Origin of the sequence: Rhodococcus sp. 05-340-2, from assembly GCF_002258915.1 — a bacterium.
Classification (GTDB): domain Bacteria; phylum Actinomycetota; class Actinomycetes; order Mycobacteriales; family Mycobacteriaceae; genus Rhodococcoides.
Genome location: NZ_NOYU01000010.1, coordinates 631,245 through 686,415, shown reverse-complemented (window position 1 = coordinate 686,415; position 55,171 = coordinate 631,245). Strand labels below are relative to the sequence as shown.

Below are 55,171 nucleotides of genomic sequence, written 5' to 3'. Positions count from 1 at the left end.
GATCCGGTGAATGGCGCACTGCATACGTCTGAGCGGTGCAATGGTCCATTGACGCGTTCGGGGGGCGGGGTGGGTGGGCGGAGTGTCAGCCCCGCAGACCCCAGTGCTCGATCCAGTCGAGTGCGGACATCTCCCCCGGCGCGATGCCGGCGTTGCGTGCCGACGCCTCGGCGTTGCGGATCAGGGACGAAAAATCCAATACCCGACGCCTCAGCAGGTCCTCGGCACTGTCTCCACCGTGCGAGTGATCGACCCCGATGTGTACGACGCGTAGGCCGTCGGGAATCAGCTCGTCGGGCAGGCCGGCCTTGGTGGCTCGTCCGATCACTTTCTGCGCCAGGGCGAGTGACGGCTGAGACAGGGCGATTCCGTCGACACACGATCCGCGTGCCTTCTCCGCTGCCTTCTTCTCTTCCCAGGCTCGCTCTTGTTCGGCGATGTCGATGGGGCCGTTGCCCGTTCGACCGAGGTGCGGGCTGCGGTGGGTGAGCTTGGCGACGAGTCCTGCGGCGACGTCGTCGACATCGAACGCGTTCTCGGCTGCGTCCTCAGCGATTCTGGAATGGAAGAGCACCTGCAGCAACAGGTCTCCGAGTTCTTCGCGCAGATCCACCAGGTTGCCCGCGGCGATGGCGTCGAGCAGCTCGTACGTTTCTTCGAGGAGGTAACCGCGCAACGACTCGTGGGTCTGCTGCGCTTCCCATCCGCCGAGGGTGCGCAGCCGATCCATCAGCCGGACTGCCGCGATGAGGTCGTCACCGGGAAGCTTCTCGGCGGCGATGACCCGTTCTCCGCGTGCGGTCCGTTCCTGGACGTCGGGGTTGGCGGGATCGGTGCTCACCAGCACTGCGTCGACGGCGTCGGGCGCAGCGGTTCCCGAGAACAGCCATCGCACTCGCACCGGCACTTCTTCGGTGAATTGCACTGCCCCGCCGAGAAATTCGACAGCATCCACCGGCACTTGTGTGGGTCGAACAGGGTCGAGCAGAACTACCGTCACCGCTACACCCCCACTGTTTGCTCCAACAACACCGACCGAGATGGCTTCCCGTCCAAGGATAGGATGAGATCGGCGATGAACTGCACCAATTCGACGTCGCGCACGCGCGCCGCCCCCACACCGCCGCCTTCGACACGCGGCAGCGGCAACTGCACCACTCCGGTGGTGGCCCGGTACGCAGCGCTCGGGTAGAGCCGCTTGAGGCGGATCTGCTTGGAATCGGGTAGGTCCATCGGAGCCAGCTTCACCTGTGTTCCGGCAACATTGACGTCGGTCAGGCCGTATTCCTTGGCGATCAGACGCAGCTTGGCGATGGAGACCAGTCGACCGACCTCCTCGGGCAGCGGGCCGTATCGGTCGACGAGTTCTTCGATGACCGCGTCGATGCCCTCGGAATCGGCTGCGGCAGCGAGCTTTCGATAGCCCTCGAGGCGCAACCGATCGCTGGTGACGTAGTCGGGTGGAATGTTGGCGTCGACGGGGAGGTCGATGCGCACTTCCTTGGGAGCCTCGTCGGTGGTGATGGGCTTTCCGTCGGCGGCCGCGCGGTACGCCTCGACCGCTTCACCGACGAGCCGCACGTACAGGTCGAATCCGACGCCTGCGACGTGGCCGGACTGCTCCGCACCCAGAACGTTTCCGGCACCACGGATTTCGAGGTCCTTCATCGCCACGGCCATACCGGCACCGAGGTCGGAGTTCTGCGAGATGGTCGCCAAACGGTCGTAGGCGGTCTCGGTGAGCGGCTTCTCCGGCGGGTACAGGAAGTATGCGTAGCCACGTTCACGGCTACGGCCGACGCGACCACGGAGCTGGTGTAGCTGCGACAGGCCGAGCGAATCGGACCGCTCGACGATCAGCGTGTTGGCGTTGGAGATGTCGAGGCCGGTCTCGATGATGGTGGTGCACACCAGCACGTCGGTCTCGCGCTGCCAGAATCCCTGCACGGTGCGCTCGAGTGTCTCCTCGTTCATCTGCCCGTGCGCCGTCGCCACCCTGGCCTCGGGCACCAGATCGCGAATCTTCTTGGCAGCCTTGTCGATCGAGCTGACTCGGTTGTGCACGAAGAACACCTGGCCGTCGCGCAGTAGCTCACGCCGGACGGCCGCGGCGACCTGCTTGTCGTTGTACGCACCCACGTAGGTGAGCACCGGGTGCCGCTCCTCGGGCGGGGTGAGGATGGTCGACATCTCACGGATTCCGGCGAGGCTCATCTCGAGCGTTCTCGGAATCGGAGTCGCCGACATCGTCAGGACGTCGACGTGGGTGCGGAGCGACTTGATGTGCTCCTTGTGCTCGACGCCGAAGCGCTGCTCCTCGTCGACGATGACCAACCCGAGGTCCTTCCAGGCGACACCGGTCTGCAGCAACCGGTGCGTGCCGACGACGATGTCGACCGTGCCGTCGGCCAGCCCGGCCATGACCTCCTTGGATTCGGAGCCATGGGTGAAGCGGGAGAGCCCCTTGACGGTCACCGGGAACGACGCCATCCGCGCGGTGAAGGTCTGCAGATGCTGTTGCGCAAGAAGCGTTGTCGGCACCAGCACGGCGACCTGCTTGCCGTCCTGCACCGCCTTGAACGCGGCGCGAACCGCGATCTCGGTCTTGCCGTAGCCGACGTCACCGAGAATGACGCGGTCCATCGGAACCGCCTTCTCCATATCGGCCTTGACGTCGGTGATGGCCGTCATCTGGTCGACCGTCTCGGTGAAGCCGAACGCATCCTCCATCTCGAGCTGCCACGGGGTGTCGGGCCCGAAGGCGTGCCCGGGAGCGGCCTGGCGAGCGGCGTACAGCTGCACCAGCTCGCCGGCGATCTCGCGAACTGCCTTGCGCGCCTTGCGTTTGGTGTTGGCCCAGTCGGATCCGCCGAGCTTGCTCAGAGACGGCAGCTCACCACCGACGTAACGCGAGAGCTGATCGAGCGAGTCCATCGGGACGAAGAGTCGGTCTCCGGGATGGCCCCGCTTGCTGGGTGCGTACTCGACGACGAGATATTCGCGTCGGGCGCCGCCGATGGTGCGCTCGACCATCTCGACGAATCGACCGATGCCGTGCTGATCGTGGACGACGCTGTCGCCGGCGACGAGGGCGAGCGGATCGACCTGGTTACGACGCTTCGCCGGGAGCTTGCGCCCCTCGCCCGCTGCGGCCACGCGGTTGCCGGTCAGATCGCTCTCGGTGACGACCACAAGTTTCGCGTCGGGAAACACCAGACCGTCGTGCAACGATCCGCACAGGACGTTCACGACGTCGGCGACCGGGACCGCACCGGAGTCGAGATGTGCCGCAGGCACTTCGGCCTCGGCGAGGCGTTCGATGATACGGGTGGCGGTACCTGCGCCCGCGACGGAGATGACCGCACGACCACCGGTGGCGATATGGGCTCGCAGGGTGGCGAACAGCGCCGTCAGTGCTTCCTCGGACCCACGGACCTCAGGGACCGAATCGACAGCGAGTTCGACCTCTTCGCCGTTGCCGGAGGCGAGCGGGCTGATGGTCCACCACGGACGGCCGTGAACCTGCGCGGACTCGCGAACCTGTCGAAGCGAACGGTAGGCCGAGGCACCGAGATCCAGTGACGCACCTTCGAGACTGGAGGTGTCGAGGGTGGAGGTATCGAGGGGCGCAGCTCCGCCGATCGATGCTGCCGTCCAGGATGCTTCGAGGAACTCCTGGCCCGTGCGCACCAGATCTGTTGCGCGCGTGCGGATCCGCTCGGGGTCGCAGAGCAATACGTGCGTTCCCGCGGGGAGAGTATCGGCGAGCAACTGCAATTCGCCGGGCTGCAGCAGCGGCAGCAACGCCTCCATGCCCTCCACCGGGACACCGGCGGACAGCTTGTCGAGCATCTCGACCAACGCGGTGTCGCCGGCGTTGTCGGCTGCGAGAACAGCGGCGCGGTCGCGAACTTCCTGCGTGAGAAGCAGTTCGCGGCACGGCGGCGCGATGACGAGATCGACCTCGTGATCGGGCAGCGAACGCTGATCGGAGACCGCGAACGCGCGGAGCTCGGTGATCTCGTCGCCCCAGAATTCCACACGCACCGGGTGATCCGCCGTCGGCGAGAAGAGGTCGAGGATGCCGCCGCGGACGGCGAACTCACCGCGCTTGCCGACCATGTCCACGCGCAGGTAGCCGAACTCGACGAGTCGGTGGATCAGGCCGTCGAAGTCGATGTCCAGACCGACCTTGAGGGTCACGGGTTCGATCTCGCCGAGACCGGGTGCCATCGGCTGCACCAGCGAGCGGACGGTGGTGACGATGACGCGCAGAGGATCGCCGTAATCCCTGTCGCCGGGACGAGCCAGCCGGCGGAGTACGTCCAGTCGCTTGCCGACGGTGTCTGCGCTCGGTGAGAGTCGCTCGTGCGGAAGCGTCTCCCACGACGGGAACATCACCACTCCGCCGCCGAGGATCTGGCGGAGTTCGTCGGTGAGATCGTCCGCTTCACGCCCGGTGGCGGTGACGATCAACAGCTGAGTGTGCTGGGCGATCGCGGCGGCGACGAACGGGCGAACCGAGTGCGGCCCGATGAGCGTGTGCTCGGCGGTTCCGATCGCATCGGCGACGGCCACCATGGACGAATCCGTCAGCGCGACGCTGGCCAGACCCGAGAGTTGCAGCGCCGCGTCGGGAACGATCGGGGCCGGCCCGGATGGAGAAACGGCGGGCAGGGAATCGGAAGACAACAGCAATGCTCCTACAAGCGTGTCGAGACGACGGCTGCTTACGCACAGTCCTCGGCGAGTCTATGGGAGCACACCGACAGCCCGGAAGGCGGGAGACGCCGACGGGCTACATCAGAGCTGCATCCAGCATCGCTGCGAGAGCCTCGGCAGCAGCGGCCGAGTCGTACTCCGGGTCGTGCAGGCGCTCGGTGACGATCGCGTCGATCCCACCACCGACGATGATCGCCAGGGTGCGTGAATCGACACCGGCGGTCCCGCGAGCCTCGACGGATGCGTCGATGATGTCGGCCAGCGGTCGCCATCGGTCCTCCGGGGTGTGCCCCAGAGCCGAGTTGCCGAGCGCCTCGACCAACATCCGGGTGTGTGTCGGGTGATCGCGTAGGTGGCCGACCATCGCACGCACGTACGCCTGGGGACCCTCCCGGGCGTCGACGGCCTCGACTGCGGCTGCCACGTCCTCCACGAGCGCTGCGAGAACGAACCGATACGCGGCGTCGATCACCGCGTCCTTGGTTCGGAAGTGGTACAGCACAGCCGCTTTGGTGATCCCGGCACTGTCAGCAATGCGCGCAAGCGAGACCTTCGCGTACCCGTGCTGGGCAACCGAGTCGATCGTGACGTCGATCAGCTGCGCGCGCCGAGCGCGCTCGACGAAGCTCGGTTCTCTCGTTGCCACGATCGCCAGCTTACCGTACGGTTGAATTACTTACCGATCGGTTAGGGGATTCGACATGAACGTCCGAGCACCGAACACGCGGCGTCGATACCTGAAGATCGCCGCTGGGGCGTTGACCGTGGGCGCGCTCGCCCTCGCGTTCGCGCTCCGGTCTCCCTCACCGGTCGGGCACTGGAACAGTGCAGCGAGCGAGGACCGATTTCTCGCCACCTACGACCGCGCGTTCGAGGATCTGCCCGATCCTGCGGAGACACTCGACATCAGAACCGACTACGGCGTCGTCCGCGTGTATCGGTTCGAGGGCGCCGGGACCTCCACGCACCCTCTGCTCCTGCTTCCCGGACGTTCCTCTGCCACGCCGGTGTGGGCGGCAAACCTGCCCGGCTTGCTGACGATCGGCGACGTTTATACCGTCGACCTGCTCGGCGAGCCGGGACGCAGCATCCAGGAACGGCCGATCACCAGCGACGAGGACCAGGCTGCGTGGCTAGATCAGACGCTCGATGCTCTACCCACCGACCAGGTGCATCTCGTCGGACTCTCGATCGGCGGGTGGACCGCAGCGAACCTGGCGCTGCACGACAGCACGCACCTCGCCACGCTCACGCTGATCGACCCCGCTCAGACCTTCGCCGACATTCCGTGGGGCACCGCGATTCGTGCCCTCCCTGCCGCCGTGCCCTGGCTCCCGAAATCCTGGCGGGACGGCTTCAACTCCTACACAGCAGGCGGCGCGGAAGTCGAGGACGTTCCCATCGCGGACATGATCGAAGCCGGGATGCAGGGCTACTCACTGAAGCTGCCGCAGCCCACGCGCATCACCGATGAGCGACTGGCGATGCTCGACGTGCCCGTGCTGGCAATCATCGCGGGCAGGTCGGTGATGCACGACGCTCAGCAAGCCACCGACACGGCCGAGAGAACACTGTCCGACGGAACCGTCCGGCTCTATCCCGACGCCTCACATGCCGTCAACGGCGAGTATCCGGACCGATTGCGCGACGACATTGCAGACTTCGTGATGCGGTACCGGTAGTTACGGTCCGAAGCGGATGACTCGACGCGCCGCGAACTCGCGGAAGTAGTCGAGCTTGTTGGCGGGAACCAACGCCGGCAGCAGGTAGTACCAGAGGCGCTCCATGCGCGAGGGCAGTTCCTCGGTGGTGGAGGTGGCAACAGCGACCATGTGCACGCCGGTGAGGATCTCGAGCACGAGCGATCCGATGGTGCGCGAATCCGAGTTGGGATCGATGTCGCCCTGCGCGATGGCCTTGGCGGCGAGCCTGTCGAACGACTCGCTCCACCCGGCCATGACATTGCCCTCGGTGCCGCGGTAGTCACCGATCTGATGGCTCAGCCGGAGCATGGCCGAGACCATGGGGTCGCTGACCGAGAGGTCGACGACGATGTAGGAGATGCCGATCGCCGCTTCGAGTGCGGGGATGCGTCCGTCGTTGAACTGCTGGCATGCAGTGGTCAGCCGAGTGTTGCCCTCGTCGATGACCGCACGTGCGAGTTCTTCCTTGGAACCGAAATGGAAGTACAGAGCGCCCTTGGTGACCTGGGACTGGGAAATGATTTCGCTGAGGCTCGCGTTCGCGTACCCGAGGCGCAGAAACACATTCGCTGCGCCAGCAAGCACGGTGTCGCGAGTGATCTCGGCGCGGGCCTGCCTGACCATGGGATCCGCCTTCGCAATAAGAACTGCCACTGCGCAAATTACGCCCGAACGGTACCACTGAGTGGCTTTACGTCTGGTGCCAACATGCATCGGTCCGATTGATAACCCCACCGTGGGTGACGTAGCTCTCATGGCCGACAAAGGGGACGATACCCCTCCTTTCCCAGGCGAGAGTCGAAACCGAGTCTCATTCCTCGGTCAATCGAGGGTCGGCCTCCAGATTCGTCAGTCCGTTCCAGCACAGGTTGACGACGTGCGCGGCAACCACTTCTTTCGACGGTGTTCGCACGTCGAGCCACCATTGCGCCGTCATCGACACCATTCCGACCAGCGCCTGGGCGTACATCGGGGCGAACTCGGGATCGAGTCCCCGGCGCGAGAAGTCTCCGGCCAGCATGTGCCCGACGCGACCGATGGCCTCGTTGAGCAACGACGAGTACTTGCCGTCCTCGGCAGCCGCAGGGGAATCGCGCACGAGAATGCGGAATCCGTCGGTTCGGTCCTCGATGTAGGTCAGCAGTGCAAGTGCGACGCGTTCGACGCGAATCCGTGAGCGGTTGAGGTCGAGTGATTTGGTGATCATGCCGAGCAGAGTCGACATCTCACGGTCGACGATGACGGCGTAGAGACCTTCCTTACCGCCGAAGTGCTCGTAGACGACCGGCTTGGACACATTCGCGCGGCCGGCGATCTCCTCGACCGACGAGGCCTCGTATCCGCGTTCGGCGAACAGAGTGCGGCCCACCTCGATCAACTGCTCACGCCGTTGCGTCCCGGTCATTCGGACCCGAGGTGCGCGTTCCTGCTCGGAGGCTGCGCCTGTCATGGAAAACCGCTCCCGTTACCTACCCTGCATTTCCCGACGCCGGAATCGACGCCTCCCCCACACTAGCGATGTCCGATCCATCCGTTTGTCCCTGCGGGAGTGGAGCCTGCAGGAACGACCCGGAGGGCGGTATCTGCATCGCGGTTCGACTCACCACCACCTCGCGTGCGAGGATCGTTGCGCTCAGTGGGAGCGCAGCGGCAAACGAATGAGTCGTTCGATTCGTCGGCCACTGGTGAAACCGCTGGCCGTCTATCCGCCGTGGTGTAATGGCAGCACCTCTGATTTTGGTTCAGATAGTTCAGGTTCGAGTCCTGGCGGCGGAGCGAGCAACATCATTCGTGCATACCGTCTTCGCGTCACCGCCTGAGGAGCTCAATGCCTGTGCAGACCGCCGTGGTCGTTCTCGCTGCGGGTGCAGGTACCCGAATGCGGTCGAAGACTCCGAAAGTTCTGCATCCCCTCGCCGGACGCACCATGCTCGCGCACGCCCTCCACGCGGCCGCCGACCTGGGTCCCGACCATCTCGTGACCGTCGTCGGACACGATCGCGAACGAGTGACCGAGGCCGTCCAGGACCTCGCAGCCACGTTCGGTCGCACGATTCACACCGCCGTCCAGGATCGCCAGCTCGGCACCGGACACGCAGTCCAGTGCGGTCTTGCTGCCCTGCCCGACGATTTCGAGGGCACGATCCTCGTCACCGCAGCCGACGTTCCCCTGCTCGACGGCCACACGCTCAAGGCTCTGCTCGACGAGCATCTGAGCGCCCCCCGGCCCGCGGCGGCCACGGTTCTGACCTTTCTTCCCGACGATGCCAACGGCTACGGCCGTATCGTCCGCACCGACGACGGCGAGGTGGCCGAGATCGTCGAGCACGCCGACGCCACCCCCGCTCAGGTGCTGATCGGTGAGGTCAACTCCGGCGTGTACGCGTTCGATGCCGTGGCGTTGCGCACCGCCCTCGGCAAGCTCAGCACCGCCAACGCTCAGCACGAGCTGTATCTGACCGATGTCGTCAAGATCAGCAAAGCCGACGGCAAAGCCGTCTACGGCACCCAGCTCGCCGATCCCGATCTGGTGGTGGGCGTCAACGACCGCGTCCAGCTGGCGCACGTCACCTCCGTGTTGAACCGTCACATCGTCGAACGACACATGCGCGCCGGAGTCACCGTCGTGGATCCGTCGACCACCTGGATCGACATCGACGTCACCCTCGGCGCGGACGTCCGCCTCGAACCCGGCGTCCAACTCCACGGCAAGACCCACATCGCCGACGATGCGATCGTCGGACCGGACTCGACGCTGCGTGACGTCGAGATCGGCGAGCGCGCGTCGGTCGTACGGACCCACGCCGAGCAGGCCGTGATCGGACCGGACGCCACCGTCGGACCGTTCACCTACCTGCGTCCAGGCACGGTGCTGGGCGAAGGCGGCAAACTCGGTGCCTACGTCGAGACCAAGAACGCGACGATCGGGCGCCACACCAAGGTCCCGCACCTCACCTATGTCGGCGATGCCACGATCGGCGACCACAGCAACATCGGTTGCTCCAACGTCTTCGCCAACTACGACGGCGTCAACAAGAGCCGCACGGAAATCGGATCCCACGTACGGACCGGTTCCGACTCGACGTTCGTCGCTCCCGTACATGTGGGCGACGGCGCTTACACCGGTGCAGGAACAGTGGTTCGGGACGATGTTCCTCCCGGCGCACTGGCCGTCTCCGGTGGCAAGCAACGCAATATCGAAGGCTGGGTCATGGACAACAGGCCCGGAACCGAAGCTGCGAAAGCAGCGGCGCTCGCAGATCGTGATCGGCAAGAACAAAAGGACGGCGAACAGCAGTGACCACCCCTAATTGGATCGACAACCAGAAGAACCTGATGTTGTTTTCTGGTCGAGCACATCCGGAGTTGGCCGAGCAGGTCGCCAAGGAACTCGGGATCGACGTCACCCCGCAGACCGCGCGTGACTTCGCCAACGGCGAGATCTTCGTTCGCTTCGAGGAGTCGGTCCGCGGATCGGACGCCTTCGTGCTTCAGTCGCATCCGTTCCCGCTCAACACGTGGCTGATGGAACAGCTCATCATGATCGACGCGCTCAAGCGCGGATCGGCCAAGCGCATCACCGCGATCCTGCCGTTCTACCCCTACGCCCGTCAGGACAAGAAGCACCGGGGACGCGAGCCCATCTCCGCTCGCCTGGTCGCGGATCTGCTCAAGACCGCCGGTGCCGACCGCATCATCACCGTCGACCTGCACACCGATCAGATCCAGGGCTTCTTCGACGGCCCCGTCGATCACATGCACGCACACAGCCAGCTCGCCGATCACATCCGGGCGACCTACAGCCTCGAGCACATCACCGTGGTCTCCCCCGACTCCGGCCGCGTGCGCGTCGCCGAGAAGTGGGCCGACTCGTTCGACGGCGCACCGCTGGCGTTCATCCACAAGACGCGTGACCCGTTGGTGCCCAACCAGGTCAAGTCCAATCGCGTCGTCGGTGACGTCGAAGGCCGCACCTGCATTCTCATCGACGACATGATCGACACCGGCGGCACCATCGCCGGAGCTGTGAAGGTGCTCAAGGAGGCCGGAGCCGGTGACGTCGTCATCGCCGCCACCCACGGCGTTCTGTCCAACCCGGCCGCCGAGCGTCTCGCGAACTGCGGCGCCAAGGAAGTCGTCGTCACCAACACCCTGCCGATCAGCGACGAGAAGCGCTTCGCAACGCTGACCGAGCTCTCGATCGCACCGCTGCTGGCCCGCACCATCCGCGAGGTCTTCGAAAACGGTTCCGTCACCAGCCTTTTCAACGGCAGCGCATAACAATAGGTCTGTTTCGCTCGACCGGAACCCGCCCCGCCCACCTTCCGTCCGCGCCGCATGAACTACGTCACGTCCGTGACCGGAACATGCAGCTCGCGAGACGGGGGTGTGCGGGGCGGGTTTTGTTGTCACCTAAGATGACTCGTCGTGATCGACGCAGACTCTCCCCACGGCCCGGCTGGAACTACTACGGTCAGAATTGCCCGATGGACGCCGGGCGGGTGCGTCTGGTGCGGCAGTACCGACAGCGTCGAGGAATTCCGAAACGAGCCGCGCTGCGGCCTGTGCCGCGAGAAGGAAGCCGTCATCGACGAGGCCAAGCACTTCATCGGGATGTACGGCCTGCGGCCCCTGGGCGGCACGCTGGCGTCCGAGGACGAGGAGGAGCGCGAGTACCGCGTCACCGCTCGGGATGCGCGTGAGGTGCTCAACCGTATTCGGCTCGAGAAGCTGCCCGATCCGGCCGCCGTCCGCAAAGCGTTGCGTCCCAGGGCCGCTGCTGCGGGCAACGCACCGGCCTCGCCGACATCCGGAGCACCGGCGAAGGCACCGACGAAGAAGTCGCAGGCCGGTGTCACCGGGATCGATGCGATCGAACTGCAGTCCCGTGTGCAGAAGCTGCTCGGTCAGCTCACCTCCGTCGATGAGCAGATCAGCGCTCTCGACGGCGTGCAAGGCCTCCCTGCCCGTGCGCGCATGAAGGATCTCGAACGGCAGCGGACAACCGTGCTGTCCACTCTGGCCGCGCTCGAGAAGGCTCGTCGCCGCACCAACTGATCCACGTAGTCTGATCGAGTGCTACGCAAGCGTTCGATCTCACGGCAGGTGCTCGATGTCACCTACGCCGTCGTCTTCGTTCTGCTCCTGCTGCCGTCCACTCTGAGCGGTTCCTACGGTTCTCCCGGTGTGGGCGTCCTGGCCGGATTCGGCGTCGCACTGGCAGTTCGTCGCCGGTCACCACGGCTGTCGTTGGCTCTCGCCTGGGTAGTGGCCGTCGTACAGATGGTCGGCGGGGTACTCCCCCTCGCGGCAGACACCGCGATCTTCGCGATTCTGTACTGCTCTGCCGCGTACGGCGACAGCGTCGTTCGACGCGTCGGGCTCGCGTCGGCCGTCGGCGGCGGAGTGATCGCGGCGCTGTATCTGGCGTACGTGGACGGCAATCCGTTCGGCCCGGCGACGGAAGAGGGCTACCAGGAACCTCGAATCGCGCAGTTCGCGCTCCTCCTCGCCGGCCTGTGGGCCATGCTCGGGTTGTCCTGGGCTCTGGGCCGGCTCGCCTACGCCAGGCGTACCGCCATCGAATCCGCACACGCGCGCGAGCTTGCCGAGGTGCATCAGGCCCGCGCCGAACACGAAGTGGCAATCGAGCAGGAGCGCAACAGAATTGCCCGCGACATGCACGACATCGTGGCGCATTCGCTCGCCGTCGTGATCGCGCAGGCCGACGGTGCGCGGTATGTGCGCGCCGTCGATCCCGCTGCCGTCGACACTGCACTGACGACCATCTCCGACACCGCGCGCGAGGCACTGTCCGACGTTCGAGTGTTGCTCGGACAGCTTCGGCACAGTCAGGGCGATCTACCGAACCCGACACCCGACGATCTCGAGCGCCTGTTCGACCAAGTGCGTGCGACCGGACTGACCATCGACTCCTCGATCGACACCACGTCGGTGTCGTTGGGAGCCGGTGCGCACCTGGCGCTCTACCGGATCGCGCAGGAATCGCTGACCAATGCCCTACGTCACGGCGACCCCGACAAGCCGGTGACGGTCACCATCGAATCCGACTCCGCCGGCACAGAACTGGCGGTGCGCAACAGTGTGTCCTCGGTGCGGTCGGCGTCGGAATCGGGCGGCCACGGAATCGCCGGCATGAAGGAACGCGCCAGCCTCGCCGGTGGCATGTGCACCGCGTCCGGTGACGGCTCGTCGTGGACCGTGACTGCCTGGCTTCCCGCGGCCGGCTCGTCGACGAAGGGAATCAACTGATGTCCGATCGAATCAAGGTGGCTCTGGTCGACGATCAGCAGCTGTTCAGGGCCGGCATTCGCATGCTCATCTCCTCGCAGCCAGATCTGGAGTTCGTCGGTGAGGCGGGCAATGGGAAAGAAGCCGTCCAGCTCGCCGCGTCGGCGCGGCCGGACGTGATGCTCATGGACGTCCGGATGCCGGTGCTCGACGGTATCGCCGCCACCGAGCAGATCGTGGCCGCGTCCGATACTCCACCGCGCATTCTGGTGCTCACGACCTTCGATCTCGACGAGAGTGCGGCGCGAGCGATTCGGTCGGGGGCAAGTGGATTCGTGCTCAAGGACGCGGACCCGGAATTTCTGCTCGCGGCGATACGCACGGTGCATGCGGGAAACTCGGTGATCGCCGCGTCGGCGACGACGGGGCTGCTGGCGCACTTCACCCCCACACCGGTGGTGCCGAAGGTCCCTGCCGAGTTCGCCACCCTCACCGCACGGGAGAAAGAGCTCTTCCGACTCACCGCGCGCGGGCTGAGCAACTCCGAGATCGCCGCGATGGAGTTCTTGAGCGAGGCGACGGTGAAAACACACATCAGTCGCATCTTCGCCAAGCTTCGATTGCGTGACCGAGTGCAATTGGTGGTCTACGCCTTCGAGCACGGACTCACTGGAGACTGACGCCGAAGTCATCCTGCAGATGTAGTGGTCGACTACTCGAGCCTGATTACTCGCGACCGTTCGATTCATAGCGTTGTGGGCATGACAACAACGCTCCCCCCGGTCGCCCGGGCATTCCAGGTAAGCAAGTATTTCGGTGACTCGTCCAATCCGGTGAGCGCCCTCGACAACGTGTCCCTCGACATTCACGGTGGCCAGTTCACCGCCATCATGGGACCGTCCGGTTCCGGCAAGTCGACCCTGATGCATGTGATGGCAGGACTGGACAACGCCAGCTCCGGACATCTGATGCTGGCCGGTGCCGACATCACCGCGGCCAACGACGACGCACTGACCACGCTGCGCCGCACGCAGGTCGGCTTCATCTTCCAGTCGTTCAATCTCGTTCCCACCCTCGATGTTCGGGGCAACATACTGCTGCCGTTCGAGCTCGACGGCCGCGTGCCCACCGCCGAGGAGGCGGCATGGATCGAGCAGCTCATCGACACTCTGGGCTTGCAGACAAGGGTGAGCCACCGCCCGCATCAGCTCTCGGGTGGGCAGCAGCAGCGCGTCGCGATCGCCCGCGCGCTCGGTACGCGGCCGCATCTCATCTTTGCCGACGAACCCACCGGAAACCTCGATTCCCGCACCGGCCGTGAGGTTCTCGGTCTCCTGGCCGCAGCGGTACGCGAGTACGGCCAGTCGATCGTGATGGTCACGCACGACCCCATCGCAGCAAGTTACGCCGATCGCATCGTCTTCCTCGCCGACGGGCGAATCGTCAACGAACTCAGGCGTTCGAGTGCAGAACAGATCTCGAGCTACATGCTGGGAATGGAGAGCGTCCGATGAGTGGGTTGACGTCGGCTCAGGCGTCGAAAGAGCACGGAGCCAGTCTTCTGGTGACGTCGCTGGCGTCGTTCTTCGGTGTGGTGTTGATTCAGGCGACGGCGTTCCTGGTCGACATCTTCGGCGGCGGGGAAGGCGGCGCAGCCATCACCGCGCTGTACAGCGTGGCGCTGGTGTTCATCGGTCTTGCTCTGTATGTCGCGGCGGTGGTCACGTCGAACACGTTCGCGACGATCGTCGCGGGCCGCACCCGGACCATCGCCCTCCTTCGACTGTTGGGTGCCCGGGCGCGTGACCTGCGTCGATCTGTGGCGAAGGAAGGCTTCGTCGTCGGATTGTTCGGTGGTGCAGTCGGTTTGGTTCTCGGTGTCGGTGCCAGTCATCTCGCGCGTGCCGTTGCGGTCTCGGCGGGTCAGTTGCCCGATGTGGCATACACGTCCGTCCAGCCGCTGGTGATCCTTCCGGTAGTGATCGTGGTGCTGACTACGACGCTCGCGTCCTACGTCGGGTCTCGAAAAGTGCTGGACGTGACTCCTGTTCAGGCAACCGGAGGTGCCGTGGACACGGGAGTGGAGACGCCCCGATCGCGGCGGGTGCGTACAGCGCTGTCGATCGTGCTGATCGCAGGCGGAGTGGCGCTGCTCGGACTCGGGATCCTGATCGGGATGGTGAACCCGACCGGCGTTCTGGTCGCCTTCCTCGGCGGTGTCGCGTCGTTCACCGGCATCATGGTCGGTGCTTACCGAATTCTGCCCGCGACGCTGAGGCTGGTCGGGAAACTGTTCGGCCGTGGACCTGCGGCGAGATTGGCCTCGGCCAACGCAGTTCGCTATCCGGATCGCAGCACCCGCACCGCGGTGGGACTGCTCATCGGGGTGACGCTGGTGACCACGTTCGCCGTCGCGATGTTCAGCTACCGGGCGAAGCTCGTCAACGAGTACGACGAAGCGTCCGTCGACCAGGTCCTCACCGTGACAGTGGGAATCATGACCGGGCTGATCGGGTTCTCGGCCGTCATCGCGGCGGTCGGGATGGTGAACAACCTGCTGCTGAGCATTCTGCAGCGCACCCGAGAGATCGGTCTGTTGCGTGCACTCGGATTCACCCGCACTCAGATTCGGGCGATGATCGTCTCGGAGAGCAGTCAGATGGTGATCGCCTCGATGGGCTTGGGTTTGATTCTCGGCATCGGATACGGCTGGGCCGCAGCGCAATCGCTGCTCGGCTCACTGGATTCACGCGGACTCACTGCTCCCACTCTGCCGTGGGCCGTGATCGCCGGAACCGTGCTGTGCGGTGGACTCCTCGCGCTCGGGGCCTCACTGACTCCGGCACGACGTGCGAATCAAATTTCGCCGGTGGTCGCGTTGGCGGATGCCTGAACTCGAGGTCGACCGTGCTGGGCGACGACGGCCGGGCAGGGTTGCACACTACCGACGCCGATCGACGGGATTCCGTCGATCGGCGTCCGTAGCGTGCACTGGTGCCCACTCTGCCTGGCCTGCCTGTGGATAACGTCATCGAGTTATCCACAATTGCGAGATTGCCACTGTTGCACGGGCTCCCCAGCCGCAACGGTGTACCAATGGGGGTTTACACGGTGCAGCAGTTGATGGCGCAAGGGCTCAGTACGAGCGGTATTTCGAGACGATCGCAGTCGGGAGAGCTCGTGCGCCTGCTGCCGAAGGTCTACGCGACGGAGAAACCGGACTACTTCGGACTGTGCACCGGTGTGACTCTGTGGAAACCGGACGCCGTGTTGAGCCACGAAAGTGCGGCCTGGTTGTGGGGACTGATCGAGTACGAACCGCGTCTGGTCGACGTCACGGTGGCCCCGAACGTCCAGTCGAGGTCGGTGCCGTGGGTTCGAATACATCGCCGACGCCTCGTCGAGGTCCAGCTCCACCGAGGCCTGCGAGTGGTGTCACTGGAGCAGACATTCGTCGACGTCGCGACCTCGCTGTCGACGCCCGATCTCGAGAAGTTCTTCGACAACGCCATCGACCATCATCTGCCGTGGCGACGGGTCGCCACACTGTGTGACACGGCACAGCGAATGCACGGGATGGCTGCCGTCCGGAAGCAGCTTCGAACGTGCTGCCCGAGAACACGATCCGAGCCGGAGCGCGTGGTAGCGCGGGCGTTGACCGCTCGCAACTTCACGATGGAGATCAATGCGCGTGTGGGGAAGTTCTACGGTGACCTGGTCGATTATCGAGCACGAGTCATCGTCGAAATCGATGGCCGAGAGTTCCATACGGATTCCGCAACGTTCAACAACGATCGTCGACGGCAGAACGAGTTGGTGCTCGATGGATGGTTGGTGCTGCGATACTCGGCGGCCACGGCGCTTGCCGACCTCGATCGCGTCGTGGACGAAATCATCACCGTGGTGCGGCGTCGCCGGAAGTCGATCGCAGCAACGGACCGTCGACTCCCGTGAAACAGTGGCCGGCACCGGGCCGGATTGCACACTACCGACGCCGATCGACGGTATCCCGTCGATCGGCAGTCGTAGCGTGCACTGGTGCCCACTCCGGTGGTCGCGTCAGCGCATGCCTAGCCCTTGCGAGCGAGGATGAGCGCGAAGCGGGATTCGGCGTCGGACCACAGATGGTCGACGTCGAATCCTGCTGCAGCGAGTTCTGCGGTGATGCCCTCGGGCCGGAATTTCGCCGAGATCTCGGTGCGTAGGTCCTCACCTGCCTCGAAGTGCACGTGCAGATCGAGATCGGCGAGATAGACATCCTGCGACGACGTCGCCCGCAGTCGCATCTCGATCCACTCCTGCTCGGCATTCCACAGCGCTACGTGCTCGAAGGCGTCGGGATCGAAGTTGCCGCCCAGGCGAGAGTTGATCACCGACAACACGTTTCGATTGAACTTCGCGGTCACTCCGGCGGCGTCGTCGTACGCCGGAACGAGAACCTTCGGATCGATCACCAGACCGACACCGAGCAACAGATACTCGCCCGGATCCAGGGCGTCGGCGATGGCTCCGAGAAACTCCCGGCGTTCCTCGGGGATCAGGTTGCCGAGCGTTCCGCCCAGAAATGCGATCGTGCGGCGATCGCCGCCCGGCAGGTTGTGCAGAGTATCGGTGAAATCGCTGACGATGCCGTGCACCTCGAGCGCCGGGAACTCCTGCGCGATCTGCTCGATGGCACCCTCGAGCGCCGAGATGGATACATCCTGTGGCACATACGTTTTCAGTGATCCGTGCTTGACTCCGGCGGAGAGCAGCAACTTCGTCTTCTCCGAGGAGCCGGAACCGAGCTCGATCAACATCGTGGATTCGGTTGCCTCGGCGACATCCAGAGCATGCTCTTCGAGGAGGGCGCGCTCGGTGCGCGTCGGGTAGTACTCCGGCAGCACCGTGATCTGCTCGAAGAGCTCGCTGCCCAGAGCGTCGTAGAAGTACTTGGGCGAGAGCCACTTCGGATCGGCAGTGAGACCGTCCCGCACGTCCTTGCGCAACTCGTCGAGCAATGCTGTGTCGGCCAGATGTACATCCACCGTGCTCATGACGCTCCTTTACGATTCCAGGCTGGAAATGGTGAGATCGGCTGTGGTGGCGACGACCATGCGTCGGTCGTCGACGAAAATCCAGTCGGGTCGATCGTCGAGGGGTTCGGAGGCGATCGTCACCGAATCCTCGGTCCGCAGAACCGACAACGAATGATGCACCGCCGTGGCGTACATGCTCTCGCCGTCCGACAGCAGAAAATTCAGGCGAGCCTTGGGCGACGTCGCGAGGACCCTGCGGACCAGCACGCGCAGGGCCGACTCGGGATCGTGGGTGCGCAGCAGGTTCCGCAGCACGACCCACAGGGCGGCGGCATCGGTGGGCGCGGGCAACGCGAGCGCGTCGATGGGCGGTACCTCCGACCACAGGTCGGCCATCGACTGCGGCCAGCCGAACACCACACCGTTGTGGCTGAAGGCCCAGTGGCCGTCGGTGAACGGGGCGCAGGCGCTGCGTTCGACCGGCATCCCGACGGTCGCCGATCGCACCGCCGCGATCACCGACGTCGAATCGATCTGCGGCAGAACATCGTCCACTGCCGGGTCGGTCCAGATCGGCATCGGGTTGCGGTAGCTGTGCAACCCTGCGTCGCCGTCCCACCACGCGACACCGAATCCGTCGGCGTTGACGGTACCGCCGCTGCGCATGTCGTTCGGTGCGAAGGATTGGGTGCGCAGTGAGTGATCACCCTGTCTCAGCAGCGATCCGACAGAGGTTGCAGCGCCCAGATACCCGAGATGACGGCACATTCAGCTGGGCTCGACGTCGCGGGCCAACCTGAATCCGCTGAAGATCTGGCGGCGGATCGGATGGTCCCAGTTGCGGAACGTCCCTCGACACGCCACCTCGTCGGTGCCGAACGAACCGCCGCGCAACACCTTGTAGTCGCCGCGGAGAAACACCTCGGAGTACTCCGCGTACGGGAACGCCTCGAACCCTGGGTACGGCTCGAAATCCGAGGAGGTCCACTCCCACACGTCACCGATCAGGTGATGCACACCGGCCGAGGAGGCACCGTCGGGATACGCCCCGACGTCTGCCGGTTCCAGATGCCGCTGGTTCAGATTGGCATGTACGGCAGTGGGTTCCGCGTCGCCCCAAGGGTAGGCGTTGCTGGTGCGAGTGTTGGCGTCGAAACGCGCGGCTTTCTCCCACTCCGCCTCCGTCGGCAGACGCTTGCCTGCCCAGCGCGCGTAGGCGTCGGCCTCGAACCAGCTGACGTGCACCACGGGCTGATGCGGGCGCACCGGCTTTCGCACGCCGAAGTTGCGACGCCACCACGTGCCATCGGAGTCGGCCTCCCAGAACTGCGGCGCGGTCAGATCGGCATCGACGCGATGCAGCCAACCCTTCTCGGTCCACAGTTCACGGCGTTCGTAACCACCGTCGGCGATGAAGTCCTCGAACTGCGCGTTGGTGATCGGGGCTCGGTCGATGGCGAAGGTCGGCACGTGCACGGCATGAGCCGGTCGCTCGTTGTCCAGTGCCCACGGGTCGAGCGAGGTCCCCATCGAGAACGTGCCACCGGCGATGACGGCCTCACCCGACACCGGCACCACCGAGGCCGGTGGAGCGGGAGCCGTCAGAACCGCGGGTCCCGAACGCAATTGATGGGTCGCGAGCATGGTCTCGTCGTGCTGCTGCTCGTGCTGGGCGATCATGCCGAACGCAAAACCGTGCTTCTCGACCGGCCTACCCTCGAACGTGCTGCGGTCCAGCACATCCCAGGCCTTGTCGCGGACGGTCTGCACGTAGACGCGCGCCTCGTCCGGCGTGAGCAGCGGAAGCGACGTGCGTGAGGAACGCGAGTGCTTGAACGCGTCGTACAGTTCGTCGATGTCGGGGCGCACCGGATCTCGACCACCGACATCGCGTACGAGCCAGAGTTCTTCCTGGCTACCGATGTGGGCGAGATCCCAGACCAGCGGACTCATCAACGGCGAGTGCTGCGCCATCAGTTCGGTCTCGTCGACGCAATCGGTCAGCGATGCACTACGGGCTCGGCTGCGAGTGAGGACCGTTTCGATCCTGCTCCTGAGTTGTTCGGCGCTCACACCGATTCCTTTCGACTGTGACTCGTCGGCGACAGGGCGTCGAACTCGTCGGGCGGCAGCCCGGCTCGGCACCGCCGAGATGCTGCCCACAGCTGTTCGGTGAACTCCCCGCCGAACTCCGCTGCGAGGTCGAGCAATTCGGTTGCGGCCCTGCGTAGGTCGTCATCTGCCAACCCGACGCGGGCTGCGTCGAGCCACCGTCCGGCCGTACCGCCGCCGATCTCGGTAGCGCGTGCGACCAGTTCGGGTGTGGACAGCAGTGCCTCGAACGCCGCCGCCGGAACCACCCACTGGCCGTCCGGCTGCGCGTCGAGATAACGAATCTCGAGGTGCCCGCAGGCGCGCACTTGGGGGAACAGAGTGGTCAGGTGATAGTCGAGATCCCCGTGCGTGGGGGCGCGACCTACAACGCCCGGATCGTCCAACCACTGTGCGAACGTCGTACCCGCAGGCGCTTCCCAGTTCTGGTCGACTCCTTGGATGCAGAGCAGCGGAACGTCGAGTGCCCAGCGTGCGTAGTCGGCAATCGGGTCTCCGGTGTTCGGAACCGCAGTCCTACTGGAATCGGTTCTGCTGGAATCGAGTTCGAGCCAGGTCCGCATCCGCTGGGATGCCCACCGCCCCGCGGGTGCACCCGCGAGTTCGGGAGAGCGCGCGAACGCAGCCACGAAGGCGGGACCGATGACGTGGAGCATGTGCCAGCGCGCGGCGACCTCGGCGCGATCACGGCCGGCGTCGACGCTCACCTGAGCCGCAGCGGTGTTGCACATCATCAACTTCCCGAAGGGGCCGATGGTGGTGAACCGATTCTCCATCGCGCAGTACCGAGGTAGAACCAGAAGGCGTTCGGGTGCCCGAGCGGTATCTGCCGGAACAGATGCGATGTCGATGCCTGCATCACCGAGAATGTCCCGCAACAGCCGCGCATCGGCGTCGAGCATCGGTGCGAGTTGAGAAACGGATGTATAAGGCGAACTGGACAATTCGACCTGACCGCCGGGTTCGACGGTGACGATGCTTCCGCCCGGCAACGACAGGGCGGGTGACTCGGGATCGATACTGCGCGGGGAATGATCACCGAGCGCAGCGGCCAGAGCCGAGAGGGTCGGACGCGTTCCGTCATCGAGGGCGGTGAGCCACTCGAGTTCGGCACCGACGAGAGCCGGTGGCCCCAGCTTGAAACACACCTTCGACACATATGCCTCTGCTGCCGGGCGCGAGCTCAGCCCGAGAGACTTCTCGTTGGACGACACTCATTCCTTCTTTCCGCACTCAACACGTTCTCCGCTACCGAACGTACCCAGCTGCGGGGATCGAAAACGCTGCGATCCCTCGTCTCGTCGAGGCTACCGATTGTGGAACTCTGGTGCCCGAGAGTTCGCTACCGAAAGGACGACCGATGCTCGATCACGACCGCATTCGACGCGACACCCCGAGTGCGTCGGGCCGGGTGTTTCTCGACAGCGCCGGATCCTCGTTACCTCCGACCGTTGTCCTCGATACCGCGATCGCGCACCTGCGCCGGGAAGCAGAAATCGGTGGCTACCAGGCTGCGGCCGAACGCCGGAACGACCTCGACGCAGTCAAGACCTCGATCGGAACCTTGATCGGAGCCCCGGCGTCGAGCATCGCACTGAGCGATTCGGCAACGCGGGCCTGGACCGACTTCTTCTACTCGGTACCGCTGTCCCCCGGCGACCGAATCCTGCTGTGCGAGGCCGAATACGCCAGCAATGCGATCTCCGCCCTCCACCGCGCCGAGGTCACCGGTGCAACGGTGGAGATCGTCCCGAGTGACGAATCGGGACGCATCGACGTGCACGCACTGGAATCGATGCTCGACGACCGAGTGAAACTGATCTCGGTGGTACACGCCCCCACCAACGGCGGTCTGATCAATCCCGCCCGTGCCGTCGCCGATCTCGCGCACCGCCACGGTGCACTGGTCCTGCTCGACGCCTGCCAGTCCATCGGGCAGATGCGCGTCGACGTCGAGGAATTGGGAGTCGATGCGCTCTCGGCCACCGGCCGCAAATGGCTGCGCGGTCCCCGCGGAACCGGCTTCCTCTACCTGCGGCCGGGATTGGCGTCGACGCTGCATCCGCCTGCCCTCGACTTGCACAGCGCCCAATGGGTCGACCGGCAGACGTATCGAATGGCCGACGACGCCACGCGATTCGAGTTCTGGGAGTGCGACGTCGCGGCCAGGCTCGCCCTCGGAGCGGCCGTGGACTATCTCCTCGAGCTCGGTATCGACCAGGTGGAAGAGGCCGTTGTCGAACGTGCCGAATACCTTCGGGCCGGGCTCCGGACGATCCCCGGGGTGACCGTGCACGACCTGGGCGACCGCAAGAGCGGCATCGTCTCGTTCACAGTGGACGGCGAAGAGCCCGAGGCTGTCCGTGACCGGCTCTGGGGCCGGGAAGTGACGGTGCGAGTCAGCTACCGCAGCTCGACGCAACTGGACATGACGAGCCGGGGACTCGACGCCGTCGTTCGTGCATCTCCCCACTATTTCGTCACGTTTGCGGAACTGGACACGATGCTCGCTGCGCTCGCAGGTGAGTGACACTTCGTAGCAGAGCCGGCAGGAGTGGAGCCGGCGGAACGACCCGTTGAACTGTCGCTCACATAGGCAGCAACCCCGATCGCCGAGACCACGAGTCCACCCACTCCGAGCCAGGTGATCGCGTCGCCGAACATCACGAATGCCCACAACATCGTCGTCGGCGGTGTCAGGTAGAGCAGCACGCCGGCGCGAGTGGGTCCGTTGCGACGCACCACGAACAGGTACGCGCCGTACGCCCCGAAGGTGGAGAGCACGACCGTCCAGGCGACAGCCGCGAGGAAGCCCGTCGTCATCGGCGGTGCGACATCGCCGGCCAGCGCACTCCACGTCATGAATCCGACTGCACTGATGGAACATTGGATCGCCATCGCGAGGGGGATCGGCTCTGTGGGGTCCAGTAGCCGTTGACCGATCGTGCCCACCGACAGTGCCAGCATGCCCGCAGCCGGTAGTAGATAGACGGGCCAGGCGAGGTCGGCACCGGACATGTCCCCCACCACCACCAGCGATACCCCGACGATCCCGACGACCAGTCCCAGGGTCTGCCGTCCTCCGACGCGTTCGCCGAAGACCCTGCTCGACGCCATCGCGACCACCAGCGGCTGCAGTGCGGCGATCAACGCGGCGACACCGGGTGGCACGCCCATCCCGATTCCGGTGATGGTGGCTCCGAGGTAGAGGAACTGACAGAACAGGCCGAGGACTGCGTGGATTCGGATGGCATGCCAGGTGGGGGTCAGCCCTCGATACCGGCACCACGCGATCAGCAGCACAACGGCGGCGAGGTAGCGCCAGGCCAGAAGGGTGTGGGCCGGTGCCTCGGCGGTTCCGAGCTCGGCTCCGATGAAGCCCGAACTCCACAGCACCACCAGTGCCGTACCTGCGATGGCGTCGACGCGTGATCTCATGAACCGATGTAAACATACAGGTCTGTATACTTGCAGTGCACCTGTCGCTCACCAGCGCTTTCGGAAGGCAACCATGCTCGACAAGCCACTCACCCCCGCCGGAGAACGCATCCTGACCGTCGCCAGCGAACTGTTCTACGCTCGCGGCATCCGCGCCGTCGGAGTCGACCTCATCGCGGAGGAGGCCGGCACCACGAAGAAGACCCTGTACGACCGATTCGGCTCCAAGGACGGCCTGGTGCAGCGATATCTCACCCGCCGGTACGGACTGTGGTGCGACCACGTGACGCAGTACGTCGAATCCCTCGACCCCGGCGACGCACGCATCCTTGGGGTGTACGACGCCCTGGACGCCTGGATGCGCAACAACCACCGCGGCTGCGGATTCGTCAACGCCTTCGCGGAGTTCGGCGGCACCGACAGCCCGGTGCTCGCGATCATCGAGTCCGAGAAGAACTGGACGAGATCGCTTTTCGCGCGACTGGCCGACGAAGCCGGATACCCCGACGCCGAACAGCTGGGAACCCGACTGTCGGTGTTGCACGAGGGCGCGGTGGTGATGGGGACGGCGGGAGCTCGCGACGACGCGATAGTGGTCGCGCGGGGCATCGCGTCCGACCTTCTCGCTGCACTCGCAGGTGCACGCACGTTCGTAGCAGGGGTCGAGCTTCCACGCACCTGACGTGGTCGTGTATTGTTTCCCAGGTTGTCTCGGCGAGGGTAGATCCGGAAATGTTCGGATCCACCGTTATCGACGCGGCTCGGCCCCGTTGGCCGCGCTCGTTCGTGTCCGCCCCGACGAGCTTGACCGCCCGACGAAGTACGCCGCAAGAACCACTTTTATCAGGAGCATCTAGCACCATGGCATCGAAGGTAAATAATCTCACCGCGCTGGTCCGCACCGAATTCGGCAAGGGCGCTGCTCGCCGCACCCGTCGCGACGGCCTCGTGCCCGCCGTTCTGTACGGACACGCCACCGACCCCCAGCACCTCGCGCTGGACGCACGCGCGTTCGCAGCGGTGCTGCGTAACGACGGCACCAACGCCGTGCTGACCCTCGACATCGACGGCAAGTCCCAGCTGGCTCTGACCAAGTCGATCGTCGTGCACCCGATCCGTCGCAGCATCGAGCACGCCGACCTCCTCGTCCTGAAGAAGGGCGAGCGCGTCACCGTCGAGGTCAACATCATCGTCGAGGGCGACGCCGCACCGGGCACCCTGGTCACCACCGATTCGACCTCGGTCGAGATCGAGGCCGACGCACTGGAGATCCCCGAGAACTTCGTCGTCTCCGTCGAAGAGGCTCAGATCGGTACCCAGATCACCGCAGCCGACCTGGACCTTCCGTCCGGCGTCACGCTGGTCTCCGATGGCGAGACGCTCCTCGTCAACGTCGTCGAGGCTCCGTCCGAAGAAGACCTCGAGGCCGACGGCGAAGGCACCGAGCCCATCTCCGAAGAGGGCGAGGCCGAGACTCAGGAAGAAGCCGAGTCCAAGGACGAGGAAAGCTCCGACGAGAGCTGATACTCACCCCGCTTGTCGAACGGCGCGTCGCTCCCCCCACGGGACCGGCGCGCCGTTCGTTTCGAATCACCGATGAGAGAATGACGACCGTGAGTGTTGACCCCGAAGCGCCGGCCCTGATCGTAGGCCTCGGCAATCCCGGACCACAGTACGAAAAGACCCGTCACAACGTGGGATTCATGGTGGCCGACGCCCTTGCCGGACGCATCGGCGGGTCGTTCTCCTCGCACAAGAAGTCCAACTCCGACATCGTGCAGGCCCGTCTCGGCAGTCGCTCGGTGATCATCGCCAAGCCGCGTACCTTCATGAATCTCTCGGGCCAGCCGGTGGCTGCGTTGGCGCGTTTCTTCTCGATCGAGCCTGCGAACATCGTGGTGGTGCACGACGAGTTGGACATCGACTTCGGTGCTCTGCGACTCAAACTCGGCGGCGGCGAAGGCGGCCACAACGGCCTCCGCTCGATCTCGCAGCACCTGAGCACCAAGGACTACCTGCGGGTGCGCGTCGGCGTCGGGCGGCCACCGGGGCGAATGGATCCGGCGTCGTTCGTGCTCAAGCCATTCTCCGCACCCGAGCGCAAGGACCTCGGCGTCGTCGTCGAGGAAGCCGCCGATGCTGCGGAGCTCCTGCTCTCGGCCGGCCTCGAAGCCGCCCAGAACAGGGTGCACCCGCGCTGATCGAGAGCGAACCTCACACCCCTGTTGTGAGGCGCGCGCCGCCTCTCGCGTCCGAGCGTGGGCGCGCACCCCGCAGAAAGGGTGTGAGGTCTGCAGCCCGTTTCAGTTCAGCAGCGACGCCGAATTCGCTCGACGCAGTTTGCCGCTCGACGTCTTCGGAATACTGCCCGGCCCCAATACCGCAACGGTTCGGGGCCGTACACCCACCTCCGAGTGCACCGCGTGGATCACTTCGCGTTCGATGCGCTTGACCTCGTCAGGGTTGTCGATGTCGTTGGTTTCCACTGCCACCGCGAAACTTTCGCGCTTGTCACCGGCATCGAGCCGAATGGCGACGGCATTGCCCGGCCGCACACCCGCAACGGTGCCCGCGGCCCGTTCGATGTCGGTGGGATAGATGTTGCGACCACCCATGATGATGACGTCCTTGATACGTCCGCAGACGACCACCAGTTCGTCCTCGGTGATGTAGCCGACGTCACCGGTATCGAGCCAGCCGTCCTCGTCGAGCGTCGACACCGGACCCTCCACGGTGATGTATCCGGGCGTGACGGCCTTGCCTCGCACCTCGATGATGCCGACGCCGCGCGCGGTGAGCACCTGCCCCTCCTTGTCGACGACGCGTCCCTCCAACCCGGGAACGAACTTGCCGAGCGTCGCGAGGGAACGGGTGTTGCCACGGGTGGACGGGACCGCGCGACCGAGGGTCTCGAGCAGGTCCGCGTCGACCACGTCGATCACCTGCCCCTGAGCGGGATCCGGAATCGACACTGCGAGAGTCGTTTCCGCCATTCCGTAGACCGGAGCCAGGGCCAGCGGGTTCAGCTTGTACCGGGCCCCGGCCTCGGCGAGCGCGGTCATGGTGTCCGGATCGACCGGCTCGGCTCCGTTCCAGGCGTAGCGCAGAGTCGACAGATCGAGATCCAGATCGTCCTCGGCCTGACTCAACCGCCGCGCCAGCAGCGAGTACGCGAAGTTGGGTGCTGCGGTGACGGTTCCGCGGTACTTGTGAATCAGCTTGGCCCACAGCAGCGGCGAGCGCAGGAAGTCCAGTGGCGTGATGCTGACGACCTCGGCACCGACCTGCATCGGCACCGACAGAAAGCCCACCATCCCCATGTCGTGGAACAGTGGCAACCAGCTGACCATCACATCGGAATCGACATCGAATTCGATGCGATCGATCATGGCGTAGGCATTGACGTAGAAGTTCTCGTGCGTGATCCGCACGGCCTTCGGCGAACCGGTCGAGCCGGACGTGAGTTGCTGCAGCGCGATATCGGACTCGGCCGTCGGCACCGGATCGATGTCGCGACCGGTCTTCATGTCCTCGATCTTCAGCACGGTGATGCCGCGCTCCTCGAGCACCGGTGCGGCGATGTCGAACGGAGCCCCGAGAATCACGGCCTTGGCCTCGATCATCCGCACGACGGTCTCGGTGTCCTCACCCCAGACGGCGAGGTCGGTCCGAGGAGTGGGCTGGTGCAGCATCGTCACCGATCCCCCGCGCATCCACGTCGCCTGGCACGCGGGCGCGATGTCGACCGGCTGACCGGCCAGGATCCCGATCGCGTCCCCGTGTTCGACGCCTGCGTCGGCCAGGGCCCCGGCCATGCGCCGCGCCTGCTCGTGGATCTCACCCCAGGACTGCCGAAGCGCCTCGTCGGGCTCGCCGGTGACCAGACCGTGCTTGCTGGTGCTCGCGGTCTCGAACATCTCTTCGGTGAACTTGCTCAACGCGCATCTCCTCGTGAGGGATCTCCCGGCCCACCGTTCACAGTAGGCACTCCCGCCCCGACCGAGGGGAACAACGGGCCGCGTATCCTTTGATTTTGCCCCGGCCACTCTTTCGGTGCCGCCCTTGCTACGAGAATGAGGTCTTCGTGAGTACCCCGTCCAGCACCCCCGACGTCGACGCAACGCTCGAAGGGTCCGGACCGGCAGCGCTCGACGAGTCCGGGACCACCCGAGGCCAGGCCAAAGAGCTCGAGACCGAGGTCGCGAGGCGTCGGACATTCGCGGTGATCTCGCACCCCGACGCCGGTAAGTCGACGCTCACCGAGGCCCTCGCCCTGCATGCACGTGTCATCTCCGAGGCCGGTGCCATCCACGGCAAAGCCGGCCGTCGCTCCACCGTCTCCGACTGGATGGAGATGGAGAAGGCCCGCGGCATCTCGGTGAGTTCGACTGCGCTGCAGTTCAATTACCAGACCTCCCCCGACGCCGAGATCACCAACGTCATCAACCTCGTCGACACCCCCGGCCACGCCGACTTCTCCGAGGACACCTACCGCGTGCTGACCGCCGTCGACGCGGCAGTGATGCTGATCGACGCCGCCAAAGGCCTCGAGCCGCAGACCCTCAAACTGTTCCAGGTGTGCCGCCAGTTCGGCATCCCGGTCATCACCGTCATCAACAAGTGGGACCGCCCGGGCCAGTCGCCGCTCGAGCTCCTCGACGAGATCGAGTCGCGGATCGGCCTCACGCCGACGCCTCTCTACTGGCCCGTCGGGATCGCCGGTGACTTCCGCGGCCTGCTCGACGTACAGGACGGCAGCTACATCCGTTTCACCCGTACCGCCGGTGGTGCGACCATCGCGCCCGAGGAATTCATGACGGCCGAGGCCGCGGCCGAGCGTGAGGGCGTCGACTGGGACACCGCCGTCGAGGAGAGCGATCTACTGATCTCGAGCGGTCAGCAGCACGATCAGGAGATGTTCCTGGCCGGTCAGACGTCGCCGGTGATCTTCGGCTCCGCGATGCTCAACTTCGGCGTCCGGCAGATTCTCGACACACTCGTGGCACTCGCTCCGTCACCCGGCCCGCGTGACGACGTCTCCGGCGGCGTACGCGAGGTCACCGATCCGTTCAGCGCGGTCGTGTTCAAGGTGCAGGCGGGCATGGACACCGCGCACCGCGACCGGCTGGCATTCATGCGCGTCGTCTCCGGAGTGTTCGAGCGCGGCATGGTCGTCACCCACTCGCAGACCAAGAAGCCGTTCACCACCAAGTACGCGTTGACGGTGTTCGGTCGCGACCGTACGACCGTCGAGAACGCCTACCCGGGAGACATCGTCGGCCTCGTCAACGCGACCGCACTGGCCCCCGGTCACACGCTCTACACCGACAAGAAGGTCGAGTTCCCGCCCATCCCGTCGTTCGCACCCGAGCACTTCTCGGCACTGCGCGTCGACAGCGCCGACAAGTACAAGAAGTTCCGCCGGGCCGTCGAGCAACTCGACTCCGAGGGCGTCGTTCAGGTGCTGCGCAACGACATTCGCGGCGACGCGTCCCCCGTGCTCGCCGCCGTCGGACCCATGCAGTTCGAGGTCGTCACCGCACGGATGAAGACCGAGTTCGGCGTCGATGCTCGCATGGAACCACTCGGATACTCCCTTGCTCGACGCACCGACGCGGCCTCGGCCGTCGAGTTGGGTCGCCAACGCGGTGTCGAGGTCTTCACCCGCACCGACGGCGCGCTGTTGGCGCTGGTGAGCGACAAGTGGCGGCTGCAGTACATCCAGAAGGAAATGCCCGAACTGACCCTCGAACCACTCGTCGCCGCCGGTGATCAGTAGCTTGCACTCGCTCGTTGCGGGCTCGTGCTGATCGACCTGCTCGACGCGGAATTCTCCGTTCTCGGGCACCCGATTCTGTGGCGTGAGGTGGTCGGCAACGGTTTCGGCCTGCTCTCGGCGATCGGTGGGATGCGACGCGTCGTGTGGGCGTGGCCGGTGGGCATCATCGGAAATGCGTTGCTGTTCACCGTCTTTCTCGGCGGCGTGTTCCATACTCCGCAGGCGCTCGATCTGTACGGCCAGGCCGGGCGACAGCTGATGTTCATCGCCGTGAGCGTCTACGGGTTGATGCGCTGGCTGCGCGATTCGAAGCGTTCAGGGGCCGCAGTCGTGCCGAGGTGGGGCACGGCGCGGGAGCGGACGGCGATGATCGTCGTCGCGATCGTGGGCACGGTGGTGTTCGCGCAACTGTTCGGCTACCTCGGCTCGTTCGGCAAGTGGGCCGACGCATGGATCTTCACCGGATCCATGCTGGCGACCTTCGGAATGGCGCGTGGCCTCACCGAGTTCTGGCTGATCTGGATTGCGGTGGACATCGTGGGCGTACCACTGCTGATCGTCGCCGGGTTCTATCCGTCCGCGGTTCTCTACCTCGTGTATGCCGCGTTCGTGGCCTGGGGATTCGCCGTGTGGTTCAGGATCCAGAACAAGAGCTTCGGTCAAAAAATGGCGTCGTAAACAATCGTGATGCTACTCTCAGCGAGTCCGAACAAACTTCGAGTACGTTTTGCGTGCTCGACGCCGACCAGACCGTCCTGATCGATACCCGATCGTGACATCTCGGCGCGGAATCACCTGGGAATCACGATGAAGTGGAAAACGACATGACTAAGGGATCGAACTACCCATTGGCCGGGATCAAGGTCGGTGGCGCTCCCGCGCATCGTTTGGCGACGCCGCCGAAGTCCGACTCCGCTTCACCCGCCGGTGTCCGCACCGATTCTTCGGCGGCAGCGCCCGCCGAGAAGGCAGTCGAGACTGCTACCACCGAGAAGTCGGAGGCAGTGGTCACGTCCACCGAGAAGGCGTCCGCAACAACGCCTGCACCAGCAACGTCGTCCGCCACGGATTCAACGACCCCCCACGCGGATCGACGTCGTCCAGAGAAGCCCGCCACGGAATCGAACGAGGTTGAAGTGACTACAAGCGATCAGATCTCAGAACACGGCCTGCCCACCAACGGCCGCTCCACGTCTCACGGCTCCACCGCCGGCTCCTCGCCGTCGCTCGGCCGCGGCCAGGGACCCGACCGTCGCACCGCCATGGGTGTCGCTTCGGTACGCATCGCAGGACGCTTGACCCAGAACGAGCTCGGCAGCCGCACCGGCGACATCCGCACCCCCGACACCTCCGTGGGCCCCGACGAGCTGCTCCAGCTCCTCGGCGAGTACCTCGTCTCGGGTGGCCTGCAGAACCCCGAGATCCACGTGCGCTCCAACGGCCAGACCATCGTGCTGGACCTGCAGAACCCCGCCAAGGGCTACCGCTGACCCCTATCGGTCACAACAGCTGCTGGAATGCCTCTGGTCGCACCATCTCGAGTACCAGAGGCTTCCATTGCGGCGCTCGGTCCTTGTCGACCAACACTGCGCGAACACCCTCGGCGAAGTCCGGTTCGGTGATGATCCACGTCGCCATCCGCAACTCCCGATCGAGACATTCACGCAACGTACTGTCCGCTCCCCGTGTGATCAGTGCGTCGGTGGCCATCAGGGATGTCGGCGACAGCGTCGCCAACTGAGTCTTCGTCGTCCGCGACCACGGGGTGTCGCACACCAGCGCGTCGATGATGTCGACGAGTGAGTTCCTCTCGAACACTGCTGCCACCGCCTCCGCGTCGAACGACAGCTCGGTCGTCGCCGGCGCAGTGGTATGTCGGTCCAACACCTCGTCGATGGCAATGCCGCCGAGGATGTCGGCTTTCAGACCGTCCACCGCGTCACTCGGGCAGAAATGCGTCGCCAATCCCAGTGCAAGCGCATCGGATCCGGTGATTCGAGTTCCCGTCAGCGCCAGGTACCGTCCGACATGGCCCGGCAGGCGCGAGAGAAAGTAGCTCGATCCCACGTCCGGCACAAAACCGATCGCCGTCTCCGGCATGGCCAACACGGCGTTCTCGGTGACGATGCGGATGCTGCCGTGAATCGAGATACCCAGGCCACCGCCGAAGGCCGCCGCTTCGATGACGGCGATGTAGGGCTTGGGGTAATTCGCGATCAGCTCATCGAGGTCGTACTCCGCCGCGAAGTACGCCGGACCGGCCTCGTGGTCACCGTCGACGACGGCCTGCCGAATCGCCTTGATGTCGCCGCCCGCGCAGAAGGCCCGAGGTGAACTGCTCGTCACCAGAACGGAAGTGACCGCGTCGTCGTCGCGCCACGCATCGAGTGCGGCGCGGATGCCCTCGATCATCGCACCGTTCAACGAGTTCAGAGCCTCCGGCCGGTTCAGGACGATATGCCCTACGGCACCGACGATCTCGGCTTCGACAACGGCCACTGTTGACTCCTTCACACGCGGATCGTTCGACGCGTAAGAGTAGCGCTATTCGCGAGACTCGACCGACCGCGGACGCGCGTCACCGGGAATGTCGGCGGACAGGCAGGGCCGCTCTTCCGCAGTGAACCAACCGCGATAGAGAAAGAGCTGTCCGAGCACCGGGCTCTTCACCTCGATCTCGATGCGATGCCGCTCCTCGGCCGCGTCCCACCACTCCCGACCGATCGTCACTGCCGACGCCACCTTGGGCAACTTCGGCGCAAGTGGGCCGAGCAGGAATCGCGGCACCTCGCTCTCGAGCACCAGGCCACCGTCGGCATCGACCTCACACCTGGTGTGCACCACCATGTCCGAGGAGAAACCCAGGTAGTCGAGGGCATAGTTGTTGGACTCCGCGGAGGACACCATCACCGAATTCATCCCCTGCGGGCGGCCCGCGAAAGCGAAGCGACGCACGAAAGACAGTGTCTCGCGGCCCAGTTCGTCGACATACGCATAGTTGGCAATGGTGAACGGCACGTCCTTGCCGACACCGGCGGGAAAGAGACCGCGCTTGCGTCCGGCCCACAGCAGCGGCGGCGGCACGAGCCGAGAATGCGTCATCTCCTCCATCACGCCCACCCCGAACTGAGCGAGATCGTCCGAGGACTGCAATCCGAAGCGCCACTGAACCTTGGGATGCAGACGGGCAAAATCCGAACCGAGTACTTCCGCGACCACCGATGCCATGTCTCCAGTATGCGCATCGGGCACGTGAGCGAAACGTCGTAGTGGGCTACGAAGCCAGGAGTGGAGCCTGCGGAACGACCCATTACTCAGAGTGGAGCCTGCGGAACGACTCATTACTCAGCCAGTCACATGCCGCAGGCTCTACTCCAGCTCTGCGGCCAGTTCCATCCATCGTTCCTCGGCGACATCCTTGTCGGCGAGGACCTGCTTGAGCTCGGTGTCGAGGGCGACGAGCTTGCCCTGCTCGGTGGACGCGTCGACGAGTTCGGCGTGCAACTCGACCTCACGCTTGGAGAGCCGAAGGACGAGCTTCTCGAGCTTGCTGAGTTCCTTGCGGGCCGCGCGCTCGGAGGCCGCATCACGGGTGGCCTTGCGCGGTGCCCCGCCGGTGGTCAACGAGTCCGGCGTCGCGTCGGCGGCGAGGATGGCCCGCCTGCGCAGGTACTCCTCGATGCCGCCGGGAAGGTTGGTGAGCTTGCCGTCGCCGAACAATGCCCACGTCGAATCACAGATGCGCTCGATCAGGTATCGATCGTGACTGATGACGACGAGGGTGCCCGCCCAGCCGTCGAGGATGTCCTCGAGCTGCTGCAGGGTGTCGATGTCCAGATCGTTGGTCGGCTCGTCGAGCAGCAGCACGTTCGGCTCGGCCATCAACACGCGAGTGAGCTGGAGCCGACGACGCTCGCCACCGGAGAGATCTCCGACGGGGGTGCGCTGACGCGCCGGGGTGAAGCCGAGCCGCTCCGCGAGCTGGCCGGCAGAGATCTCTCTGTCGCCCAGGGTGATCCGCTCGGCCACTTCCTTGACCGCGTCGAGAACACGCAGCTTCTTGGGCAGGTCGTCCAATTCCTGCTTCAGCCAACCGATCTTGACGGTCTGGCCCTGGATGCGCTTACCTGCGGCAGGCTGCAGTTCACCGGCGAGCGTGCGGAGCATCGTCGTCTTACCCGAACCGTTGACGCCGACGAGACCGACGCGCTCACCGGGAGCCAGACGCCAGGTGAAGTCCTTCACCAATTCGCGGCCGTCGGGGGTCTCGAGGCGCGCGTCCTCGAGCTCGATGACGACCTTGCCGAGACGGCGCTGAGCGAACGAGGACAACGCGACGGAGTCACGTGGGGCGGGAACGTCGGCGATCAGAGCCTCGGCCGCCTCGATGCGGTACTTCGGCTTGGATGTGCGGGCCGGGGCACCGCGGCGCAGCCACGCCAACTCCTTGCGCGCGAGGTTGCGTCGACGCTCCTCGGACGCGTCCGCCTGGCGGGACCGCTCGGCACGCGCGAACACCCAGTCGTTGTAGCCACCCTCGTAGGCCTCGACGCCACCGCCGACCACTTCCCACGTGCGATTGGCGACGGTGTCGAGGAACCAGCGATCGTGGGTGACGACCACCAGCGCACTGCGACGGCTGACCAGGTGCGCAGCCAACCACTGCACACCCTCGACGTCGAGGTGGTTGGTCGGCTCGTCGAGCACCAGCAGGTCGAGATCCTGAACCAGGGCCGCTGCCAACGCCACTCGTCGACGCTCACCGCCCGAGAGGTTGTCGATCGGCGCGTCGAGTCCCGAACTTCCTGCAGGCCCGAGATCGGCAATACCGATGCCCGTCAGGATGTTTCGCACCCGAGAGTCACCCGCCCACTCGTGCTCGGCCATTCCGAGTGGGTCGAGAACAACCTGGCCGACCGTCGAACCGGGAGGCAACACGCCGCGCTGCGTCACGACGGCCATCCGCAGACCGTTGACGCGGCTGACGCGTCCCGAATCGGGCGGCTCGATGCCGGCGAGCACCTCGAGTGTCGTGGTCTTACCGCCGCCGTTGAGGCCGACCATGCCGATCCGTTCGCCCTCCTGCACGCCGAGGGAGACGCCGTCGAGCAGCGGCTTGACGCCGAAGGACTTGCTGACGTTTTCGAGATTGACGAGATTGACCATCAGGAAAAACCAATCGATTCACTAGTGACAACACGAGCACCGGGAACCGGCCCACTCGCAACACGGACGGTGCGGCACACACCGGCACCGGACAATTCAGCGCTCACCGACACCGCCGCGTCGGCGTCGGCGCACAGGAACGCGCAGGTGGGGCCCGAGCCGGACACGATGCCCGCCAACGCCCCGGCGGTGACTCCCGCACGCAGCGTGCGACGCAACTGCGGCATCAGCGACACCGCAGCGGCCTGCAGGTCGTTGCCGAGCAACGGTGCGAGCGCACGCGCATCGCCGGACGCCAGCGCATGCATCAGATCCTCGGTGCCGCCGAGGCGAGGCGGATCACCCTTGGCACGCAGTTCGTCGAGTTCGTTGTAGACGGCGGGCGTCTGCAGACCGCCCTTCGCCAACGCCAACACCCAGTGAAAACTGTTGCGCGAGAGCACCGGAAGCAGCTTCTCCCCGCGACCGGTTCCGACCGCGGTTCCGCCGTGCAACGAGAACGGCACGTCGCTGCCGAGTTGGGCCGCTACCTCGTCGAGCTCGTCACGCGAGAGATCGAGATGCCACATCGCGTTCAGTGCCACCAGAGTCGCGGCGGCATCGGCACTTCCGCCTGCCATGCCACCGGCCACCGGGATTCCCTTGTCGATGGTGATCTCCACCGACGGCTCTCGCCCCACCCGATGCCCCAGCAACTCGGCGGCCTTCCACACCAGATTCCGCGAATCGGTGGGAACCACCCTCGCGTCGTCGCCGCGCACCCGAACCGAGAGCGTCTTGGCCGGAACCACCGACAGTTCGTCCGAGAGCGAGAGCGCCTGGAACACCGTCGTCAGCTCGTGGAAGCCGTCGGGACGCAGGTCACCGACCGACAGATGCAGATTCACCTTCGACGGGGCCCGAACGACGACGGGTGTGGGAACGACAGACAGCACGAGTAACCACAGTAGTGGAGAAACAGCGGCCGAGTTCACCACCAGGGCGGGGACGACGGGCCAATGCGGACTGTAGTTGTCCGCATTGCGTGGCATCGTGACGTCATGAAGGAAACATCGGCTCGGTTGTTGCGACTGTTGTCCCTGTTGCAAACGCGTCGTGACTGGGCGGGCGCGGAACTGGCCGAGCGGCTCGACGTCACTCCTCGCACGCTGCGGCGCGATGTGGACAAGCTGCGCGACATCGGTTACCCGGTCAATGCGACGCCGGGAGTCGGAGGCGGCTATCAACTCGGTCCCGGTGCCGAAATGCCCCCACTACTGCTCGACGACGACGAAGCACTGGCGGTGGCGTTCGGGTTGCAGTCCGCGGCGGGTGGCTCGGTGGCGGGTATCGGGGAGGCGTCGTTGCGGGCGTTGACGAAGCTGCGGCAGGTGATGCCCTCACGCCTCCAGCATCGGCTCGACGCGTTGCGCATCGACGTGGTGGAACAGACGCCGCGTTCGGCGGTGGATGCGTCGGTGCTGTCCACGGTGGCGGCGGTATGCCACGCACACGAGCGGTTGCGGTTCGACTACCGCAAGCACGACGGTTCCGAGTCCAGGCGCGAGGTGGAGCCGTACAGCCTGGTACGGGCGGGGGCGCGCTGGTATCTACTGGGTTGGGATGTGCTGCGGGAGGATTGGCGGTCGTATCGGGTGGATCGCCTGATTCCGAAGATTCCGACGGGTCCGCGGTTCACACCCCGGCAGCTGCCGCCGGGCGGTGCGGCGGCGTTCGTCTCGAAGGGAATCGATAGTGCGTTCGCCCGAGTTCAGGCCCGGATCGCGTTGCACGCGCCCCTCGAGACGATCGCTCCGATGATCGACGAGCAATGGGGCACACTCGAATCCATCGACGAGAACACCTGCGCGGTGGTGTTGGCCGGAGATTCACTGCCGTCGATCGCGCGGTGGCTGGCGGCGTTCGACACCGATTTCACGGTGCTCGATCCGCCGGAACTGCGCGAGGAATGCCGCGTCGTGGCCGAGCGGCACGCGAGGCTGAACGAGCGATACCTCGCGGCGGTTCACCCTCCGGTAACCGGTACGTGAGTCAATGGGCAGATGACGACACCACTCGGTTTCGACCCGAAGTTCCTGGCCGACATCGACGTTCCGTTGCCCGACCGCGCTGACGTGGTGGTACTGCCGTACACCCACTTCTCGGTGTCCATCGACCCTGCCCGACGCCTCGCCGCGGTCACCGGCGTCAACATCGACGGCGCGAGCCTGAAGGACGTCGATCGGGGAGACAATTGGCGACTCGACGATCGGCTACCGGCTGCGCAGCAGGCCGGCAACGAGTTGTACAAGAACAACGATCTCGATCGCGGGCATCTGGTTCGCCGTCGAGATCCGGTGTGGGGTGAGCGTGCGGTGGCCGAGCGCGCCAACGAGGACACGTTCCACTACACCGTGTGCGCGCCGCAGACGGCCACGCTGAACCAGTCGAAGACACTGTGGCTCGGGCTCGAGGACTACGTCCTCGAAAACGCCGAGCAGTACGGCCGAAAGCTCTCGGTCTTCAGCGGCTGCATCTTCGCCGAAAACGATCCGATCTACCGAGGCGTCGCCATTCCACGGCAGTTCTTCAAGATCGCGGCGTGGTCGCAGGATTCGACTCCCGCATGCACCGGATACGTGCTCGATCAGTCGCCGTCGCTCGACCCGATCCTCGACAAGCCGCTGCGGCTCGAGACCGATCCCCCGCCGCTCGGCCCGTACCGGACCTACCAGGTTCCGGTGGCCGACATCGCGTCGATGACCGGTCTCGAGCTGGATGTCCTGATCGAGGCCGATCGCTACGCACCGGTGGCCGCAGCCCGTGCCGAAGCGTCGAGGTGGACCGAGCTGACGCGACTGTCGGACATCCACCTGTAGAGAGGCCCTCAGGCTTCGGTGGCGGCCAAGCGGACGAACGCTGCGGCGTCGATGGTTTCGCCTCGCGCCGTGGGGTCGATTCCGGCCTCACGCAACCGGCGTTCGGCTGCCACCGGTGAGCCTGCCCAACCGGCGAGAGCTGCCCGAAGAGTCTTGCGTCGCTGCGCGAATGCGGCGTCGATCACCGCGAACACGGCCTTGCGATGCGCGGTGTCGGTGGGCCACGGCGGCTCGGCGTACCGATCGATGCGCACCAGTCCCGATTCGACCTTGGGCACCGGCCAGAACACCGAACGACCCACTGCGCCTGCCCTTTTGACGTCCCCGAAGAATCGGGCCTTGACGCTGGGGATGCCGTAGATCTTGCTTCCCGGCACCGCGGCGAGTCGATCGGCCACCTCGGCCTGGACCATCACCACGGCGACACGAAGACTCGGCAGTTCCGAGAACAGATGAATCAGCACGGGAACCGCGACGTTGTAGGGCAGGTTCGCCACCAAGGCCGTCGGCTCCCCGGCGATGTCCGCGGCACGAATGCGAAGGGCGTCGGCCTCGATCACCGTCAGGCGCTCGGCCAGAGTGGGGGCCCGGTCGGCCACCGTGGTCGGCAGACGGGTCGCGAGCTTGGGGTCGATCTCGACGGCGATGACGGCCTCGGCGACATCGAGCAGCGCGAGTGTCAGCGATCCGAGGCCGGGGCCGACCTCGAGGACCGTGTCCTGCGGGCCCACGCCCGCGGAGGCGACGATGCGTCGAACGGTATTGGCGTCGTGTACGAAGTTCTGGCCGAGCTGCTTGGTGGGACGCACATCGAGCTCGGCGGCGAGGGAGCGCACCTCGGCGGGGCCGAGCAGAGCCGCAGCTCCCCTCACATGTTCTGACACGGCGGAAACTCTACGTGACTAGCGATAACCCAAGCGCGAGGTGCAAGCGGGCCATGCGCCCCAGCCCTGCGACTTCTGCGTCACCGACGCGATGGCGATCTGCTCTTCGCGGGTGGCGAGGTCGGCCCGCGGGGCGTATTTGAGGCCGCCCTGACGTTCCCAGGTGTTCTGGTCGAACTGCACGCCACCGTAGAAGCCGTTACCGGTGTTGATCGCCCAGTTGCCGGTCGCTTCGCACTGCGCGAGCGCGTCCCAGATCGCACCGTTCTCCACCGGTGGCACCTCGGTGCCCGGCTTGGCTCCGACGCGAACGGTCTTCGGCTGCGCGGGTACCTGAACCGTCTCGTCGACCTTCTCGCGACCGACCTCGACGCCGTTCACCATGTTGATCTTCCAGGTGATGTCGGAGACGCCAGGCGCACCCGGGTTCTCGACGACGGTACGGCTCATGTTCATCGTCGGATCTTCGATGCGCTGCTCGGGAGCATCGGTATCGGTGGTCTCGGTCTTGGTGACCGTGCGGTCACGGGTGACGACGATCTCTGCGCCGTCGGTGACGGTGGCGTCGGGATCGGGGCTGACGGTGTCGGCTTCCTCGAGCGGCGCTCCGGCTGCTTCGAGAAATTCACGCACGGTCGGTGCGGCCAGGGTGACCGGCGCGGCGGGGGCTCCGCCGTCGACCAGCGAGACCTGCTTGGGCAGCGCCACGTCCAACTCGGTGCCGTCGAGAGGCAGCCGCTCCGAGCGCGAGGCGGACACGTGCACGTCCTCGGCCAGGCCGGTCTGCTGCAGTGCTTCCTCGACGGTCAACGCGGTGGTCCAGATGTCCTCGGGCTTGCCGTCGACGTTCAGCGTGATCTCGCGGGCGCGGCGCAGGACCACGGTGTCGCCGTCGCTCAGACCGGAATCGGGAGCGGGAACCACCAGATCCTTGTCCGACGGGGCATAGCCCGCGTCGACGAGGGCGCTGTTGACGTCGGTTTTCATCGTGCTCAGCGAAATCATGTCGCCGTCGACGTCGATGGTCACGGTCTTGTGACGGCTCACGGCCATCACGCCGCCGGCGACGAGCGTCATCAACAGGGCCGCGATGACCAGGTAGAGAGTGGTCGAACGGGCGGAGTTGAGGCGTCTGATAGTCGACAAGTTTCGTATTCCTGGCGGTTGCGAGCGTGACTTCGGCGTGGAAACGCCCGAGTTCGGTCACGGTACGGTAACGAATTAGTACCCACGCCGCAACTTCAGCAGCTAGAGGCCGTACACCCTCTCGGCATTTGCCGTGGCGTGCGCAGCGAGCTCTGCCGGATCCTGGCCGCGAATCTCGGCCAACGCCCGCGCCGTGTACGGCAGGCAGTACGACTCGTTGGGGGCACCACGGAACGGATGCGGAGTGAGGAAGGGTGCGTCGGTCTCCACCAACACCAGCTCGTTCGGTACCAGCACCGCGGCCTCCCGAAGCGCGTGCGCGTTCTTGAAACTGACCGTCCCGGAGAAGCTGAGAACGTAGCCGGCGTCGACGCACGCTTTCGCGGTCTCGGGACCGCCGGAGAAGCAGTGGAAGATCACCGTCTCGGGGGCGCCCTCCGCCGTCAGAGCGGCCAGTAGGTCCTCGTCGGCCTCGCGGTTGTGGATCATCAGCGGCTTGCCCAGCCGCTTCGCCAGGTCGATGTGCCAGCGAAATCCCTCGTGCTGCTCGGCCACCGTCGCGCACCCGTCGAGCTTGCCGGGCCAGTAGTAGTCCAGCCCGGTCTCCCCCACGGCGACCACACGAGGGTCGGACGCCAACCGCTCGATCTCGGCCTTGGCTGCGTCGTCGAGCACGTTCGCGCGGGTGGGATGAATCGCGACCGCGGCCCAGACCCGCGGATCCCAGGACGCCGCGTCGACGGCGAAGCGCGCGGCCTCGAGATCGTCGGCGATCGTGACCACGCGCGTGACACCGACGGACTCGGCCTTGTCCACGATGGCGGCCACACTCGCCGCGTCGGTCGCGCCGCACGCATCGAGGTGGGTGTGGGCGTCGACGAGGGTGCCGACGGGCTCGGGCAACGGTGGTGCGGGACGGTCTCTACTCACGATCGTTAGAGTAGGCGCACCATGACTGCGCCAGCTGATGCCTCTCGGCCACCCTTCTACGTCACCACGGCGATCGCCTACCCCAACGGCGCTCCCCACATCGGACACGCCTACGAGTACATCGCCACCGACACCATCGCGCGCTTCAAGCGCCTCGACGGCTACGACGTGCGATTCCTGACGGGAACCGATGAGCACGGCCTGAAGATGCAGCAGACCGCGCAGACCGAGGGCGTGGACGTGCGCGAGCTCGCGGCGCGCAACTCCGACGCATTCCAGACTGCGCAGGACCTGCTGAAAATCTCGTACGGACGCTTCATCCGCACCACCGACGCCGATCACCACGCCGCCAGCCAGGAACTGTGGAAGCGGATGGAAGCGAACGGCGACATCTACCTCGACTCCTACTCCGGCTGGTACTCGGTGCGAGACGAGGCGTTCTACACCGAGGCCGAGACCACTCTCGGCGAGGACGGCTCGCGCGTCGCGACGGAGACGAACACTCCGGTCGAGTGGACCGAGGAGTCGTCGTACTTCTTCAAGCTGTCGCAGTACCAGGACAAACTGCTCGAGCTGTACGACGCGTCGCCGGACTTCATCGCACCGAACACGCGCCGCAACGAGATCGTGAACTTCGTCAAGAGCGGCCTGCGCGACCTGTCGATCTCCCGAACCACGTTCGACTGGGGTGTGCCGGTACCCGGCGATCCCGCGCACGTGATGTACGTGTGGGTCGACGCACTCACCAACTACCTCACCGGTGCCGGCTATCCCGACATCGAGTCGGAGTCGTACCGGAAGTTCTGGCCGGCCGATCTGCACATCATCGGCAAGGACATCACCCGCTTCCACACCGTCTACTGGCCTGCGTTCCTGATGTCCGCGGGCATCGAGCTTCCCAAGCGGGTGTTCGTGCACGGGTTCCTGAACGTCAAGGGCGAGAAGATGTCCAAGTCTCTCGGCAACGTTCTCGACCCGAAGTCGTTGGTGGAGAACTACGGTCTCGATCCGGTGCGATTCTTCTTCCTGCGTGAGGTCTCGTTCGGTCAGGACGGCAGCTACAGCCACGAGGCCATCGTCGCCCGCGTCAACGCCGACCTGTCCAACGAACTCGGCAACCTCGCGCAGCGTTCGCTGACGATGGTCGCCAAGAACCTCGACGGAGCGCTCCCGACCCCGGGAGAATTCACTGCCGAGGACGAGGCGATGCTGGCTCGCGCGGATGCACTCCTCGAAATCTGCCGACGCGAATTCGACGTGCAGGCAATCCATTCCGCGCTCGAAGCGATCTGGTCGGTGCTCGGTGAGACCAACCGCTACTTCTCGCTGCAGCAACCGTGGGTACTGCGCAAGACCGACCCCGATCGTATGGCCACCGTGCTGTACGTGACGATCGAGGTGCTGCGCATCGTGAGCATCCTGACCCAGCCCGTCATGCCCGATTCCGCGTCGCGCATCCTCGACCTGCTCGGTGCGTCGAATCGCGAATTCACCGACATCGCAACACGTTCGGTGCCCGGTACTGCACTGCCGACCCCGACGCCGGTGTTCCCCAAGTACGAGTAGAGCACTCCGCCGCTCTCACAAGGTCTTTTCGAGCTCCTCCAACGTGTTCTCCAGATGCGTCAGCATGCGCTGCAGGTGCGGCACACTGCGTCGACATCCGATGAGCCCGAAGTTCAACGAATCGCCGTTGCTGGCGACGGTGATGTTGAGCGCCTGCCCGTCGGCCACGATCGATGCCGGGTAGATGCCGTCGAGTTTCGCACCGTTCCAGTACAGATCTTCCTTGGATCCGGGCACGTTGGAGATGATGACGTTGAACGGCGGCGGGGTGTAGTCGACGAATCCCGGCACCGGGCCGAACAGCAACGGAGCCATGGTGATTGCGCCGACGGTGAGCGCTTCGAGAGTGTTGAGTTCGCTCATCATCTGCTTGCCCTTGACGGTCGAATCCTTGATTCGCTCCAGCCGCAGGATCGGATCGGATTCGTCGGTACCCAGATTGCACAGGATGACCGTCACCGAGTTACCGGCCTCCCTGTCGTCGCCCTCCTTGCGGAGCGAGACCGGCACCATCGCGATCAGCGGTTCCTCGGGCAACGCGTTCTGATCGATGAGGTACGCCCGCAGCGCCCCGGCGCACATCGCGAGCACCATGTCGTTGAGCGTCGCATCCAGTGCCGTACCGACCGTGCGGATGCGCTCGATCGACCAGCTCTCGGCGGCGAAGCGGCGCGCACCGCCGATGGGCACGTTGAACATGGTGCGCGGCGCTCGCAACGGCAGCTGCGCTCCTTCTTTCTTCAACGCGCGCAACCCGATTCGCGCCGACGCGGGTGCGAAGTCGACCAAGTCCCCGACGATCTTGCGTCCCATCGAGAGCCCGGTGCCCAGCTGAGCAAGCCGTCCTGGCTGCTCGACGGCGGCCTGCTTCTTGCGTCGACCGAACAGCGACGGGTCCCACGTTGCGACGCCGTTTCGATCGTCGGGATCGGTGGTGAGCGTGCGCTGCATCAGCTTCAGTGCGCTGACGCCGTCGACCAGTGAGTGATGCACCTTGGTGTACAACGCAATTCGGCCGTCGGCCAGTCCCTCGATGATGTGCAGCTCCCACATCGGACGGTAGCGATCGAGCGGTGCGCTGTGATTGAGCGACAGGAATTGGAACAGCTCACGAATGCGACCGGGAGCAGGCAGCACCGTGCGCCGAACGTGGTACTCGAAGTCCACATCCGGGTCGAAGGCCCAGGCCAGATTGCCCATGATCTGTACCGGACGCGACGGCCGCTTGCGGAATAGTTCGTGCACCTCCCCGGTGGTGAACTTGCGGTGCACTTCCTCGGCGAAGTCGTGCGGATCACCGGGCGGTACGAACAACTCCAGACCGCCCACGTGCATCGGGTGTTCCCGTGACTCGGCGATCAGAAACATCGATTCCGTGATGGGCATGAGTGCCATGAGCTGTCCCTTTTCCATTCGTTTTCGGTCACGGTACTGCACCGAATGTGACTCAGAACACGACCTTACGTCCGGTCACGAAAAGGTACCCGCTATTGTCCGTTACCAGGGGTTCCAAATAGAGCGGGGTTCCGACGCACGGCGCACACGCGCCGCGCACCGACGACGGGGATGGAGGCGACGGCTATGAATCCGGCGCTCACCGTAGTGAAATCGACCGACCCGGCAGCCACCGCACGCCGACGCGACATCCGCGGCGCGAGCCTGCAGTCGCAGATTCTGTCCAAGTACCTGCAGTTCACCGTGCGTCCGTTCCTGACGGTCTGGGCTCAGGCACCGTCGCTTCCATGGCCGATGGGGTTGGTCGACTACGCCGGACTGCTCGTCCCCCAGATCAGCGGCACCACCCGCAGCCGCGTCATGCTGGCCGAATGCGAGGCCGAATGGATTCGCGCAGAGGGCACCGGCACCGATCGCGTGGTCCTCTACATGCACGGCGGCGCATTCGTCTGCTGCGGTCTGCGCACCCATCGCCGGATGACCTCGCGCGTGTCGAAGAGCGTCGACGGCTCGGTGCTGTCGGTGAACTACCGGATGATGCCGCGCAACCCGATCAGCCATGCCGTCGAGGACGGCGTCGACGCGTACCGCTTCCTGCTCGATTCCGGCTACCGACCGGAGCAGATCGTCCTGGGCGGCGACTCGGCAGGCGGATACCTCGCGTTCATGGTCACCCTGGCGCTGCGCACCGTCGGTTTGCCCGCCCCCGCAGGGATCTTCACCATGTCTCCGCTCACCGATATGGACCCTTCCGGCAAGCTCGATCACGAGAACGCATCGAAGTGTTCGGTCTTTCCGGCCGACGCAGTTCCGGCGCTGACCGCACTGGCCGATCGCGTCGATGCGCGCATCGTCGTCGACGGCCGACGGGGCCCGCGAGTCTCGCCCGTCGACGGTGATCTCACCGGGATGCCGCCGGTGCTGATTCAGGTCGGTTCCACCGAAATGGTCTATGCCGACGCAGAACTCATGGCCGAGCGCCTCGCTGTCGCCGGAGTCGAGTGCGAACTCCAGGTGTACGAGGATCAGGTGCACGTGTTCCAGGCAGCCGATTTCGTTCCCGAGGCCCGTCGTGCGCTGAGAGCGATCGGCGAGTTCGCGCGGAACGTCAGCCCCAGCAGAGAAAGCTGAGATACCTTCTCCCCATGGCAGTCACAGCGAACAAGTCAGTCGACATCGACGCAGATGCATCGGCAATCCTCGAAGTTCTCGCCGACGTCGAGGGCCTGCCCTCGTGGTCCCCGGTCCACAAGAAGTGCGAGGTGGTCGATCGTTTCGACGACGGCAAGCCGCACCACGTCAAGATGCACGTCTCGATCATCGGCGTCAACGACGAGCAGCTCGTCGAGTACACCTGGTCCGAGAACGAGGTGTCGTGGACTCTCGTCGAGAGCACTCAGCAGAAGGCCCAGGACGGCCGATACACGTTGACGCCCAAGGGCAACAGCACCCACGTCGAGTTCGAGCTGACGGTCGACCCGAAGATCCCGCTACCCGGCTTCCTCGTGAAGAAGGGAACCAAGACGATCATCGAAGCGGCCACCGAGGGCCTGCGACAGCAAGTGGTGGGCTGACCCCCTACTGCTCTTTTCGAGCGGCGAGAACGGCCTCGTAGACCTCACGCTTGGAGACGCCGTCGACGGCAACCTGAGCGCAGGCGTCCTTCAACCGCATGCCCGACGCCACCAACGTCTCGACGTCGGCAACGAGGTCCTCCGGCTCCTCGGCGACGGCGACGGCACCTTCGAGCACAACGGTGATCTCGCCGCGCACTCCGTCTCGCGACCATTCGAGCAGCTCGCCGAGGCCGCCGCGTCGGACCTCCTCGTAGGTCTTGGTGAGCTCTCGGCACACCGCCGCCCGCCGGTCGGCACCGAGTACGTGAACAGCGTCCTCGAGGCAGGCGACGAGACGATGCGGTGCCTCGAAGAAGACGATGGCGCGGGGTTCGGCGAGCACCGATCGGAAATAGGTACGACGCTGGCCCTGCTTGCGTGGCGCGAACCCGTCGAAGCAGAACCGTTCGACGGGCAGGCCGGACAACGCGAGCGCGGTCGTCACCGCCGACGGACCGGGCAGACACGTCACCGGCAGATCGGCCTCGACGCATGCCGCCACGAGGCGATATCCGGGATCGCTCACCGACGGCATCCCGGCGTCGGTGACCAACAGCACCGTCCTGCCCTCGGCCACGGCCTCCACGAGAGCTGGAAGGCGGGCCGTCTCGACCTGGTCGTAGAAACTGACGACCCTGCCCGTGATCGCCACGCCGAGAGACGAGGCGAGTTGTTTGGTGCGCCGGGTGTCCTCGGCAGCGACGATCTCGGCACTGCCGAGGGCATCACGCAGGCGCTGCGAGGCATCACCGACGTCGCCCATCGGGGTGGCGGCAAGGATGAGCATGCCTCCAGTGTCCCGCATGCGATACAGCGGCGTGTCGGGCACTGCCGATCAACGCCTACGATCGGTACGTGACCTTGACGACCTCTGAGCGCTCCGGCGACCGGTCGATGGTCAGTCCCGGGCCCACCGTTGCCGCGCGCGACTGGTTCCACGACACCGATGCCCGACGCGGTTGGATCGTCACCGTCGTCATCACCGTCATCTGCGCGATCACTCGATTCACGATGCTGCGTTACCCCACCGACGCGGGAACCCCGGTCTTCGACGAGAAGCACTACGCGCCGCAGGGGTATCAGGTACTGACCGGCGGCGGCCTCGAGGACAACCCGGCATACGGCCTCGTGGTACATCCGCCGGTCGGCAAACAGTTGATCGCCGTCGGGGAAGCGTTGTTCGGCTACAACGGGTGGGGTTGGCGTTTCTCGTCGGCCGTCGCCGGAACCTTGTTGGTACTGCTGGTCATTCGGATCGTGCGACGGCTCGCCCGATCGACTCTCGTCGGTGCGATCGCAGGGATTCTGCTGACCGTCGACGGCGTGACGTTCGTCAGCAGCCGAATAGGCATGCTGGACATCTTTCTCGCTCTCTTCGTCACTGCTGCACTGGGCTGCTTGGTGGTCGACCGCGACGACATGCGACGGCGTCTGTCGAGGGTGCGGGCCGAAGGTCGAATCGATGCCAGTGTGCTGGGGCCGCGAATGGGCGTGCGCTGGTGGAGATTCGGGGCCGGCGTCATGCTGGGTCTCGCCTGCGGCACCAAGTGGTCGGGGCTGTACTTCATCGCGTTCTTCGGATTGCTCAGTGTGGCATTCGATGTGGCGGCGCGGCGGTCCTACGGCGTCGCACGCCCGTGGCGCGGAACAGCGTTGCGCGACATCGGGCCTGCGCTGTACGCGCTGGTGATCGTTCCGATCGCGGTGTATCTGATGACCTGGTGGGCGTGGTTCACCTCCGAGACCGGCGTGTATCGACACGAGGTCGGCAGTGGCGTCGGCGCAGGCGGTCCGTTCTCGTTCGTGCCCGACGCGCTGCGGTCCCTGTGGTTCTACAGCAGCAGCGTGCTGCAATTCCATGAGGGCTTGACCAATTCGGCCGGCAACCGCCACCCCTGGGAATCGAAGCCGTGGACCTGGCCGATGGGCCTGCGCCCGATGCTGTACTACTTCGCCGACGGCGAGAGTGTGTCCGGGTGCTCGGCGTCCTCGTGCGTGAAGGCGATCATGCTGATCGGCACGCCAGCGATGTGGTGGCTGGCCCTGCCGATGCTGGCCTGGGTGATCTGGTCGGTGTTCGTCCGACGCGACTGGCGTTACGCAACAGTGCTCGTCGCGTACTCCGCAGCGCTACTGCCCTGGTTCACCACACTCGACCGACAGATGTACTACTTCTACGCAGTGGCGCTCGCGCCGTTCATGGTGATGGGCTTCGCATTGGTGCTGGGCGACATCATCGGCAAAGCCACCGCATCGGCCGAACGGCGAGGTACCGGACTACTACTGGTGTCCTTGTACCTCGCCGTGGTGATAGCCAACTTCGTCTGGCTGTGGCCGATTCTGACCGCTATGCCGATCACGCCGCAGATGTGGCAGCAACAGTTGTGGCTGCCGAGCTGGCGCTGAGCGATCACGACAGCGGGAGTGGAGCCTGCGGAACGACCTAAGCAAGCAGCGCGGTCTTGCCCTTGGTGAGTCCGTCGATGCTGACGCGTCCGGCACCGAATGCGGCGAGCAGCAGCGCGCCGACGCCGAGAGCGACGACCAGTTCGTATCCGTTCTCCGTGGCGAAGACGCCGTTCTCGAAGTGGACGAAGACGGCAGCACCGAGCATGTTCAGGAACAACAGCAGGCCGGCGATGGGAGTGAAGATACCCAGTACGAGCGCACCGCCGCCGACGAGTTCGACGAACGTGGCGAAGTAGGCGGACGCTGTGGGCAGCGGGATGTTCATCATCTCGAAGCTCGCGGCGGTGCCGTCGAGTCCGTAGGTGTTGAGCTTCTGCCAGCCGTGGGCGATGAAAACGATACCCAGGCCGATCCGAGCTACGAGGGCAACGGCGTCGCGGACGACGGTGGAATTCATGACACATCCTTCTGACAGGGCTATACGGGCAGCCCAACCCTGACAGAAGTAAGTTGAAGCGTCAACTCAACTGCCGCTCGCACCTTTGAGGGCAGATTCGAGGAACGAACGAGCCTGGTCGTCGTCCAGGCCGATGGACCGGACCGTCCTGACGAACTCCGTCGCCGCCCGAGCCGCGATGTCGCGTGACGGATCGCCGCCCGACGCGACGAACGAACCGGATCGGCCCCTCGTCTCGATGATCCCCTGCTGCTCGAGTTCGCGGTAGGTCTTCGCCACCGTGTTCGGCGCGATCTTGAGTTCCTCGGCCAGACCCCTGACCGTCGGAATCTTGGTACCGGCAATGAGATCGCCGGATCTCACCAACCCCAGAATCTGCATTCGCAGTTGCTCGAACACCGGGGTGGTGTTCGACGAATCGATGTGTACGCGCACGGTCGATGCCCTATCCGAGCGCGTCGACTGCGTCGACGATCGACGTCGGACCGGACGTCAACATCAGCGTCTTGCCCACTGCTGCATCGGTTTCCAGCAACCGAGCGATCACGGCGGCCACGTCGGCGCGAGTGACCTCGCCCGAGTCCAGCGGCGGCTCGGTCAGGGACACCGAGTCGGTGGAATCGTCATCCGTCAGCTTGCCCGGTCGCAGAATTGTCCAGTCCAGACCGCTTCGAGCCGAAACATCCTCTTCCGCAGCGGTTTTGGCCTTGATGTAGGCCTTCCAACCGGCGTCCAAGTCCTCGGCGACCGGCTCTCCGGCACCGAACGAGCTGATCAGGACATAGCGGCGAACACCGGCTTTCTCGGCGGCATCGGCCAGCAGCACGGCACCTGCACGATCGACCGTGTCCTTTCGCTCGGGGCCACTGTTGGGCCCTGCACCTGCCGCGAACACGACCGCGTCGGCACCTGCCAGCACTGCGGCCACCTCCTCGACCGAAGCCGATTCGAGATCGATCACCTGCGGCAGCGCGCCCAGCGCGGTGACGGCATCGACGTGATCGCTGTTACGAATCAGCGACACCGCACGATCTCCGTGCGCTGTGAGCACCTGAGTCAGATGTTGGGCGATCTGGCCGTGGCCACCTGCAATGACAATGCGCTTGTCGGTCATATCGACTACTCCGTTCCTGGCGTGAATCTGTCGGGGTGGCTACCCGCGTGGCAGGATTGCAAACATGACCCGCTCGGCAACCGTCTACCACAATCCGCGATGCAACACCTCTCGCACAGCGCTGAAAATGATCGAAGAAGCCGGGGTGGTGCCGCGGGTTATCCGATACCTGGAGACGCCACCCACCGAGGACGAACTCCGCACGCTTCTCACCGACGCCGGACTCGAACCCCGTCAGGCCATTCGAACTCGCGAGAGCATCTACAAGGAACTGGGGCTCGCAGGCGCGGACGCCGACACGCTGATCGCGGCAATGGCCCAGCATCCGATTCTCATCGAGCGCCCGATCGTGGTGACCGACAAGGGCACTGTGCTCGCTCGCCCCGCCGACAAGGTGCAGACGGTCCTCTAGAGCGCTACAACCTCTCGCGCGACACCGGGCACGACATGCATCGGGGACCGCCTCGCCCCGAGCCCAGTTCCGATCCGGAGATCCGCAGCACCTCGATGCCCGACGCCTCGAGCCGTGCATTCGTTTCGACGTTGCGCTCGTATGCCACGACGACTCCCGGGGCAATGGCCAGCGTGTTGTTTCCGTCGTCCCATTGTTCGCGCTCGGCGGTGACGTGGTCGAGTCCGGTATCGATCAACCGCAGCTTGCCGATGCCCATCGCATCGGCGGCGGCCTCGAGAAACGGGTCGGCCCCGCGAATACTCACGCCTGTGTCCTCGCGGTGAATGGTGAAGGCGGACAACGTGTCCTGAATTGCCGGGTACATCACCACCGCGTCGGTGTCCACCATGGTGCACACCGTGTCCAGGTGCATCGACGCGCGCTCCTGCGCGATCGGCACCACCAGCACGCTGTGCGCCAGGTTGTCCTCGAACAGGCTGCGCGCCAACGCTTCTGCACCGGCGGGCGTGGTGCGCTCCCCCACTCCTACGGCCACCACACCCGGGGCGAGCAGCAACACGTCCCCACCCTCGACCGGAGCCGTCCGCGACTCGTAGGCGCGCCGCACGCCCCGGAACATCGGATGGAATGCGTAGATCAGATCGGTCAGCGATGTCTCGCGTACTCGGGCAGGCAGAGCCAGCGAGGTGATCGCCACTCGATCGTCTATCCAGAACGACGAGTCGCGGGTGAACAACAGGTTCGGCAGCGGATCGATGACGAAGTCCCCACCGTGATGCATTCGCCGAACCAGCGATGCCCCGATCGGTTGCGGCTCCCCCGTCTCCGCCTCGAGCAATTCGTCGAATGTCATGCCTGCCATCAGGATCTGCGCCAACTCGGCCGCGGGCACACCCCGCAGATGTTGGGCCAGGTCCTCGGCGAGCGACCGGCCGAGCCGTCGGGCATCGACGGCGGCGGAGATACCCTGCATTCGCGCTGCGCCGCTGACGGTCATGGCCTCGGTGAGGAGATCACCGAGGAGCAGTACCGTGACCCCACGACCACGCAGGAGATCGGCGAACGCGTCGTGCTCGTCCTGTGCCCGATCGACCCACGGCAGACCGTCGAACAGCAGCTGGTCGTTGTTTCGCGGCGTGAGGCGCCGAAGCTCGTCTCCCGGCCGGTGCAGCATGACGGTGCGCAGCACCCCGACCTCGGAGTTGGCACCCAATGGGCCCGCAGCCGCATCGACACTCATGAACGAACGGTAAACCCATTCGTGTGCCGCCGCTGGGATCAGGACCTGAAGTATGGTCGAGGTCGTGCCGATGCCCGAGTGGAACGTCCGCGAATTGACCCCCGGCCAGCTGTCCGAGCGCAGCGGAGTTGCGGTCTCGGCGCTGCACTTCTACGAGAAACAGGGACTGATCAGCAGCCGCCGAACCTCGGGTAACCAGCGCAGATTCCATCGCGAAACTCTGCGACGGGTCGCCTTCATCCGGATCTCGCAGAAGGTCGGGATCCCACTGGCGAACATCCGGCAGGCGTTGAGCGAACTACCGGACGAGCGGACGCCGACACGCGAGGACTGGGCCAGGCTCTCGACGCAGTGGCATCGCGAACTCGACTCTCGGATAGAGCAATTGACTCGGCTTCGGGACAACTTGACCGGGTGCATCGGCTGCGGTTGCCTGTCGTTGGCAGGCTGTGCGCTGGCCAATCCGCACGACGAGCTGTCCTACTCGGGGCCGGGTGCGCGCACGTTGGACGTCGATTTCGACGAACCCTCGACTCGACGCGGTTCGAGCAGTTTGGAGAACTGATCGTTTGCCTTCTGCAGTACGAACTCGTAGGGCGGGGCGAACTTTCTCGCGACCCAGTATCCGAATCTGATGTCGTTGGAGGAGTAGACGAGGTACTTGCGCTTGGCTATTCCGGCGAGAATGGCATCGGCGACAACCGACGGTTCCACGGCACGCTTCTCGAAACGGTGTTGCAACTTCTGCACGCGCGGATCGTCACGATCGACGCCGGCGATCTGCAGTGTCTGCACCAGTCCGGTCTTGACGCCACCGGGCACCACCAGGCTGACGCCGATTCCGTGACGCTTGAGGTCGTACTTGAGCACCTCGGACACTCCACGCAGGCCGTACTTGCTGGCGCTGTAGGCAGCGTGCCACGGCAGGGGAATCAATCCGGCGGCCGACGAGACGTTGACCAGATGGCCACCGCGTCCGGCCTCGATCATCGGAGGTAGGAACTTCTCGATGATGTGAATCGGCCCCATCAGGTTGACGTCGACCATCGACTTCCAGTGCCGGTGCTCGAGATTCTCGACGGTTCCCCACGCCGAGATACCGGCGACGTTCATCACGACGTCCAGGCTGCCGAACTCGGCATGAATGTCGTCCGCGAAAGCGGTGACGGCCTCGAAATCGGACACGTCGAAGGCCAACGAGTGACTGACGGTACCGCCCGCGCGACCGACCAGGTCCACCGTCTCGGCCAAACCGGTGCCGTTGATATCGGTGAGGAAGAGCTCGGCTCCCACTCCCGCAGCAGCGATGGCCGTTGCCCGGCCGATTCCGCTACCTGCTCCAGTGATCAACGTCTTCTTGCCGCGCAGATCGTATGTAGCCATCGAAGCTTGTATCCCCCAGCGGTTGCCACGTGTCAGTTCGATTTCGACCCTACGCGGTGACGACCGGGAGGGTCGTCACAATCTTTGCGACATCTCGTCTCGGTAGTCGGCGATGGTGCGCTCGATGCGCGCAGCATCGTCGTCGGCTCCATGTTTGCGTGCGTCGTCCGCGCGCTGCTGCAGGGTGCCGATCGCCTTCCGGAGCTCGTTGTCCGACATCCGCGGTTGCTGCACTGCGTGTTCCATGTCACACAGTGTGCCCGGCAAACTCGGGTGCGGCAAGCACACCGAGATCACGACATCCTCAGACGGTGACGGATCCCGACGTGATGTTCTCGCGTACGAAACTGGACAGACTCCGCGCCGCGAATTCACGGAAGTAAGCGAGTTTGTCGGTGGGCACCAGCGAGGGTAGGACCGTGTTCCAGACCCTCTCCATGCGTGAGGGGGCATCCTCGAGGCGCGACTGCGCCTCGGACACCATCAGGACTCCGGCGAGCATCTCGCACACCAGCAATGCCGCATTGCCCGCGTCCAGATGGTCTGCGACGTCACCGTGCTCGATTGCCCGCTCGAAGAGATGCTCGAAGATGTTTCCCCAGGTGCCGAACACACTGCCGCGGGCGGTGTCGGATCCGTCGATCTCCATCTGCAACCGGTACATGACGCGAACCAAGGGGTCCGATGCCGCCAGTTCGAGTACCGAATACGAGATTCCGATGACGGACTCGAGGGCCGGGCTGCGACTGTCGACCAAGCCGGCGCATGCAGTGGACACGCGCTCGTGACCCTCGTCGACGATCGCACGGGCCAGCTCTTCCTTGGACGCGAAATGGAAGTACAGCGCACCCTTGGTCACACCGGACTGCGCTGACACCTGACTCAGCGTGGCATTTGCGTGCCCCACCTCGAGAAAGAGATCTGCTGCAGCGCGCAGTGCGGCCGCTCGTGTGGCTTCTGCCCTGAGTTGTCTCACCATGTTGGAACACCCCTGCTCTGTCGACCTTGCCATGACATCGACGCTCTGTACGCGCTGGCCATCCGTCGGCCGATCGAGGTGAACATCGAATTCACTTCGCCATATCGGACTGTCAGCGCTCGCCTATAGTAACCGGTTCGGTGGCGACTTTGTGATTCGAAAGTGACAATTACATGAAGAAGGGCTCGATTACAAAACGATTGAAATGAAAAGTTCCACTTCTCCAGTATTCGTAACGACTTCGACTTCCTCTTTGTAGGCGCGAAATATCGATCCGGACATGACGCACTCGTCGACCTGAGCCCACACGTCCTCGATCGGATCCGCCAGAGCGCCGCTGGGCACGAACACTGCGAACACGCCGGTCGGTACCGAGACGAACACATCCCCGACGGCGACGTCACCGGGCGAGTCCACCGAGACCGCGACAACCGCATTGACCGTGCCGTGCGGATCCGGGACGTACACCGTGCTCACCTGGGTTGCGTCGGTATGCTTCTCGCGCACCCGGTCTCGCAGAAAACGCATCCATTCGCTGCCGCTCGATTCCGCGCCGGGCTCCACGCGCGGAGCCACCAACCCACTGAACAGCTCTGCGCTGCGTGCCGTGACGCGGAAGGTCATCACGAACCGCCGGGCGCTGTGATCGCCAGATAGAGGTCGATCTTGTACGCGTGCGGATAGCACTCGTAATCGCCGGTGAACGATCGCACGATATCGCCCTGCTCTTCGGCATGATCGATCTGAGTCCACAATCGGGTGAGAACCTCGGGGAAATAGCCCACCGCAGAAAAACGCGCATATTTCGCCGCGGGCACTTTCGCAACCAGATGTCCGCGCGCAACTTGACCGAGCGAAGTACACAGATAACCGACTACCTGCGTATTGTACGAGCCGATACCGGGGGCGAAGTCGGTGTAAATGGAAGCGAGCGGACCGGAGGTCTCCTGATTGAGAACCGCGGACCACGCTTGATCGAGTGCCGGGTCGTTGAGGCGTCCCAGCGCCCGTTTGGGGCTGCGAACGGGAAGACCCGCGACCCACGTTTCAGCGAGGTCGACGATCTCGAACGACATTCACACTCCGTAGAGAAGTTGCAGGGGCAGATCCTGTGTTCGGAACCGGCCCGTTCACAATATCGCCCGTCAATCTACCGGCGCGACTGGTGGGTGGACCGTCAATCGGTCAACCATACTTCGCACCCGTTTCGATCCCCGCAACAGCCGCCGCCGACGGTTCCTCCTCCCGAGATCACGAGGTGGCGTCGGAGCCCCTCGACCGGCCTACCGCGTCGTACGTCCTACCGTGCACGTTCGATTTCAGCACAGATAACTCGTCCCGTGCCTGCAGTTGTCGAATACCCGACACCCGAAAACCGGTACCGACCATCGATCCCGCGAACGACCAGTTTCCGTGACCCCGTATTCCCCGAGGGACGAACCGGAGAATTGTCGATGAATTTATTTTCCGCGCGCCGCGGCAGCATAACTCTCGTCGCGAATGCTTGACAGATCGCCTACAGGTGTAGCGCCGACTTCGGAATGCGAGACCGGGAGAATTCGAGATTCGCACGAGGACAGAATTCGTGTCAATGGCCAATGCGCCGTGTGCAGAATCAGGTCCGAAATGAGCAATCTGCGCAACCAACCATTGGCCAGCCCATGATGGGCCCACGTGCGATACGAGCTCTGGACGTAGTGCCGGTACTCGAGCGGTGGCGTCAGCAGCCGGCGTCCGGACACCTTCACGCGCATCGGCTCGATCTGCGCGATCCGCAGATCTACCTTGTTCAGGCACAGCGACAGATCGATGTCCTCGTGCAGGTCGGTACGCAGACTCGTACGACCACGAACGGCTTCCCACGCAGATCGGCGGATCGCGAAATTGTTGCCCGATGCGGCAGAAACCCACTGCTCGGAAGGCCTGTTACGGACGGAACGGTCGACGAACGCCCGGTACGGTCGTGCCCACGGGGAGTCGTAGAGATAGATCGGCCCGGTGACTGCGACGTAGTCGAGTCGGCGATCGAAGAAGTCGAGTACCGAGTCGACCCAGCCGGCCTCGACCCGGGTATCGGCGTCGATGCGGCCGATGATCGACCCGGAAGCGTGATCGAAACCGGTGTTGCGTGCATGTACGACGCCGCGCTCGGACTCCCGCAGCAGAACCAACTGCGGAAGTCGCCGCGCGTATTCTGCGACGATGGCCGCGGTGTCGTCGGTCGAATTGTTGTCGACGACAATGATTTCGCGAATGCGTTCGCGCTGAACGAGCAATGCATCCAGGCATTCGCGCATATGAGCCGACTCGTCGAACGCAGGCACAACAATGGAAAGAGTATTCACAACGCCAACCCCTGACACATTTTTGGCAATCGTGTAGCTCGATTTCCTCACACGGTGAACGCATTTGATTTCGAGCCGCTGACGTTGACGATGCTACATCATTACTTCAAGAAAAGAACCCGTCGAATTATTCGGACTTTATGGATCAGAATTCAGAATTCGGCGGAAGTATCAATCTTTGCAT

At 64.8% G+C, this 55,171-nt stretch carries 55 protein-coding genes and 1 tRNA gene (1 of these 56 running past the window's edge); 25 read left to right on the top strand and 31 right to left on the bottom strand.

The window, feature by feature from the left end:
* Positions 1-85: 85 nt before the first annotated feature.
* The 3 genes from CH271_RS07560 to CH271_RS07550 form a co-directional block, all read right to left on the bottom strand.
* Entirely contained in the window at positions 86-1,000 is a 915-nt protein-coding gene (locus CH271_RS07560; protein WP_094633152.1) for a MazG family protein, read from the bottom strand.
* Positions 1,001-1,002: 2 nt separating this feature from the next.
* Positions 1,003-4,581, bottom strand: coding sequence for a transcription-repair coupling factor (gene mfd, locus CH271_RS07555; RefSeq protein WP_252341890.1), 3,579 nt, complete (start codon positions 4,579-4,581; stop codon positions 1,003-1,005).
* 217 nt (positions 4,582-4,798) lie between these two features.
* A complete protein-coding gene (locus CH271_RS07550; protein WP_094633151.1) occupies positions 4,799-5,368 on the bottom strand; it encodes a TetR/AcrR family transcriptional regulator in 570 nt (189 codons plus the stop codon).
* 55 nt (positions 5,369-5,423) lie between these two features.
* On the opposite strand from CH271_RS07550, the gene CH271_RS07545 reads away from it, so the two are divergent.
* Positions 5,424-6,404, top strand: a complete 981-nt coding sequence (locus tag CH271_RS07545) for an alpha/beta fold hydrolase (protein ID WP_094633150.1) — start codon at positions 5,424-5,426, stop codon at positions 6,402-6,404.
* Here the strand turns inward: CH271_RS07545 and CH271_RS07540 are convergent, their stop codons facing one another.
* Together CH271_RS07540 and CH271_RS07535 are read right to left on the bottom strand one after the other, a co-directional pair.
* Positions 6,405-7,049 (bottom strand): ScbR family autoregulator-binding transcription factor, encoded by a 645-nt coding sequence (locus tag CH271_RS07540; protein ID WP_037192051.1) that lies wholly within the window; start codon positions 7,047-7,049, stop codon positions 6,405-6,407. It lies immediately after the preceding gene.
* Positions 7,050-7,236: 187 nt separating this feature from the next.
* Positions 7,237-7,875 carry a TetR/AcrR family transcriptional regulator gene (locus tag CH271_RS07535; protein WP_094633149.1) on the bottom strand — a complete coding sequence of 213 codons (639 nt, stop codon included), beginning with the start codon at positions 7,873-7,875 and terminating at the stop codon, positions 7,237-7,239.
* A 255-nt stretch (positions 7,876-8,130) separates the two neighbouring features.
* On the opposite strand from CH271_RS07535, the gene CH271_RS07530 reads away from it, so the two are divergent.
* The 9 genes from CH271_RS07530 to CH271_RS07490 all read left to right on the top strand — a co-directional run bounded on the left by CH271_RS07530 (position 8,131) and on the right by CH271_RS07490 (position 16,631).
* Positions 8,131-8,201, top strand: a tRNA-Gln gene (locus CH271_RS07530).
* Between the two features lie 52 nt (positions 8,202-8,253).
* Positions 8,254-9,726 (top strand): bifunctional UDP-N-acetylglucosamine diphosphorylase/glucosamine-1-phosphate N-acetyltransferase GlmU, encoded by a 1,473-nt coding sequence (gene glmU / locus CH271_RS07525; RefSeq protein WP_037192046.1) that lies wholly within the window; start codon positions 8,254-8,256, stop codon positions 9,724-9,726.
* On the top strand, positions 9,723-10,706 hold the full coding sequence (locus CH271_RS07520; RefSeq protein ID WP_032395699.1) for a ribose-phosphate diphosphokinase: 984 nt from the start codon (positions 9,723-9,725) through the stop codon (positions 10,704-10,706). Before glmU ends, CH271_RS07520 begins: the two co-directional genes overlap by 4 nt.
* A 147-nt stretch (positions 10,707-10,853) precedes the next feature.
* Positions 10,854-11,483 (top strand): hypothetical protein, encoded by a 630-nt coding sequence (locus CH271_RS07515; protein ID WP_230596310.1) that lies wholly within the window; start codon positions 10,854-10,856, stop codon positions 11,481-11,483.
* An 18-nt stretch (positions 11,484-11,501) separates the two neighbouring features.
* Entirely contained in the window at positions 11,502-12,698 is a 1,197-nt protein-coding gene (locus CH271_RS07510) for a sensor histidine kinase (RefSeq protein ID WP_037192045.1), read from the top strand.
* Positions 12,698-13,357, top strand: a complete 660-nt coding sequence (locus CH271_RS07505) for a response regulator (RefSeq protein ID WP_094633148.1) — start codon at positions 12,698-12,700, stop codon at positions 13,355-13,357. Before CH271_RS07510 ends, CH271_RS07505 begins: the two co-directional genes overlap by 1 nt.
* An 81-nt stretch (positions 13,358-13,438) precedes the next feature.
* Complete coding sequence (locus tag CH271_RS07500) at positions 13,439-14,191, top strand: ABC transporter ATP-binding protein (protein WP_094633147.1); 753 nt, start codon at positions 13,439-13,441, stop codon at positions 14,189-14,191.
* On the top strand, positions 14,188-15,570 hold the full coding sequence (locus tag CH271_RS07495; protein WP_094633146.1) for an ABC transporter permease: 1,383 nt from the start codon (positions 14,188-14,190) through the stop codon (positions 15,568-15,570). Before CH271_RS07500 ends, CH271_RS07495 begins: the two co-directional genes overlap by 4 nt.
* A gap of 203 nt (positions 15,571-15,773) precedes the next feature.
* Positions 15,774-16,631 (top strand): DUF559 domain-containing protein, encoded by an 858-nt coding sequence (locus CH271_RS07490; RefSeq protein ID WP_094633145.1) that lies wholly within the window; start codon positions 15,774-15,776, stop codon positions 16,629-16,631.
* Between the two features lie 116 nt (positions 16,632-16,747).
* On the opposite strand, the gene egtD is transcribed toward CH271_RS07490, so the two are convergent.
* From egtD to egtA, 4 genes are read right to left on the bottom strand one after another with little or no spacing between them, the layout of a single operon-like run.
* Positions 16,748-17,713, bottom strand: a complete 966-nt coding sequence (gene egtD, locus CH271_RS07485; RefSeq protein ID WP_094633144.1) for an L-histidine N(alpha)-methyltransferase — start codon at positions 17,711-17,713, stop codon at positions 16,748-16,750.
* Between the two features lie 9 nt (positions 17,714-17,722).
* The gene (gene egtC, locus CH271_RS07480) at positions 17,723-18,463 is read right to left on the bottom strand and encodes an ergothioneine biosynthesis protein EgtC (protein ID WP_094633143.1); all 741 of its coding nucleotides are present in this window, start codon (positions 18,461-18,463) and stop codon (positions 17,723-17,725) included.
* Positions 18,464-19,768 (bottom strand): ergothioneine biosynthesis protein EgtB, encoded by a 1,305-nt coding sequence (egtB, locus tag CH271_RS07475; protein ID WP_094633142.1) that lies wholly within the window; start codon positions 19,766-19,768, stop codon positions 18,464-18,466.
* A complete protein-coding gene (gene egtA, locus CH271_RS07470) occupies positions 19,765-21,021 on the bottom strand; it encodes an ergothioneine biosynthesis glutamate--cysteine ligase EgtA (protein ID WP_094633141.1) in 1,257 nt (418 codons plus the stop codon). Before egtA ends, egtB begins: the two co-directional genes overlap by 4 nt.
* A gap of 146 nt (positions 21,022-21,167) precedes the next feature.
* On the opposite strand from egtA, the gene CH271_RS07465 reads away from it, so the two are divergent.
* Positions 21,168-22,337: an aminotransferase class V-fold PLP-dependent enzyme gene (locus CH271_RS07465; RefSeq protein WP_094633140.1), complete on the top strand. Its 1,170-nt coding sequence runs from the start codon at positions 21,168-21,170 to the stop codon at positions 22,335-22,337.
* On the opposite strand, the gene CH271_RS07460 is transcribed toward CH271_RS07465, so the two are convergent.
* Positions 22,280-23,245, bottom strand: a complete 966-nt coding sequence (locus CH271_RS07460; protein ID WP_094633139.1) for a DMT family transporter — start codon at positions 23,243-23,245, stop codon at positions 22,280-22,282. The genes CH271_RS07465 and CH271_RS07460 overlap by 58 nt on opposite strands.
* 73 nt (positions 23,246-23,318) lie before the next feature.
* Between CH271_RS07460 and CH271_RS07455 the strand changes: the two genes are divergently transcribed.
* The 3 genes from CH271_RS07455 (at position 23,319) to pth (ending at position 25,446) form a co-directional block, all read left to right on the top strand.
* Positions 23,319-23,927: a TetR/AcrR family transcriptional regulator gene (locus CH271_RS07455; protein WP_094633138.1), complete on the top strand. Its 609-nt coding sequence runs from the start codon at positions 23,319-23,321 to the stop codon at positions 23,925-23,927.
* 179 nt (positions 23,928-24,106) lie between these two features.
* Complete coding sequence (locus CH271_RS07450; RefSeq protein WP_094633137.1) at positions 24,107-24,769, top strand: 50S ribosomal protein L25/general stress protein Ctc; 663 nt, start codon at positions 24,107-24,109, stop codon at positions 24,767-24,769.
* 89 nt (positions 24,770-24,858) lie between these two features.
* The gene (pth, locus tag CH271_RS07445; protein ID WP_256986302.1) at positions 24,859-25,446 is read left to right on the top strand and encodes an aminoacyl-tRNA hydrolase; all 588 of its coding nucleotides are present in this window, start codon (positions 24,859-24,861) and stop codon (positions 25,444-25,446) included.
* Between the two features lie 102 nt (positions 25,447-25,548).
* Here the strand turns inward: pth and CH271_RS07440 are convergent, their stop codons facing one another.
* Positions 25,549-27,183 carry a fatty acyl-AMP ligase gene (locus CH271_RS07440; RefSeq protein WP_094633135.1) on the bottom strand — a complete coding sequence of 545 codons (1,635 nt, stop codon included), beginning with the start codon at positions 27,181-27,183 and terminating at the stop codon, positions 25,549-25,551.
* Between the two features lie 146 nt (positions 27,184-27,329).
* On the opposite strand from CH271_RS07440, the gene CH271_RS07435 reads away from it, so the two are divergent.
* The 3 genes from CH271_RS07435 to CH271_RS07425 all read left to right on the top strand — a co-directional run bounded on the left by CH271_RS07435 (position 27,330) and on the right by CH271_RS07425 (position 30,514).
* Positions 27,330-29,024, top strand: a complete 1,695-nt coding sequence (locus tag CH271_RS07435) for a peptide chain release factor 3 (protein ID WP_037192020.1) — start codon at positions 27,330-27,332, stop codon at positions 29,022-29,024.
* A gap of 24 nt (positions 29,025-29,048) precedes the next feature.
* A complete protein-coding gene (pnuC, locus tag CH271_RS07430; protein WP_037192018.1) occupies positions 29,049-29,702 on the top strand; it encodes a nicotinamide riboside transporter PnuC in 654 nt (217 codons plus the stop codon).
* Between the two features lie 146 nt (positions 29,703-29,848).
* Positions 29,849-30,514 (top strand): hypothetical protein, encoded by a 666-nt coding sequence (locus tag CH271_RS07425; protein ID WP_094633227.1) that lies wholly within the window; start codon positions 29,849-29,851, stop codon positions 30,512-30,514.
* 10 nt (positions 30,515-30,524) lie between these two features.
* Here the strand turns inward: CH271_RS07425 and CH271_RS07420 are convergent, their stop codons facing one another.
* From CH271_RS07420 to CH271_RS07405, 4 genes are all read right to left on the bottom strand, one after another.
* On the bottom strand, positions 30,525-31,523 hold the full coding sequence (locus CH271_RS07420; protein WP_094633134.1) for an enoyl-CoA hydratase/isomerase family protein: 999 nt from the start codon (positions 31,521-31,523) through the stop codon (positions 30,525-30,527).
* 45 nt (positions 31,524-31,568) lie between these two features.
* Entirely contained in the window at positions 31,569-32,252 is a 684-nt protein-coding gene (locus tag CH271_RS07415; RefSeq protein ID WP_094633133.1) for a DUF4166 domain-containing protein, read from the bottom strand.
* Between the two features lie 141 nt (positions 32,253-32,393).
* A complete protein-coding gene (locus CH271_RS07410) occupies positions 32,394-34,190 on the bottom strand; it encodes an ABC-F family ATP-binding cassette domain-containing protein (RefSeq protein WP_037192012.1) in 1,797 nt (598 codons plus the stop codon).
* Positions 34,190-35,125: a 4-(cytidine 5'-diphospho)-2-C-methyl-D-erythritol kinase gene (locus tag CH271_RS07405; RefSeq protein WP_094633226.1), complete on the bottom strand. Its 936-nt coding sequence runs from the start codon at positions 35,123-35,125 to the stop codon at positions 34,190-34,192. Before CH271_RS07405 ends, CH271_RS07410 begins: the two co-directional genes overlap by 1 nt.
* A gap of 105 nt (positions 35,126-35,230) precedes the next feature.
* On the opposite strand from CH271_RS07405, the gene CH271_RS07400 reads away from it, so the two are divergent.
* Both CH271_RS07400 and CH271_RS07395 read left to right on the top strand, forming a co-directional pair.
* Positions 35,231-36,220 carry a helix-turn-helix transcriptional regulator gene (locus CH271_RS07400; protein ID WP_094633132.1) on the top strand — a complete coding sequence of 330 codons (990 nt, stop codon included), beginning with the start codon at positions 35,231-35,233 and terminating at the stop codon, positions 36,218-36,220.
* A gap of 12 nt (positions 36,221-36,232) precedes the next feature.
* Positions 36,233-37,048 carry a DNA/RNA non-specific endonuclease gene (locus CH271_RS07395; RefSeq protein WP_094633131.1) on the top strand — a complete coding sequence of 272 codons (816 nt, stop codon included), beginning with the start codon at positions 36,233-36,235 and terminating at the stop codon, positions 37,046-37,048.
* Positions 37,049-37,056: 8 nt separating this feature from the next.
* Here CH271_RS07395 and rsmA read toward each other — a convergent pair whose 3' ends face one another.
* The 3 genes from rsmA to CH271_RS07380 all read right to left on the bottom strand — a co-directional run bounded on the left by rsmA (position 37,057) and on the right by CH271_RS07380 (position 40,008).
* Entirely contained in the window at positions 37,057-37,932 is an 876-nt protein-coding gene (rsmA, locus tag CH271_RS07390; RefSeq protein ID WP_037192003.1) for a 16S rRNA (adenine(1518)-N(6)/adenine(1519)-N(6))-dimethyltransferase RsmA, read from the bottom strand.
* Between the two features lie 18 nt (positions 37,933-37,950).
* Entirely contained in the window at positions 37,951-39,078 is a 1,128-nt protein-coding gene (locus tag CH271_RS07385; protein WP_094633130.1) for a resuscitation-promoting factor, read from the bottom strand.
* 102 nt (positions 39,079-39,180) lie between these two features.
* A complete protein-coding gene (locus tag CH271_RS07380) occupies positions 39,181-40,008 on the bottom strand; it encodes a TatD family hydrolase (RefSeq protein ID WP_094633129.1) in 828 nt (275 codons plus the stop codon).
* Between the two features lie 21 nt (positions 40,009-40,029).
* Here CH271_RS07380 and metG point away from each other — a divergent pair, with 21 nt between their 5' ends.
* Positions 40,030-41,574, top strand: a complete 1,545-nt coding sequence (metG, locus tag CH271_RS07375; protein ID WP_094633128.1) for a methionine--tRNA ligase — start codon at positions 40,030-40,032, stop codon at positions 41,572-41,574.
* 15 nt (positions 41,575-41,589) lie between these two features.
* Here the strand turns inward: metG and CH271_RS07370 are convergent, their stop codons facing one another.
* The gene (locus CH271_RS07370) at positions 41,590-42,969 is read right to left on the bottom strand and encodes a WS/DGAT/MGAT family O-acyltransferase (RefSeq protein ID WP_037192253.1); all 1,380 of its coding nucleotides are present in this window, start codon (positions 42,967-42,969) and stop codon (positions 41,590-41,592) included.
* Positions 42,970-43,140: 171 nt separating this feature from the next.
* Here CH271_RS07370 and CH271_RS07365 point away from each other — a divergent pair, with 171 nt between their 5' ends.
* Both CH271_RS07365 and CH271_RS07360 read left to right on the top strand, forming a co-directional pair.
* Positions 43,141-44,160 carry an alpha/beta hydrolase gene (locus CH271_RS07365; RefSeq protein WP_037191995.1) on the top strand — a complete coding sequence of 340 codons (1,020 nt, stop codon included), beginning with the start codon at positions 43,141-43,143 and terminating at the stop codon, positions 44,158-44,160.
* A 14-nt stretch (positions 44,161-44,174) separates the two neighbouring features.
* On the top strand, positions 44,175-44,603 hold the full coding sequence (locus tag CH271_RS07360) for an SRPBCC family protein (protein WP_037191993.1): 429 nt from the start codon (positions 44,175-44,177) through the stop codon (positions 44,601-44,603).
* A gap of 4 nt (positions 44,604-44,607) precedes the next feature.
* Here the strand turns inward: CH271_RS07360 and rsmI are convergent, their stop codons facing one another.
* Positions 44,608-45,432 (bottom strand): 16S rRNA (cytidine(1402)-2'-O)-methyltransferase, encoded by an 825-nt coding sequence (gene rsmI / locus CH271_RS07355; protein ID WP_256986299.1) that lies wholly within the window; start codon positions 45,430-45,432, stop codon positions 44,608-44,610.
* Between the two features lie 107 nt (positions 45,433-45,539).
* Here rsmI and CH271_RS07350 point away from each other — a divergent pair, with 107 nt between their 5' ends.
* Positions 45,540-47,051 carry a dolichyl-phosphate-mannose--protein mannosyltransferase gene (locus CH271_RS07350; protein WP_094633224.1) on the top strand — a complete coding sequence of 504 codons (1,512 nt, stop codon included), beginning with the start codon at positions 45,540-45,542 and terminating at the stop codon, positions 47,049-47,051.
* 37 nt (positions 47,052-47,088) lie between these two features.
* Here CH271_RS07350 and CH271_RS07345 read toward each other — a convergent pair whose 3' ends face one another.
* The 3 genes from CH271_RS07345 to CH271_RS07335 form a co-directional block, all read right to left on the bottom strand.
* A complete protein-coding gene (locus CH271_RS07345) occupies positions 47,089-47,511 on the bottom strand; it encodes a DoxX family protein (RefSeq protein ID WP_094633127.1) in 423 nt (140 codons plus the stop codon).
* Between the two features lie 66 nt (positions 47,512-47,577).
* Complete coding sequence (locus CH271_RS07340; protein WP_037191990.1) at positions 47,578-47,946, bottom strand: GntR family transcriptional regulator; 369 nt, start codon at positions 47,944-47,946, stop codon at positions 47,578-47,580.
* Between the two features lie 10 nt (positions 47,947-47,956).
* Positions 47,957-48,625 (bottom strand): SDR family oxidoreductase, encoded by a 669-nt coding sequence (locus CH271_RS07335; protein WP_094633126.1) that lies wholly within the window; start codon positions 48,623-48,625, stop codon positions 47,957-47,959.
* 64 nt (positions 48,626-48,689) lie between these two features.
* Between CH271_RS07335 and arsC the strand changes: the two genes are divergently transcribed.
* Positions 48,690-49,037 (top strand): arsenate reductase (glutaredoxin), encoded by a 348-nt coding sequence (gene arsC, locus CH271_RS07330; RefSeq protein ID WP_094633125.1) that lies wholly within the window; start codon positions 48,690-48,692, stop codon positions 49,035-49,037.
* 4 nt (positions 49,038-49,041) lie between these two features.
* On the opposite strand, the gene CH271_RS07325 is transcribed toward arsC, so the two are convergent.
* On the bottom strand, positions 49,042-50,280 hold the full coding sequence (locus CH271_RS07325; RefSeq protein WP_094633124.1) for an arginine deiminase: 1,239 nt from the start codon (positions 50,278-50,280) through the stop codon (positions 49,042-49,044).
* A 64-nt stretch (positions 50,281-50,344) separates the two neighbouring features.
* Between CH271_RS07325 and soxR the strand changes: the two genes are divergently transcribed.
* Positions 50,345-50,845 carry a redox-sensitive transcriptional activator SoxR gene (gene soxR / locus CH271_RS07320; RefSeq protein ID WP_082323715.1) on the top strand — a complete coding sequence of 167 codons (501 nt, stop codon included), beginning with the start codon at positions 50,345-50,347 and terminating at the stop codon, positions 50,843-50,845.
* On the opposite strand, the gene CH271_RS07315 is transcribed toward soxR, so the two are convergent.
* The 7 genes from CH271_RS07315 to CH271_RS07285 all read right to left on the bottom strand — a co-directional run.
* Positions 50,761-51,663, bottom strand: a complete 903-nt coding sequence (locus tag CH271_RS07315) for an SDR family oxidoreductase (RefSeq protein WP_037191981.1) — start codon at positions 51,661-51,663, stop codon at positions 50,761-50,763. The two genes, soxR and CH271_RS07315, sit on opposite strands and share 85 nt — an antisense overlap.
* A 75-nt stretch (positions 51,664-51,738) precedes the next feature.
* Complete coding sequence (locus CH271_RS28720) at positions 51,739-51,909, bottom strand: hypothetical protein (protein ID WP_179274597.1); 171 nt, start codon at positions 51,907-51,909, stop codon at positions 51,739-51,741.
* A gap of 58 nt (positions 51,910-51,967) precedes the next feature.
* The gene (locus CH271_RS07310; RefSeq protein WP_037191979.1) at positions 51,968-52,642 is read right to left on the bottom strand and encodes a ScbR family autoregulator-binding transcription factor; all 675 of its coding nucleotides are present in this window, start codon (positions 52,640-52,642) and stop codon (positions 51,968-51,970) included.
* Between the two features lie 189 nt (positions 52,643-52,831).
* Entirely contained in the window at positions 52,832-53,266 is a 435-nt protein-coding gene (locus tag CH271_RS07305) for an effector binding domain-containing protein (protein ID WP_094633223.1), read from the bottom strand.
* A complete protein-coding gene (locus CH271_RS07300) occupies positions 53,266-53,718 on the bottom strand; it encodes a GyrI-like domain-containing protein (protein ID WP_037191977.1) in 453 nt (150 codons plus the stop codon). The genes CH271_RS07305 and CH271_RS07300 overlap by 1 nt, the downstream gene beginning before the upstream one ends.
* A 384-nt stretch (positions 53,719-54,102) precedes the next feature.
* Positions 54,103-54,987 carry a glycosyltransferase family 2 protein gene (locus CH271_RS07290; RefSeq protein WP_143546013.1) on the bottom strand — a complete coding sequence of 295 codons (885 nt, stop codon included), beginning with the start codon at positions 54,985-54,987 and terminating at the stop codon, positions 54,103-54,105.
* Between the two features lie 145 nt (positions 54,988-55,132).
* Positions 55,133-55,171 carry the 3' portion of an acyltransferase gene (locus tag CH271_RS07285; RefSeq protein ID WP_256986298.1) on the bottom strand. Its footprint extends 606 nt past the window's final position, so only the last 39 of its 645 coding nucleotides appear in the window; its start codon lies beyond the right edge, outside the window; it ends in the stop codon at positions 55,133-55,135.

Excerpts from the sequence above, each read along its gene's own strand:
- mfd (WP_252341890.1), bottom strand. The coding sequence starts at position 4,581 with ATGGTGGCCGTCGCCGATGCGATCGGAACCGCCGAGCACACGCTCATC.
- CH271_RS07545 (WP_094633150.1), top strand. The coding sequence starts at position 5,424 with ATGAACGTCCGAGCACCGAACACGCGGCGTCGATACCTGAAGATCGCC.
- CH271_RS07540 (WP_037192051.1), bottom strand. The coding sequence starts at position 7,049 with ATGGTCAGGCAGGCCCGCGCCGAGATCACTCGCGACACCGTGCTTGCT.
- CH271_RS07535 (WP_094633149.1), bottom strand. The coding sequence starts at position 7,875 with ATGACAGGCGCAGCCTCCGAGCAGGAACGCGCACCTCGGGTCCGAATG.
- glmU (WP_037192046.1), top strand. The coding sequence starts at position 8,254 with ATGCCTGTGCAGACCGCCGTGGTCGTTCTCGCTGCGGGTGCAGGTACC.
- CH271_RS07505 (WP_094633148.1), top strand. The coding sequence starts at position 12,698 with ATGTCCGATCGAATCAAGGTGGCTCTGGTCGACGATCAGCAGCTGTTC.
- CH271_RS07500 (WP_094633147.1), top strand. The coding sequence starts at position 13,439 with ATGACAACAACGCTCCCCCCGGTCGCCCGGGCATTCCAGGTAAGCAAG.
- CH271_RS07495 (WP_094633146.1), top strand. The coding sequence starts at position 14,188 with ATGAGTGGGTTGACGTCGGCTCAGGCGTCGAAAGAGCACGGAGCCAGT.
- CH271_RS07490 (WP_094633145.1), top strand. The coding sequence starts at position 15,774 with ATGGGGGTTTACACGGTGCAGCAGTTGATGGCGCAAGGGCTCAGTACG.
- egtD (WP_094633144.1), bottom strand. The coding sequence starts at position 17,713 with ATGAGCACGGTGGATGTACATCTGGCCGACACAGCATTGCTCGACGAG.
- egtC (WP_094633143.1), bottom strand. The coding sequence starts at position 18,463 with ATGTGCCGTCATCTCGGGTATCTGGGCGCTGCAACCTCTGTCGGATCG.
- CH271_RS07465 (WP_094633140.1), top strand. The coding sequence starts at position 21,168 with ATGCTCGATCACGACCGCATTCGACGCGACACCCCGAGTGCGTCGGGC.
- CH271_RS07460 (WP_094633139.1), bottom strand. The coding sequence starts at position 23,245 with ATGAGATCACGCGTCGACGCCATCGCAGGTACGGCACTGGTGGTGCTG.
- CH271_RS07455 (WP_094633138.1), top strand. The coding sequence starts at position 23,319 with ATGCTCGACAAGCCACTCACCCCCGCCGGAGAACGCATCCTGACCGTC.
- CH271_RS07450 (WP_094633137.1), top strand. The coding sequence starts at position 24,107 with ATGGCATCGAAGGTAAATAATCTCACCGCGCTGGTCCGCACCGAATTC.
- CH271_RS07425 (WP_094633227.1), top strand. The coding sequence starts at position 29,849 with ATGACTAAGGGATCGAACTACCCATTGGCCGGGATCAAGGTCGGTGGC.
- CH271_RS07415 (WP_094633133.1), bottom strand. The coding sequence starts at position 32,252 with ATGGCATCGGTGGTCGCGGAAGTACTCGGTTCGGATTTTGCCCGTCTG.
- CH271_RS07410 (WP_037192012.1), bottom strand. The coding sequence starts at position 34,190 with ATGGTCAATCTCGTCAATCTCGAAAACGTCAGCAAGTCCTTCGGCGTC.
- CH271_RS07400 (WP_094633132.1), top strand. The coding sequence starts at position 35,231 with ATGAAGGAAACATCGGCTCGGTTGTTGCGACTGTTGTCCCTGTTGCAA.
- CH271_RS07395 (WP_094633131.1), top strand. The coding sequence starts at position 36,233 with ATGACGACACCACTCGGTTTCGACCCGAAGTTCCTGGCCGACATCGAC.
- metG (WP_094633128.1), top strand. The coding sequence starts at position 40,030 with ATGACTGCGCCAGCTGATGCCTCTCGGCCACCCTTCTACGTCACCACG.
- CH271_RS07370 (WP_037192253.1), bottom strand. The coding sequence starts at position 42,969 with ATGGCACTCATGCCCATCACGGAATCGATGTTTCTGATCGCCGAGTCA.
- CH271_RS07365 (WP_037191995.1), top strand. The coding sequence starts at position 43,141 with ATGGAGGCGACGGCTATGAATCCGGCGCTCACCGTAGTGAAATCGACC.
- CH271_RS07360 (WP_037191993.1), top strand. The coding sequence starts at position 44,175 with ATGGCAGTCACAGCGAACAAGTCAGTCGACATCGACGCAGATGCATCG.
- rsmI (WP_256986299.1), bottom strand. The coding sequence starts at position 45,432 with ATGCTCATCCTTGCCGCCACCCCGATGGGCGACGTCGGTGATGCCTCG.
- CH271_RS07350 (WP_094633224.1), top strand. The coding sequence starts at position 45,540 with ATGGTCAGTCCCGGGCCCACCGTTGCCGCGCGCGACTGGTTCCACGAC.
- CH271_RS07345 (WP_094633127.1), bottom strand. The coding sequence starts at position 47,511 with ATGAATTCCACCGTCGTCCGCGACGCCGTTGCCCTCGTAGCTCGGATC.
- CH271_RS07335 (WP_094633126.1), bottom strand. The coding sequence starts at position 48,625 with ATGACCGACAAGCGCATTGTCATTGCAGGTGGCCACGGCCAGATCGCC.
- arsC (WP_094633125.1), top strand. The coding sequence starts at position 48,690 with ATGACCCGCTCGGCAACCGTCTACCACAATCCGCGATGCAACACCTCT.
- CH271_RS07325 (WP_094633124.1), bottom strand. The coding sequence starts at position 50,280 with ATGAGTGTCGATGCGGCTGCGGGCCCATTGGGTGCCAACTCCGAGGTC.
- CH271_RS07315 (WP_037191981.1), bottom strand. The coding sequence starts at position 51,663 with ATGGCTACATACGATCTGCGCGGCAAGAAGACGTTGATCACTGGAGCA.
- CH271_RS28720 (WP_179274597.1), bottom strand. The coding sequence starts at position 51,909 with ATGGAACACGCAGTGCAGCAACCGCGGATGTCGGACAACGAGCTCCGG.
- CH271_RS07310 (WP_037191979.1), bottom strand. The coding sequence starts at position 52,642 with ATGGTGAGACAACTCAGGGCAGAAGCCACACGAGCGGCCGCACTGCGC.
- CH271_RS07305 (WP_094633223.1), bottom strand. The coding sequence starts at position 53,266 with ATGACCTTCCGCGTCACGGCACGCAGCGCAGAGCTGTTCAGTGGGTTG.
- CH271_RS07300 (WP_037191977.1), bottom strand. The coding sequence starts at position 53,718 with ATGTCGTTCGAGATCGTCGACCTCGCTGAAACGTGGGTCGCGGGTCTT.